Raw genomic sequence first — 57,671 nt, 5'->3', positions numbered from 1 at the left:
AATAGTTCCCTGTGCTTTAGCATCAAAGGCGCGACAGTGACCATCAGGAGAAGTCATCCCCCCTTCTTCATAGAAATAACCTTGTTTTTGTGAAGACTGTATTGAAACACCCCCTGCCAAAGCCAAATCGCATTCGTAGTTCAGCAATGCTTGACACGCCGAATGAACAGCTACCAATGACGTAGAACAAGCTGTGCTGATATTTACACTCGGTCCTTTCAGGTTTAACTTGTATGAAACTCTTGTAGCTGGATAGTGCTGACCGTTACTCAATTCAACTAATGAACCCATCGATTTAATTAGGTCAGGGTTAGAACTGAATTTGCTTAGCAAATAGACACTTAGGTTAGTTCCTACGTAAACACCAGTCAACCCTTTGTCTGATCCAGGAACATAACCAGCAGTTTCTAGTGCTTCCCAAGCACACTCAAGGAGAATACGTTGTTGCGGGTCCATGATTTCGGCTTCCCTTGGGGAGAAATCGAAAAAGGGAGCGTCGAACAGCTCAATGTCAAAAAGACGAGCACCGGCTTTGATATAATTGGGATTGCTTAGTAATGCTGGGTCTATGCCTGAATCCTCTAATTCTTTATCACTGAAGAAAGAAATCGATTCTTGCCCATTGCACAGATTCTGCCAAAATTCATCAACATTTTTGGCTCCAGGAAAACGACCGACCATACCGATGACGGCTATGCCTTTGATGGAATCATGGATTTGTTGATTATCCATCTGCCTTCCTCCTTTGTTTCATTAATTGTCTTTTTTCTTGCATAGCCGCTTCTTTTTTGCTGGCACGTTCATCAGCTTGCTGAAATGTTGGCTCTTCAAGCTGCTTTCTTCCAAGATATTCTGCTAGAGCACTTATGGTTGAATATTCAAATAGGTCAGCTATTGATAAATTTTTGTTTAACGTTTTTAGAAGTTTACTGCGAACCTGAATTATGAGTAGTGAATCTCCACCTAATTCAAAGAAGTTATCATAGAGACCTACCTCTTTAATTCCAAGAACCTCTTGCCAGATAGTAGCAATGTTTTGCTCAATTTCATTTCTGGGAGCAACATAATCATTACTTAGTTCAGGTCGTGGATATTTAGAGCGTGATTCATTAACAGTTTCTAAAAATTCTAGAACTCGTTCTTCATCATAAGAACTATGCTGCTCTAGTGAATTCAGCAAGTCAGAAGGGGATATAACAACTTGGGGTATTGTTGTTCCTAAAATGCGTGTCAAAGCGTTCATACCCTCATCAGGTAATATTCCTTGCTTAAGATTTTCTGCACGCGATTGTTGAAGTTGTTGAGGTAATGCTGTGTTTACCGCCATCCCAACTTCTTGCCAAGCACCCCAGTTTATACTTGTGACAAATGTGCCACGTTTCGAGGAATTAGAATGAGCAAAGGCGTCAAGGAAAGCATTCGCTCCACAATAGTCTACCTGTCCAAATCCCCCCAGAATTGAAGCAGCTGATGATGTCAGGACAAACAAATCCAATTGAATGTCCTTTAAAATAGCATCCAGAACCAATGTCCCCTTGACTTTGGGAGCTAAAATACTTTCGGCTTCTTGCTGCGTTTTTCGCTGAATCACACCGCCGCCAGGAACTCCAGCTGTATGGATAACACCATTAAGTTGACCAAATTTTGACTCAGCTTGAGCAATAGCCGAATGCATTTGTTGTGTATTGCTCACATCAGCACTCACCACCAAAACTTCTGCACCCAACTGTTCGAGTTCTTGTACTTTGAGAATCTTGCGGCTGGTGCTATCAGTCTCATCGTGGGTGAGCAACCATTGTTCCCACTCGTCTCGGTTGGGCAAAGCTGTACGTCCAATCAACAGCAGTTTCGCTTGCACAGTTCTCGCCAAGTATTCTGCCATTACAAGTCCGATACCTCCGAGTCCACCTGTAATCAGATAGACTCCCTTTTCCCTTAATCGTGCCTTTCCAATTTTCGCTGAATCAAAGCGCACTGGCTCAAAAGATTGCACCCAACGATTAATACCTCGGTAAGCAACCACTTTGTCGGAGGTGGGGACTGTCAGTTCCATCAATAATTGTTCTACAAGTTTTTCTTCTTGCCAACTTCCAATTTCAGGAAGAATAACATCAAGACTCCGACATCTAATATTTGAGTATTCTTGAGATATAACTTTAATTGGTCCAAGTAAAGTTGCTTTCTCTGGACAAAGCACCTCAGTTCCTGTTACTGCTTGTAAGTTATTAGAAATAACTGTGATTTGTACTTCATCTGTAGTTTCCTGTTTTCCCAAAGCTTGGGCAAGAAATAGTAGACTGTAAAATCCTGTTTCTTGAGCTTTGTCAACTTCTTCAAGTTCTAATTCTTTATCATTTATAGGAGTGATGCTCCACAAATGAACAATCGTTTTTGGTAATTTCTGTTGTGTTAACAGTTCCTGGATTAAAGCATCGTAATCATAATTGTTTTGAGGATTTAGGGTATACTGGGACTCGTTGAGCTTGGTGAACTCACCTCCAACTTTTACGGTAATGACAGCCTGGTTTTGTTGTTCCAATCGTTGAACCAGTTTAGTACCCAAACCACACTCATCGATAAACACCAAAGTACAAGATTTTTGCTCTGCTAATTTCTCCTGATTCAGGGGTACTGGGGGTAAAGATGGTTTCCAAAAAGGAATATAGAACCAGTTGGCGATGTCGGGCTTTTTACCCAGTGACACAGATGTAGCACGGTCATCAATTCCTTGTTTTTTAGGTGAAATCCAGTATCTTTGTCGCTCAAAAGGATAGGTAGGTAAAGGCAAGCGATGACGCCGTTCGTGAGTATAAAATCCAGACCAATCTATTTCTACACCAAATAGCCACAACCGACCTAATGTTTGTAATAAAAAGCTAACATCTGATTGTTGTTCTTTGACATGACGTAAACAAGTCAACACAATTTGTTTTGCTTCTGGTTTGAGATGCTGTGTTGTTAATGTGCTTAACGTTCGTCCCGGACCCACCTCAAGGAAAACACCTTCAAACTGTTCTAACAGTTGAGATATCCCGGAGGAAAACTTCACAGTTTGTCGCAGATGTTGACCCCAGTAGTTGGGATTTGTAGCTTGTTCATCTTGTATCCACGTACCAGTGACATTAGAAATGAAGCGAATACGCGGTGGGTTTAGCTTCACTTTTTCCACGGCTTGCACAAATGGTTCTAAAATTGGTTCCATCATGTGGGAATGAAACGCATGAGATGTGTGCAATAGCCGACATTCTATTTGTTGTGAGGATAATTGGTTTTGGAGAGAGGCTATAGCATCAATGGAACCGGAAACTACGCACGAGGATGGACTGTTTATTGCTGCTATCTCTATAGATGCGCGATCGCCCTTTGGGCGGCTAAGAGCTGGAGCATCGCCCGTGTGGACATCCAAAAGCGATTGGACATCTTGTGCTGGAAGTGGAATTGCCAGCATACTGCCTGTGGGCAATTGTTGCATTAATTGTCCTCTTTTAGCGACAATTGCTAAGGCATCTTCTAGTGAGAAGACACCTGCAATTGTTGCTGCGACATATTCCCCGATGCTGTGACCAATCATCGCCTCTGGACGTACTCCCCATTCCATCCATAACTGGGCGAGGGCATATTCAATAACAAACAGTGCGCTTTGGGTAATTGCTGTTTGTTGTAGTTGTAGAGAAGCTGCTTTGGTGTGTTTTTCTTCTGGAAAGAGTATATGGCGGATGTCAAGACCAAGGTGGGGTTGGAGAATCTGCGCGCAAGTATCTACATGTTTTTTGAAGGTCGGTTCGACTTGATACAGTTCCTGCCCCATATTCACATATTGCGCTCCTTGTCCTGAAAACATGAAGATGACTGGACGGTGGCTGGATTTGTGGTGGTAAGTGAAAACACGTTGTGGGTCTTGGGATGTCAGCGCTTTGATTGCATCCTCCCAGTCGTGACATACTACCATGCGACGATGGTCAAATGCTCGACGACCTACCTGTAGGGTGTGAGCGACATCAGGCAGGTTAATATCGGGATATTGCTGGAGGTGAGTAGCTAAATTGGCTGTGGTAGTTTCTAAGGCTGTACTGGTTTTGGCACAGATTAGCAACAATTGCCAGGGACGTGAAGTACTTGAGGGTTCAATAACTGGCGCTTCTTCCAAGATAACATGGGCATTAGTCCCTCCTATACCAAAAGAACTGACTCCTGCTCTACGAGGAGTTCCATTAGTTTTCCAGTCGGATAATTTGGTATTAACGTAGAAAGGACTATTGACGAAATCTATCTGGGGATTGGGTTCCCTAAAGTGCAAACTGGGCGGTATTTGTTTATTTTTCAGGGCTTGTACTGTTTTGATTAAGCCAGTGACACCAGCAGCTGTATTCAAATGTCCGACATTAGTTTTTACTGAACCAATCGCACAAAATCCTTTTTTGTTGGTACTAGCACGAAAAGCCTGTGTAAGAGCCTTGATTTCAATGGGGTCTCCTAATGGAGTTCCAGTACCATGTGTCTCCACATATGTGATCGTATCAGGTTCAACTCCAGCTAAAGCAAGCGCTTCTAAAATGACTTCCCTTTGACCATCTACACTCGGCGCTGTGTAACCAACCTTTAAAGAACCATCGTTATTGATAGCCGAGGCTTTAATAACTGCATGAATAAAGTCACCATCTACAATCGCATCCTCTAATCTTTTCAAAACTACCACACCCAAACCACTGCCGAAAATAGTTCCTTTAGCTTCTGCATCAAAAGCTCGACAATGTCCGTCAGGAGAGTTTATTCCTCCTTCTTGATATCGATAACCAGTTTTTTGTGGTACTTTTATTGAAACACCACCAGCTAATCCAATATCACTTTCCCCATTCAGTAAACTTTGACAAGCTAAATGAACAGAAACTAATGATGTAGAACAAGTCGTTTGAACATTAATGCTTGGTCCAGTGAGATTTAACTTGTAAGAAATTTGTGTGGGTAGGTGGTCTTTATCATTACCTATAAAAATTTGGAAACCGTCTACTGATTCTATTAAGTCGCGGTTAGAATATATGTTGGAAAGGAGGTAAGAACTATAAGTGACACCAGCGAAAAGACCAATTTGACCAGTATAAGTTTCTGAGTTATAGCCAGCATTTTCTAGAGCTGACCAAACACATTCTAGAAATAGACGGTGTTGTGGATCTGTTATTTCAGCTTCTTTAGGAGAAAAGCCAAAGAATGAAGCATCAAATAATTCTATATCTTCTATAACAGTGCTTGCTTTTACATACAGAGGGTCATTGAATACTGTAGAGTTTATTCCTTGTGATACAAGTTCCTCTTCTGTAAAAAAAGAAATAGACTCTACACCATCTCGGATGTTTTGCCAAAAAAGGTCAATGTTTTGAGAACCAGGAAAACGACCCGTCATACCGATGATAGCTATTTCGTCTTTATCATTAAAGTTATTGATATTCATAAAATAAGTGACACTAAATTTATCTTATCTAATATTTGATTTAGATGTTTTTAGAGATTAAGCTTTTTTGTTTCATATTAAAACTTACGCATTTTCCTCTTTTGGTTTGTTTTTGTACCTCTTTGGTTTATGCAATCAAAATCATGAAGAAGTTTTTGCGTAAGTCCTACATCTGAAAAAGCAACTAATTATATTCACTGAAACTGGACTGATTTCTCACCAGCTTCTTGAAAATTTGAAATTTCAATTTCTGAAGCAATTTGAATCTGGTCATTTAAAACTGCATCAATATCTTCTTCTGTAGTTAATGGGTTGGCAAGTACTGCACGTAGGGCAATGATAGGAATTTCTTTACCAAAGCTAGTAGTTGTTTTTGTCGTCCGTGAAATGAAAGTACGACCAATTTGGCGCTGGATTTTCTGCAGGCGTTCATTAAATTCATCGATGAGTTGATTGTCGGTTTGAGTCAACTGTTTTTTAGCAACAAGCTCTCTCAATGGCGCAGGAATATATCGATAGAGAAGCAGGTTAGTATCAGGTTCTCCTAACAACTCAAACTCAGGCATGGTACAGATACGATCTGCCATATATTGAGTTTTCCGAATTCCTTCATCAATCAAAAATTCATATCCCTTAAGTCCAATCAGATTCAGCCCAGCATGCAAAAATAAAGCCATACCAGGTCGAGAACCTTCTAAAGCACGTTTACCTAAATCAAATGATCCCTTACGTATGGTGTAGCTTGCTTGCTTTTCAATTGCTTTTGCTATATGCGGATCGCGGAAAAAGACCAGACCAATGCCCATTGGCAAGTATAGTTGTTTATGTCCGTCAATGGTCACTGAATCAGCCCGTTCGATACCAGCAAGCTTATGCCGATGTTGTTGGGAAAAAATCAGTGGTCCACCCCACGCAGCATCTACGTGAAAATGAACATTCGCGGATTGTGCAATCTCTGCAATTTCTGTAAGGGAATCCACTCCACCTGAGTCTGTGGTGCCAGCAACGCCTATAATTGCAATAATAAGCAGGTTTTGGGCACGACACTCCATAACAGCTTGGCGTAGCGCCTGTATATTAACTCGATTGTTACTGTCAGTAGGGACTCTAATCAAACGATGCGTACCAATACCCATCAAATCTGCAGCTTTATCAAAAGAGAAATGCATCAATTCAGAGCCAATAATCGCTGCTCCTTTGTAGCCGTAGAAATCTAGGGCTGCGGCTAAGCCTTCTTTTTCTACACCAAGAAAATCATCTTTTGGTCCCAAAGCATTATTCCGGGCGCACCAAAGCGCCGTGATATTTGCCACTGTCCCGCCAGAAACCAAGATTCCTAGTGTACTTAGATTGTTTTGAATATGTTGAGCGTAGAAATTATCGTCGAAGTTGTAAATCAATCGATGCAACATTGCCAAAGCTTCACGTTCACAGAAACTGAGGGCTTTAGCTGTCTCTATTTTGACGGCGTTTTGGTTCATTGCCGTCATCAGTTTGGCAAGGGGACGCACAAAACAGGGAAGCGCCGAGGTCATGTGACCGATAAATTTTGGGGAAGATGTATGTATTGAGTGAGCAACAACGTTGTTGCCTAAGTATTGGAGATAGCTTTCAACATGAGCAGGTTGAACAGGTATTTGACTATCACAAAAACTTCCTAATAAGGAGTCTAAATCAATGTCGGTGTTGGCATCAAGGGTGCTTAAAAAATCTTGAGAAAATTTATTAGTTATTTTATTTATTTCTTCTTCAAGAAATGTAGTATGACTAGATGAAGCAAACAGTTGCCTCACTTGTTCTTGAATATCATAATGTGGTGCTTTCTCAGTTTCAAGAAAGTAGTTTTGGTTTGCCATTTCTTGTTTGCTTAATGTCATCTTGTATCCTTGAAGAATTTGATTTTCTACAGTTGCTTTATTGAGATGAAACACCTTTTTGTGCTGTTCGATGTTCAATTCTTGCTTGTTTGCGGCGTTGTACTGAGGCGGTTCTGCTTTCAGAGCGATGAGAATGTTGTGTAAAAGACTCTTGTTCGCTTGACTCCTGACCCAGATATGTAGCTAGGCGATTTATCGTTGGATATTGAAACATTTCAACTAAGGGGAAATTTCGCTGAAAGATGTTTTGCAATTTGCTATGAACTTGAACCAAGAGTAATGAGTGTCCGCCGAGTTCAAAGAAGTTATCATGGATTCCTACGTCCGAAATCTGAAGTACTTCTTGCCAGATAGTAGCAATAGTTTTTTCGACTTCAGTTTGGGGTGGCTGATAAACTGCTTTCAACTCGGGACGTGCTGTATCTGGTGCAGGCAATGCTTTGCGATCTACTTTACCATTAGGTGTGAGTGGCAGTGCCTCTAGCATCACAAAAGCTGCTGGTATCATGTAGTTTGGCAGCTTTAACTCCAGAAATTCCCGCAGTTGAGTTATTGTCAGGGTTTGCTCTTTTTGGGGGACGACATAAGCGACTATTCGTTGAGAATCGCCTGAATCTGAGCTAACGACAACTACAGTTTCTCGGACTGTTGGATGTTGGCTGATGGCTGCTTCAATTTCTCCAAGTTCAATGCGGAAACCACGAACTTTGACTTGATGGTCGATACGTCCTAAGTATTCAATCTCTCCATTTGGCAAATAACGTGCTAAATCCCCAGTTTTGTACAAGCGTGTCGCTGGTTGTTCACTAAAGGGGTTGGGAATGAATTTTTCTGCTGTCAATTCAGGGCGGTTTAAGTAGCCACGTGCTAGTCCATCCCCACCTATGTGCAGTTCCCCAGGTACTCCAACTCCAACAGGTTGTCTGTTTGCATCCAGTATATAGATCTGCGTATTGGCGATCGCATGACCAATTAAGACGCGCTCGGGTAAAGGTGCATGGGGATTGAGACTACAGCAAGTGACATCCGCAGATACTTCTGATGAACCGTAAAGGTTTAACAAAGTGCTATCTGGCAAACTCTGGCGAAATTGTTGTAGCAGATCAATTGAGAGTGCTTCACCACTGCTGACCCACAACTTCAATTGGGGTAGCTGGAACTGTAGGTTTGTGTATGTATTCAACAGTACACGTAATAAGGAGGGAACAAGTACTAATCGTGTCACATTGTTGTGAGCAAGAGTAGCTACAAACTGTTGTGGATTTTTGACAACCTCATCGGGCACAATAACTGTGGGTACGCCTTGGAGTAAAGGTCCAAAAATTTCCCACACTGAATCCACAAAGTTTAAGGATGTTTTCTGGCAACAAATTTCTCCTTGGACAAAAGGATAATTCTGCCACATCCAGTCAAAGCGATTGATTGCACCCCTATGCAGTCCAAAAACTCCCTTAGGCTGACCTGTTGAGCCAGAGGTGTAGATAACATAAGCTAGGTTATCGACTTTTGAAATACTGGTGGGGTTATCTTGGCAATATTTGCTAATGATATCCCAGTCGGTGTCGAAGCAAATCACTTGTGCTTTATGTTCAGGAAGTCTCTCTAGCAGCTTCTGCTGAGTTAGTAGTACTGAAACTTGAGAATCCGACAACATGAAAGCTAGACGTTCTTGTGGGTATGCTGGATCTAGCGGTACATAAGCACCACCCGCTTTGAGGATGCCTAAAAGTCCGATGATCATAGACACCGATCGCTCGACACAAATTCCCACCAATACCTCTGGTCCTACACCTAGCTTTTGCAAATAGTGTGCTAGTTGATTTGCTTTTGAGTTTAGTTCCCAATAGGTCAACTGTTGGTCTTCAAACACCAGTGCTATAGCTTCAGGCGTGCGTTCTACCTGAGCTTCAAATAACTGATGTATGCAGGTATCTGTGGGATAATCAGCTTGAGTGTCATTCCACTCCAGTACTAACTGGCGTCGCTCGGTTTCTGTTAAGAGCGATAACTCGGAAAGGCGCTGCTGTGGACTAGCAACAATACCCTTTAGCAAGGTCTGAAAATGTTCTACCATCCGAGTTATGGTAGTGATATCGAACAAATCAGTACTGTATTCAACCAGTCCTTTTATTCCTTGCTCTGTTTCCCATAAGTTGAAACGTAGCTCAAACTTTGCTGTCCGATTATCAAAAGCTAAGGGACTCACAGTTAGATCCGAAAGCTCCAATGCTTCCACTTGCGCTAGTTGCAAATCAAATTTGACCTGATACAAGGGTACCATTTGGCTCAGATTTCGCTCTGGATTCAAAACATCCACCAGCTTATCAAACGAGAGGTCTTGATGGTCATAAGCCCCCAGGGTTACCTTACGGACGCGATCAAGTAACTCCAGAAAAGTAGGGTTTCCAGACAGATTAGTACGCAACACTAAAGTGTTGATCAAAAAACCAATTAATCCCTCAGTCTCGACTCGATTGCGGTTAGCGATATCAGTTCCGACGACAATGTTATGTTGGTTAGTATATTTATATAGTAAGACCTTAAATACTGCTAATAATAATGTAAATAATGTTACCCCTTCCTGAGCACTCAAAGCTTTGAGAGCATTGGATAGGGTTTTAGATAACTCAAAAGACTGTTTTGCACCTTGATAAGTTGCGATGGCGCTTCGAGGTCTGTCGGTGGGCAGTTCTAAAATAGGAAGGTTAGCAAGTTGCTTCTTCCAGTAAGCCATCTGGGCTTTTAAAACCTCTCCTTGCAGATATTGTCGCTGCCAAATTGCCCAGTCTGCGTACTGGATTGGCAATTGAGGTAATGGAGAAGGTTGCTCACTAGAAAAAGCTTCGTAAAGGACTTTCATTTCCCGAACAAACACCCCCATAGACCACCGGTCAGAGATGATGTGATGTATTGTTAACAACAGCACATACTCTGTCTTTTGCAACTGTAAAAGAGTTATCCGCAGTAATAGTTTGGTAAGGTCAAAAGGTCGCTGGGCTTCTGCAATAGCAAGTCTTTGAACCTCCTGCTCTTTGTAAGGTGCTTCTTTGAGATCAATAATTGGTAATGTTACAGAATAGGCTGAACCAACAACTTGAACTGGTTGTCCCTCTGAATTGGTTAGAAAAGTTGTCCGCAAGGTTTCATGACGCCTGACAATTTCTGTAAATACTTTTTCTAGCAGTCCCACGTTCAGCTGACCTTCAAGACGTAAAGCGCTAGAAACATTGTAGGCACTATTGTCAGGATTTAACTGTTGGAAAAACCATAATCGCTGCTGAGCAAAGGACAAAGGTAACTCATTATGGTCTTTTCTTTTAGATATTTCTATTTTAGATGTTTCTAAAGTTTTTAGATGACTCAAGCCTTTCTGCTTGAGTCGTTTCTCAAATAGCATCCGTTGCTCTGGAGAAAGATCTGCAATTTGTTGAGAAAAATCACTCATTAGTCTTTACCTACAATAACTCATACTCAAAAAAAATGACTACTTCAGAGCAACTAACTTATTAACTGAGCGATACCATTTTTTCTCTCTTGGTGTTACACATATCTTTCAACTCTTTGAGATAACATAAACTCGTCATCACAGCATCAAAATTTGGGTGAAAATCAATGAGACAAGCGACTTCATCAACACCAGCCTGGTTTAAACGCTCAATCATTTGCATACAAGTTGTTTTTGAGCCAATTAAAGTTCTTCCTTTGAGCCAACCTTCATAAGCAAACCGTAAAAGACTATTAATATCTGCTTCTGTAAATTTATCTAAACTCACTTTGATACCAGCATTTTTTGCTAAATTTTCAAGAAGGTCAATATGTGTCTTCAAGTAATTGCAAAAAGGTTCTCTGACTTGTTCTTTTACAGTGTTGAAGTCTTCTCCTACAAAAGTATGTATCATCATTGCTACTTTTCTTGCTTTCGGGTCGTAACCATGTTTTGCTAAAGATTCACGATACAGCGATATTTGTGGAGCGACTTCTTCTAAAGTTCCTCCCAACAAAGAAGTCAGTATATTCGCACCCATTTTACCAGCTTCAATAAATGTTGCGTTTGATTGACACACAATCCAAGTAGGTAGTTGACGCTGTATTGGTCGTGGAAACGTCCTCACCTTAAAAGCTTTTCCAGTTGCATCTTTGAGTTCAATTTGTTCACCTTCCCAAAGCTTCTGAACTGTCTGAATTCCATGCCACATGATTTCTTTGCGATTTGCATGACTTTGACTAGAAAGTACAAAGTCATCTACTGTCCAACCGGAAGCAAAAGCAAGAGCAACTCTACCGTTTGAAAGATTATCAACCACAGACCATTCTTCAGCAACGCGTGCTGGATTATGAAGTGGCATGACAACACTACCAGCACGTAATTGGATTTGCTCAGTTACCATCGCTAGTCCTGCACTTGTCAAGGATGGGTTGGGGTAAAGTCCTCCAAATGGGTGAAAATGCCGTTCTGGAGTCCAAAGTGCGGAAAAGCCATTTTGATCTGCAAATTTTGCACTTTCTATTAATAGATTATACTTGTTGGCTTGAATTTTAGAACCATCTCCAGAAAAATAAAATAAGCTAAATTCCATTTCTCAATTCCTCAAGTTATACAGAAACACTATTCAAATTTTTATCTGTTTTTAGGAATATTCAACAGTTCGTAATTCATAAACTTTGTCAATCAAAATTTCAACAACTTTCAAACTCATATTATGGTCATCTTTACTAAGAATCTGTCACTAGTTCTTGTTGAATTTCTTCTGGTGAGAGATCTTTTATTTGTTGTAATAAAGCTGCCATTTGTTGAAGATCTTCTTGTTTGGGTTGTGTTTCAGTAATAACTGCAGCAAGCCCAGCTACAGTGGGAGCATCAAAAAGTATAGTTTGTAGCGGCAATTCCACTTGAAAAACTTCTCGTAGCCGCGAAGTCACCTGAACAGCTAATAAGGAGTGTCCTCCTAACTCAAAAAAGTTGTCATGAATGCCAATTTGTTCAACACCAAGAAGCTCCTGCCAGATGTTTGCAATAGTTTTCTCAATTTCATTACTGGGAGTTACATAGACAGTTTGTAAACTTGGTCTTGAGTGAGACTGTAAAGAATTTTCTTGCTGTAATTGTTGGGAATCGCTGGACTGCGTTAGGGGTTTGAGTTTAATGGCTTGGTTAAGTCTAGTTTGTAAGTTTCCTGTTGAAACAACAACCTGACTCCCTGAACTCATAGATAAAACTAGCTCAAAAGATTGCCAAACTTCTTTTGGAATCATTGCCAATTCTGTTGAAGTTGCTGTTTGCTCTCTTTGTGAATCAGAGTGAAAAGCTTGTCGGTTAATACTAAACCAAGGGATAGAGTCAGTCTGGTTTTTTTGATGAACAAAAGCATCCATGAATTGGTAACCTGCTGAATAGGCGACTAACCCTAATCCTCCTAAAATTGTCGAAAGTGAAGATTGCACTAAACAAAAGTCAATGTTTCTTCCCTGCAAAAGTTTGTCTAAAACAAAGAGTTTATAGACTTTTGATTCAAATTGCTGAACACAATTCTCTTGATTTATTTCTTGAATGGAAAAAGCAGACTGAGATGCATGAATTTCTGGTACATAAAACACCCCATTTATCACACCAAAGTGCTCATAGGCTTGATTGATTGCCGCTTGCATTTGGTCTTCATCTGTCACATCAGCCGGAATTATCAAACACTCTAAACCAGATGCTTCTAAAGCTTGTAATTTGCTAATCTCACTGCTTATCTTATCCTGCTCATCATGATTTGCTAACCATTGTGACCACTCATTTTTATCAGGTAGATTTAAAGTGCCAATTAAGATAAGTTTGGCTTGCACTGTTTGAGCTAAATACTCGGCAAGATTTAGACCAAGACCTTCTACCAAATCACCTACAATTAAGTATACACTATCTTGTCTTAATCGAGTTTTTTGTTTTACAGTTTCATCTAGGTGAATGGCTTTAAAAGTTTGAACCCATCGATGACCGCCACGATAAGCAATTATCAGATGACTTGGCAGTGTTTTGACTTCTGCTATTAGCTGTTTTGTCAACTTATCGGCTTGCCATGTTCCTAATTCTGGAATAACAATATCAATGCTACGGCAGGTGATATTTGGATACTCCTGTGGAATCACTATACATGGTCCTAATACAGTCGCTTTTTCTGGACATATCTTCTCATCACCAACCACCTCTTGCATATTATTAGTGACGACGGTGATTTGGATAGGAGTTGTAATGTTCTGTTTCGAGAATGCTTGTGCTAAGAATAGCAAACTATAGAAGCCTAAAGATTGATAATTTTCAAAGTTTGAAATTGCTGATTGCGTATGCTCGTTGAGCGTGTTGCTGTGTGATTGAGTATTTGATGTTATGCTCCATAAATGAGCAATAGTTTGTGGAATCAAATCTTGTGATCTCAGTTCTTGAAGCAAAGCATCATAGTCATCCCGTTTTTGAGGATTAATAGCATATGCGTGAGAGTTAAGTTTGGTGAACTGTTCACCCACACTTATAGTGATGAAATCTTGACCTTCCTGTTCTAGTTGTTTGGCAATTTGTGAACCAACTCCACAAGTGTCAGTAAAAATTAGCCAGCAGGATTTTTCTGTTGTTTGTTTTTGATTGTCAACATACTCAAGTGGTATATCTCGTTCCCAAGAAGGAATGTAGAACCAATCAGCAATGTTTGGCTTTCTACATAACAATTCTTGAGGCGTTGTAACAGATGTGGCTTCCGGTTGCGCTTCAATCCAATATCTTTGTCTTTCAAATGGATATGTTGGTAATGGAATTCTATGTCTTTGCTCTTGAGCATAAAAGCCGTTCCAATCTATTTGTACCCCTACTAGCCAGAGTCGCCCTAAGGTGTTCAGTAAAAATGCTACATCTGACTGTGTATCCTGGGGATGGCGCATTGAAGTCAACACCATTGACTCATGAGTCTGTTGTTTGGCAAAAGTGCTTAATGTTCGTCCAGGACCAACTTCCAGTAATATTTGCTCTGGTTGTTTGATTAATTCAGCAATACCTGCGGCAAAGCGCACTGTTTGTCGTAGATGGTTTGCCCAGTAACTGGGATTGATTGCTTGTTCTGCTGTAATCCAAGTTCCTGTTAGGTTAGAGATGAAAGGAATTTGAGGAGGATTTAAATGAACTTTTTCAACTTGCTTTGTGAATGGTTCCAGGATGGAATCCATCATTTGGGAATGAAAAGCACCTGATGTATGCAATCGGCGACACTCCACGCCTTGTTGGGTTAAGTGATTTTGCAAGTTGGCGATCGCTTCTTCCGAACCTGATACAACACATAGGGATGGTGCATTAATTCCAGCAAGAGTGAGTTTCCCATTCAGCCAAGGTTGTATCTTTTCCTCAGAAAGTGAAACAGAAAGCATTGCACCAAATGGAAGTTGTTGCATAAGCTGTCCACGAGCAGCAATAACTGCTAAAGCATCTTCTAGAGAGAACACACCTGCAAGAGTTGCTGCAACATACTCTCCTATGCTGTGACCAATCATTGCCATAGGAGATACACCCCATGCCATCCACAACTGAGCTAAAGCGTACTCAATGACAAATAGTGCTGGCTGAGTAATATGAGTTTGTTGCAGTTGCTGTGCTGTTGTTTGTACTTGTTCTTCACTGGGATAAAGAGTAGTAAGCAGGTCAAAGCCTAGGTGAGGTTTGAGCAACTGACAACACTTATCAACATGTTTCCGAAATACCGACTCAGTTTGGTATAGTTCTCGACCCATATTCACATATTGCGAACCTTGACCAGGAAACATAAACACAACTTGTCGGTTGCACGGTTCTTGGTATTGGGTAAAAATTCTTTGTGGGTCTTGAGTTTCTAGGACTTTTACTGCATCGTTAAAATTCTGACATACGAGCATTCGTCGATGGTCGAATGCTCGACGACCGACTTGTAGAGTATATGCGACATCAGCCAGGTTTAAGTCAGGATTCTGCTTGAGGTGAGTAACTAAATTTGCTGTTGCAGTTTCCAATGCTGAGTCGGTTTTCGCTGAAAGCAACAATAACTGAATCGGGCGAGAAGGACCAGAAGGTTCAACGACTGGGGCTTCTTCCAGTATTACATGGGCATTGGTTCCGCCAATACCAAAAGAACTGACTCCTGCGCGGCGAGGAATGCCGTTTGCTTTCCACTCTGAAAGTGTGGTGTTGACGTAGAAAGGACTGTTGTCAAAATCAATCTCAGGATTTGGTTGCTCAAAGTGCAGGCTAGGTGGTATTTGTTTATATTTCAGGGCTAGGACAGTTTTGATTAAACCTGCGACACCAGCCGCAGTATCTAGGTGTCCAATATTTGTCTTGACTGAACCGATAGCACAGAAACTTTTTTTCTGGGTATTGGTATGAAATGCTTGTGTCAGTGCTGCAATTTCAATCGGATCTCCTAGAGATGTTGCAGTTCCATGTGCTTCAATATAAGTGATTGTCTCAGGGTCAACCTCAGCAATCGTTTGAGCCGCTGTAATCACTTTTGCTTGGGTATCTATACGAGGTGCTGTATAGCTAACTTTGAGAGCGCCATCATTGTTGATAGCTGAACCAATGATGACAGCATGAATGCGATCGCCATCAGCAACAGCATCCTCTAATCGCTTCAACACCACTATGCCTAAACCATTACCAAAAATAGTTCCCTGTCCTTTAGCATCAAAAGCACGACAATGCCCATCAGGTGACAAAATACCTTCTTGTTGATACAAATATCCAGCTTTTTGTGATGAACGGATTGCAACACCACCAGCTAAAGCAATATCACATTCACCACCTAGCAAACTTCGACAAGCAAGATGTACAGCAACTAATGAAGTTGAACAGGCAGTTTGAATGTCAATAGAAGGTCCTTCTAGTTCTAATTTATAAGAGACTCGTGTCGTTAAGAAATCTTTGTCATTTGCAAATAGCAACTGTTGACTATCAATAGAATTTCTAATATTTTGATTTGAATAAAGATTAATTAAATAACTATTAACGCCTGTACCAGCATAAATCCCAATCAAACCTTTGTATTTTTTAGAATCGTAGCCAGCATTTTCTAGAGCTGACCAAGCGCACTCCAAAAATAGACGTTGTTGGGGATCAGTAATTTCTGCTTCTCTGGGATTGAAGCCAAAGAATGCAGCATCAAATAATTCTACGTCTTCTAATATCGCCCCTGCTTTTACATACTGAGGATCGCTCAGCATAGCAGGGTCTATTCCTCGTGATATAAGTTCTTCATCTGTGAAAGAAGTTATTGACTCCACACCAACTTGCAGATTTTGCCAAAATTCCTCAATATTTTTGGCACCAGGGAAACAACCTGACATGCCAATAATCGCGATTTCTAAACCATTCCGACTGGATGCTACTTGAGTACTCATGATTGAACTCTCTTACTGATTGTCAAAAATTGTTTGATACGAGCTTTTCCTTCTTTTAACTGTTCGGTTCTAGTATCAGTTTGATGAAAAGATGGTGATTCGTTTTTGTTGGCTTGATTGAAAAACTTTGCTAAGGAGCTTATAGTTGGATATTTGAAAAGTTGAAGTATTGAGAAATCTGCTTGGAATATTTGACGTAGTTGGCTATGAACCATCACCATCAATAATGAATGTCCACCAAGGTCAAAAAAGTTATCGTGAATACCAACTTTTTCTACGTTAAGTGCTTTCTGCCAAACAGTGGCGATGGATTTTTCTAAATCAGTTTGTGGTTTGATGTAAGTTGTTTCTAACTGTAGGTGAAGACTATCTGGTGCTGGTAGTGCTTTGCGATCAACTTTACCATTGGGTGTCAATGGCAAAGCTTTCATTGGCACAAAGGCTGCAGGTACCATATAATCAGGCAAATTCTCTTTTAAGAAGTTCCGTAATTCATTAAATGTAGGAGTTAACTCCTGTTGAGACACCACATAAGCTACTAGGCGTTTGTCTCCAGGTACATCCTCTCTGACGACAACTACTGCTTCTCCAACAGTAGGATGTTGAGTAAGTCGTGCTTCAATCTCTCCAAGTTCGATGCGGAAACCACGAACTTTAACCTGATGGTCAATACGTCCAATGTACTCTATCTCTCCATTGGGCAGATAGCGTGCTAGGTCTCCTGTTTTGTACAGACGCGTTGCTGAAAAATCGCTAAAGGGGTTGGGAATAAATTTTTCTGCTGTCAATTCAGGGCGGTTTAAGTAGCCACGTGCGAGTCCATCCCCACCTATATGCAGTTCCCCAGCTACTCCAACTCCAACAGGTTGTCTGTTTGCATCCAGTATATAAATCTGCGTATTGGCGATCGCATGACCAATTAAGACGCGCTCGGGTAAAGGTGCATGGGGATTGAGACTACAGCAAGTGACATCCGCAGATACTTCTGATGAACCGTAAAGGTTTAACAAAGTGCTATCTGGCAAACTCTGGCGAAATTGTTGTAGCAGATCAATTGAGAGTGCTTCACCACTGCTGACCCACAACTTCAATTGGGGTAGCTGGAACTGTAGGTTTGTGTATGTATTCAACAGTACACGTAATAAGGAGGGAACAAGTACTAATCGTGTCACATTGTTGTGAGCAAGAGTAGCTACAAACTGTTGTGGATTTTTGACAACCTCATCGGGCACAATAACTGTGGGTACGCCTTGGAGTAAAGGTCCAAAAATTTCCCACACTGAATCCACAAAGTTTAAGGATGTTTTCTGGCAACAAATTTCTCCTTGGACAAAAGGATAATTCTGCCACATCCAGTCAAAGCGATTGATTGCACCCCTATGCAGTCCAAAAACTCCCTTAGGCTGACCTGTTGAGCCAGAGGTGTAGATAACATAAGCTAGGTTATCGACTTTAGAAATACTGGTAGGGTTATCTTGGCAATGTTTGCTAATGATATCCCAGTCGGTGTCCAGGCAAACTACTTGTGCTTCATGTTCAGGCAGTCTCTCCACCAGCTTCTGCTGAGTTAGTAGTACTGACACTTGAGAATCTGACAACATGAAAGCTAATCGCTCTTGGGGATAAGTCGGGTCAAGAGGTACATAAGCGCCACCTGCTTTGAGAATGCCCAAAAGTCCGATGATCATAGAAAGCGATCGCTCCACACAAATTCCCACCAATATCTCTGGTTCCACTCCTAGCGATCGTAAGTGGTGTGCTAGTTGATTTGCTCTTGCGTTTAGTTCACGGTAGGTTAATTGTTCATCTTCAAACACTACTGCTACAGCATCAGGCGTACGTTCTACTTGAGCCTCAAACAACTGATGAACACATACATCTGCAAGGTAATTAGTAGAAGTATTATTCCACTCTACCACTTGCCGATGCAACTCAGTTGCTGTCAGTACCGGTAAGTTCGACAATCTTGCTTGTGGATTGGTAACAATCCCCTCTAACAAAGTATAAAAATGCTCTACCATCCGAGTAATGGTTTCAGCATTGAACAAGTCAGTATTATATTCTAATGACCCCCTCAATTCTGACTCGCCGTCTACAACCTGCAAAGTCAAATCAAACCTAGCAGTCTGACTATGTATGGGGAGCCAACTTAGAGTCAAACCAGGCAGTGTCAAATCCTTCTGGGTGTCTTCCAGCAAGCCAAACATGACCTGAAATAAGGGCGTCTGATTAAGATTTCTCTCTGGGTGAAGTTCTTCCACCAGTTTCTCCAAAGGTATATCTGCATTAGCATACGCACCTATGCAGACCTCACGCACCCTACCCAGTAATTCTAAAAAACTTGGATTACTAGAAAGATGAGTACGTAGCACCAGAGTATTGACAAAAAACCCAATCAACCCTTGAATCTCTGCTTGATTACGGTTAGCAATTGGGGAGCCAACGCAGATATCTTCTTGCCCTGTGTAACGATATAGTAAGGTTTGAAACGCTGCCAACAACGTCATAAACAGGGTTACCCCCTCCCGATTACTTAGGGATCTGAGGATATCGGTTAGGGTTGGTGATACCTTAAAATAGGTAATTGCACCTCGGAAGCTTTGGACTGGGGGGCGTGGGCGATCTGTAGGCAAAGCCAACGTTGAAGCGCCTGCCAATTGTTGCTTCCAATAGGAAAGCTGCGTTTTTTGTAGCTCTCCTTGCATCCACTGACGTTGCCAGATAGCATAATCTGCATACTGAATCGGAAGTTCAGGCAGTGGAGATGTCTTTTGGCAAGAGAAAGCTTCGTAAAGTGCTGCTATTTCTCGGATCAGCACTCCTAGCGACCAGCCATCAATGGCAATGTGGTGAATCGCAAACAGTAGCAAGTATTCTTGCACACCTGTTTGTAGCAGCATAGCTCGCAGCAACGGACCAGATGCTAAATCAAAGGGTTTTTGAGTTATCTGTGTTGTTCGCTGCTCAACTTCAGCTTGTCGCACTGCTTCTGACATCAAGCACAAGTTTACCACTGGCAGTACTACAGTTACAGTGGGGTGAATGACTTGAACTGCTTGCTCGTCGAACATTTCAAAAGTAGTACGCAAAGCTTCATGGCGTTGCACAATCTCGTTGAGACTCTGCTTGAGAGCATCGACGTTAAGCGCACCTGTCAACCGCAAAGATGCTAGTTCAGTATAATAGGGACTGCTGGGTTCTAACTGATGGAGAAACCACAACCGTTGTTGAGCAAAGGATAGGGGAGCAGGACTTATTTGAGAACGTCTTGGAATAATCTCTAATCGAGAGCGAGAGTCAACCTCACCCCGCAGCCGCTTTTCTAGCAACTCTCGCTGCATGGGTGAAAGCTTAGACCGTCGTTTCAAAATTTCATCTTTTTTATTGTCCATAATCCCCCCTATCAAACTACGAGAACTAGCAATCCTTTCTAATCCATAATTTTGACCTTTACATACTCAGGAAAGGGTTGAATTCGTGTGAGTTCATTTTCTAAAATTATCAAATCTCCTCTCTTCTCAGTTTCCTTAAATCCTGCAAACTTATAAGATACGTACATCATACGATTGCGATTATTTGAAACAAACTCAGAACGCAAACTGACATTATTGTTTTTAGCCAATGTCATAATATAATTCAGCATAATTGTGCCTACACCTCTGGACATAACGCGACAAGACATCAGCAAAAGTTTTATAGTCCATACAAACTCTTGGCACTCCACAAGAGCCAATCCAATTTTGCCATAACTGCCATACTTATCGTCCAAACTAGCGATGAGCAGTTTATGCTTATCTGATTGCCGAAAATGATTCAGTTCATCATAGGAGTATGTATAACCAGTTGTATTTAATTGATTAGTTCTTACTGTTAGTTCTTCGGCTCTCTGTAAATCTTCTTCTTGAGCATTAGAGAGAGTAAAAGACATATTGAGTGTTGCTAAAAATTCTGATTGAGTGCCAACAAATTCTTTTTCGGAATTGTTTCGTTCTATATCACTTAGATACATGAGCCTTCTCAATTTTGAATCCTCTGTAATAAAACGAGGATTCATTTCTGGCATATCTAGCAGATTCGCCAGTTCAGCAGCATTGATACAAAGGATATCAGGATGTGAAAAATTGACTTCTTCGAGTTCAAATAACTGATCGTCTATAAAAGCAAATGTATCGATACCAAGATTGAGGGACTTAGCAATTTCCTGAATCGAACTAGATTTAGAGTTCCAATTAATTTGAGGATACAGAAAATATTCGTGCAAACCAAACTCTTGGAGTTGCGCCATTGCTCTAGCATAATCATTTTTACTAGCAATAGATTGCAAAATGCCTCGACTGTCCAATGTTTTGATAATATCGACTACCTGATTTCGCAGAGAAACACGGTCATCTTCTAACAATACACCATCCCAAAGCGTGTTATCCAAATCCCAAACGACGCATTTTATAGCTTTTTTATCGGCTTGTTTATGATTTGAAAGTTCTGCTTTTGTGCTAATCATGTTCTCACGCCCTTGCCAGTAAGTTTTGAGACACAGTGGAAGCAGATTGTGACATATATTCCTGATAACCGTAATCTGCGATAGTTATTTGTTGTATTTGTGTGCTTCCTTCGATGATTTCCATAATTTTGGCATCTCGCAAATATCTAGCAACAGAATATTCATTTGTGCAACCATTAGCACCGTGGATTTGTACAGCATCATTTGCGACTTTGGTTGCTGTTGTGGATGCAAAATATTTGGCAATAGAAGTCTCAATTATTGAGCTTGGATCGCTGATATCTTTGAGATAACCAGCTTGATAGCACAGTAATCTTGCTGCTTTTACATTTGCTATCATATCAGTAATCATCTGCCGAATTAATTGGTGTTCTTTGAGATAAACACCGAACTGCTTTCGTTGACTTGTATACTGAATACAGGCTTCTAGACAGGCTTGAGCAATACCCACACAACCCCATGCAACACTGTATCTTCCATAATCCAATGCAGAAGAAGCCACGTAAGAAAAACCAAAACCTAACTTACCTACGAGATTTTCCTGTGGAATTCGACAATCCCGAAAGTGCAACTCTGCTAACATCGAAGCCCGAACACCTAACATTCCAGAAATCGGTTGTATCGAAAGTCCTGGGCTGTTTTTTTCAACTAAAAAAGCAGAAGGTTTTCCTGAACATTGGGCAAACACCAAAAAGACATCAGCAATCTGTCCATAGGTAATCCATTTTTTCTGCCCATTTAAGACATAAGAGTCACCAGAAAGTGTCGCTGTAGTTTCTATATTTTTGGCATCGCTACCCACATTAGGTTCACTTAAAGCGAAAGCAGCTATTACTTCACCAGATGCTAACTTGGGAAGCCAATACTCTTTTTGAGATTTATTGCCCCATTTACAAACAGCATGAGCAACCATGCAGTGAACTGTGAGCAAACTCCGCAGTGAAGAACATCCCCGCCCAATTTCTTCGTTAAGAAGACCATAGGTAATCATGTCCATGCCTATGCCACCAAATTCTTTGGGTAACACGGCACTTAAATATCCTCTTTCAGCTATCTTTTCAATGAGCTTTGGAGGAGTACGCTCTTGTTGGTCGTAGCGATTTGCGTAAGGTATAACCTCTTCATCTACGAAAGCCCTAAATTTAGCTTGAGCGTCTTTTTGTTGAGTTGTTAACTCGATTTTCATTTTACTACTTAAATGTTGAAATTGGTTAAAAATTTATCTTTTATATCAAGTCCGCTTCATCACTTATAATTCCTGCTTGACCTCACCCCAACCCTCTCCTTAGTAAGGAGAGGGTGCCGGAGGCGGGTGAGGTTCTTCGTTTTTGATTAAGTGTTGCTCCGGACATGATATTACTCATTTTTGTGCAACTAAAGATAGTTTACGTTCAATCAAACGAGTCATAGCATTTATTGTTCTGAAGTTATCAAACTCTAGGTCTTCATTGTCAATACTGATTTGAAATTCTTGTTCCATAAACAAAACAAGTTGCATGGCAAACATAGAATTAACAAAGCCAAGTGAAAAAATATCTTCATCTGGCTGTAAGTCGTAATTGCGGAAAAAACGTGAAAGGAATTCTTTGATTTTTGGTTGTATTTCTTTCATATATTTAATTTCTCCTTATCTCAAGGATGGCTAAAATATTTGTCTTAATTTCTGACTTCAAATCGCTCTATTGTAGGTATAAAAACCTTGTCCACTCTTGCGACCATATAACCCTGCGTCTACCATTTTTTTCAGCAACGGACAGGGTCTATATTTGCTATCGTTGAAGCTTTCGTACAATACTTCGATGGAGAATAGAATCGTATCTAAACCAATCAAGTCAGCAGTTTCTAATGGTCCCATTTTATGTCCGAAGCAGGTTTTAAAAATTCTATCTACTTCTGACACTGAAGCAACTTGGTCTTGTATCAAGAAAATGGCTTCATTAATCGTTAACATCAACACACGATTGGAAACAAAACCCGGCGAGTCATTGACAAGGATACCTTCCTTACCCATCTGCGCCAACAATTCTTTAGCTGTCGAAATTGTTTCATCAGAAGTATGATAAGCGCGAATCATTTCAACCATCGGCTTCATTGGCACGGGGTTCATGAAATGCATACCAATAATCTTATCAGCACGCTTGGTGACTGAAGCAATGCGAGTAATAGAAATCGCAGATGTATTGGCTGCAAATACAGTCTCAGGGGGACAAATTGCATCAAGCTGGGGGTATATCTCCTTTTTAATATCCCACTTTTCCGTGGCATTTTCAATCACAAATTCTGCTGATTCAAGAAATTTATAGTTCGTGGAGAATTTAATTTTCTGCACAATATTGTCAGGACTCTCTGCTTTCTCGTTTTTCTGGAAAAAGCCCTGGAAACGGACATTATTCTTGATTTCTTTTTTGGCACGCTCCAAAATTTCTTCGGAAATATCTACTAAAATCACTTGATGACCAGTTTGGGCGAGGTTTTGCGCTACCCCGATTCCCATCACACCTGCTCCAACTACACCAACAACTTCAATTTTCATCATTTCAACTGACCAAACTTTACTATTAAAATTTTCAATTTCATTTTCGGACGGCGTAAACATTGTGGATTGTTGAGCCTTCATACAAGTTTTCTTGCTCAGCTACAACGTGATAACCTTGCATTCTCAACAGATTAGTTATATGCTCCAAGCGTCCCTCTGTATCATGTACTTCTATGACAATCTGCTGAATTTTTTTCCAATCATGGTTTTCGATGCCTTGGAGAACATCAAGTTCGCTTTTTTGTACATCGATTTTGAGTAAATCTATAAATTCGACGTTGTTTTCTCTGATAATTTCAGAGAGGGTTCTTAATTGACAAGTCAAAGTCTGAGCTTTCAATCTTTCTTCTAACAACTCGTCAGCATATTCCATGACTTGTTCCATCCCAGCCATACCACTTTGCAGTTGGTTGGTCATGATGGCTTGTAATACTTCTTTTTCCTCTTCTTCATCGGCGTAGAAAGAGGACATTCCAGAACTATTAGGATAAAAGGTAAATGTTGCTGTTTTGGTTTCGTTAGACAGTCCAAAATTGAACAACTTTACATTCACTTCATGGAGAGTTGTGTTGAGTCGTAAAATTTCAAACAGATTTGGGACTGGCTCAAATGAGTAAATAGTGGGATTGTTGCATTGTTGATTCACAAAAAGCGTGAACATGCCTATGTTCGCACCGACATCAAAAATACAGGCGCGATCGCGTAAAGTAATCCCATGCTTGAGATAAACCTGATTTTTGAAAATATCTTCGTAGAAATAATCAGCTTCAGCTTTGGTTTGGTAGACAATTTCCAGATTATTTGGCAATTTATAGCGTCGTTGGCTAATATCTCTGGGCGCTTGTTCCTGGTTTGATACCACTGATACAAGTTCCTTAGCTTCACCTTCTGTTAGTTCTTCCAACTCCCTTAAAATCAGGTCTTCAATCATCAAAGCCAACTCGGCTATAGTCGGTGCTTCAAAGATGTGACGCAGGGATAGTTCTACTTGAAAGTCTTTGCGAAGCTGGGAAACGAGTTGGGTAGCTAGTAGGGAATGTCCACCTAAATCAAAGAAGTTGTCATTAACACCCACTTGCTCAATACCCAGCAATTCCTGCCAGCTATCAGCAATCTTTTGCTCAAGCTCATTACTTGGAGCAATATACGCAGTTCCTAAAATAGGTCTTGAGTGTTTTGTGGCTAGCTGATGAGACTCCTCTAATTTTTCCAGAGAAAGGCTTCCTGCAAAAATCTTGAACTTATCAATTACTGTCTGGAGGTTTTGCGTTGATACAACTACTTGAGGAAGTTTTGTAGATAGAATGCGGCTAAACGCATCTACACCCTCTTCAAACGTTATACCGTATTTCTCTAGAACTTGATTAAACTGCTCTTGGATTTCCGGGACAATTAACATCAATTTGTTTGACCAGCTGTTCCCTTGCCACCAATCCCAGTTAATAGAGACAGTGTGCATTTTGCCTAAGGAAAAATTGTAATGAGCAAACGCATCAAGAAAAGCACTAGCTGCACAATAATCAACCTTGCCCACTCCACCAGTGATTGCAGTGTTGGAGGAAAACAAAACTAGGAAATCTAAATTTACATCCTTGAGTACAGCATCTAACACAAGTGTTCCCTTGAGCTTAGGCTCAATAACCCTTGTCGCTAATTCGGTTGTTTTTAGCCGAATAAGACCTTCTGTTGGAACTCCAGCTGCGTGAATAACTCCATGAATCTCGCCAAAGCGATCGCGTACCTGATCAACTACAGCTTGCATTTGTTTAAGGTTGGTAACATCTGCTGTCAGGACTAAAACTTCTGCACCCAATTCCTCTAAACTTTGTACTTTTTTGATTTTTGTACTTAGCAGATCCTGTTCGTCATGGGTTGACAACCATTGATTCCACTCGGCTTTTGGAGGTAATCCTTTTCTCCCAGTCAGTACAAACTTTGCTCGTACTGTCTTTGCCAGGTATTCTGCAATGACAAGTCCAATTTCTCCTAATCCGCCTGTGATGATGTAGACGCCTTCTTGCCGTAATCTTGCTGTAGGTACGGTTTTACCTTCCATTGGTAACGGTTCAAAACACTGCACCCATCGCTGATTACCCCGATACACGATTACTGGATCAGACGTTGACGCAGCAAGTTCTGCTAAAAGTTGGTCTATCAGTTGCTCCCATTGCCTAGTACCTGATTGGGGAAGCGTAATATCAATACTACGACAAGTTATGTTTGAATATTCTTGAGAAATTACTCTACATGGTCCTATAATTGTCGCTTTTTCTGGACACAACTCTTCTTCGTCAAGCAACTGCTGCATATTGTTGGAGACAACACCAATTTGGATAGTGTCGGTAATATTTTGTTCTCCAAGTGCTTGAGCCAGAAACAGCAAACTCCAGAAGCCGATATCTTGAGTTTTTTCAAAACTCTCAAGTCTTGATGATATATGCTCGTTGGGTGTGATGTTCCATAAATGAGCAATGATTGTGGGGAATTGACCTAAGTTACGAATGGCTTTCAGTAATGCATCATAGTCATTTCTGTTTTGAGGATTAATGGTATATTCCCACTCGCTAGTGTGACAAAATTGCTCTCCAACTTTGACAATTATAACATTTTGATTCTCGCCTTCTAGTTTTTCTACGATTTGAGTTCCTATCCCACAGGTATCGATAAACACCAGCCAACATTGCTTTTCAACTGTTAATCTTCTGGGTTCAAAGGATATAGGTGGTACGGAACGTTTCCAGGAAGGAATGTAGAACCAGTCTTTAATGTCAAGCTTTTGTTCTAATGCTGCTTGGTTCAGATTGACATCCCGTATATTTTTTTGTGGTTCAATCCAATAACGCTGACGCTCAAAGGGATATGTTGGTAAAGGGATGCGATGGCGACGCTCATGACCATAAAATCCAGACCAATCTATTTGGACTCCTGCAAGCCATAAACGACTCAATGTGTTTAACAAGAATGCCAAATCTGGCTGTTGATCGTAAGAATGTCTTAGGGAGGGTAGTACAATTTGCTGAGCCGCCTGGTCACTTTCCATACATTGCAGTGCCAAACTGCTTAACGTTTGTCCAGGACCAACCTCCAATAAAATTGGATTGTCTTTTTTACACAACTCTTGCACTCCCGAAGCAAAGCGCACAGCTTGGCATAAGTGCTTCATCCAATAGTTTGGATCTGTTGCTTCGGCTGCTGTAATCCAAGTTCCCGTGACGTTGGACAAATAGGGAATTTTGGGCGGTTGGAAACTGAATGTTTTAACCAGGTCAATCAAAGGTTGTGCGATCGCCTCCATCATCACAGAATGAAAAGCATGGGAAGTCACAATCCGCCGACAAACCAAACCCTTTTGAGTCAACTGTTGTTCCAGTTCCTCGACAGCGTCTGTGAAACCCGCAACCACACACAAGGATGACCCATTGACAGCAGACAAAGAGAGCTTTTCATTTAGGAAGGGCTGCACTTGTTTTTCTGAAAGGGGAACAGCAAGCATTGCGCCTGAAGGCAATTGTTGAATCATTTGCGCTCTTTTAGCTACCAGGGTTAAAGCCTCTTCCAGAGACAAAACCCCCGCAAGAGTTGCTGCTACATATTCACCAATACTGTAGCCAATCATTGCCGCAGGACGAATTCCCCATGACATCCACAACTGAGCTAGAGCGTATTCAATGACAAATATGGCTGGTTGAGTGAGAACGGTTTGATTCAGTTTTTGAGTGGCTTCGTCCGCTTGTTCTTCGCTACGTCCCAGCATTTTTCGCAAATCAAGACCCGCAGACGGTGTGTTGTGTTTTTGATTACCTGCATCTGCGTGGTTTTTCTTGGGATACAGCACATCTAGCAGGTCAAGATTAAGCTGAGGTTTTAGGAGCAGACAACAGCGATCAATTTGCTCCTTGAAGGTGGGCTCAGCTTGATAAAGTTCAATCGCCATATTGACGTAGTGAGTTCCTAGTCCAGGAAACATAAAAGCAATAGGGCGCTCTTGAGTTTCCTGAATACTCGTTAGAACTCGCTTTGGATCAGCAAGTGCGTTCACAGCATCTTCAATTGAGGAGCAAACAACAGTGCGCCGATGCTCGAAACCCTGTCTGCCAACCTGCAGTGTGTAAGCTACATCGGCGAGGTTTAAATCGGGTTGCTGTTGGAGGTAATTAGTTAGGTTTGCCGTAGCCGTTTCCAGCGCTGAACTTGTCTTGGCGGATAGCATTAACAGCTGCCAAGGACGAGAGAAACTTGATACTTCGGCAACCGGGGCTTCTTCAAGAATGACATGGGCATTAGTTCCACCAATACCAAAGGAACTAACTCCTGCACGTCGGGGAGTACCATTCGTTTTCCATTCAGAAAGCGTGGTATTGACGTAGAAAGGACTGTTAGCGAAGTCAATCTGGGGATTGGATTCTTTAAAGTGTAAACTAGGTGGTATTTGTTTGTGTTTGAGGGCTAGTATGGTTTTGATCAGACTTGTCACCCCAGCCGCTGTATCCAGGTGACCAACATTAGTTTTCACTGAACCGATCGCACAAAATCCCTTTTTCTGTGTGCTGGCACGAAAAACTTTGGAGAGCGCTGCAATTTCTATTGGGTCACCCAAGGCTGTTCCGGTTCCGTGAGCTTCAATATAGGAGACTGTCTCAGGTTCAATTCCAGCAAGAGCTTGAGCCTCTGCAATAACCTCTGCTTGACCATCCACGCTAGGTGCTGTGTAGCCAACTTTAAGAGAACCATCGTTATTGATAGCTGACCCTTTAATGACAGCATGGATGCAGTCACCATCAGCTAGAGCATCTGCAAGCCGCTTTAACACCACCACTCCCACTCCATTACCGAGAACAGTTCCCTTCGCTTTTGTATCAAAAGCGTGGCAGTGACCATCTGGCGATAAAACACCTTCTTCTTGATACAAGTAGCCAACTTTCTGTGGCACCCGAATAGATACCCCACCCACCAACGCCATATCACATTGGTAATTCAGCAAACTTTGGCAGGCAAGAGTTGTAGCAACTAATGATGTGGAGCAGGCTGTTTGAAGCGTAACACTCGGTCCAGTGAGATTTAATTTGTAAGAGACACGAGTTGTGAGGAAATCTTTATCATTGCCAATCAACGTTTGGTAACAGCTGGCTGAGCCTATTCTGTCACGGGTTAAATCAAAGGACAAATAGTTATTTAGACCAGCCCCGGCATACACTCCAATCCGACTTTCACACCGAGTGGAATCATAACCAGCATTTTCAAGTGCTTCCCACGCACACTCTAAGAAGAGACGGTGTTGCGGATCTGTTATTTCAGCTTCTCTATGGTTAAAGCCGAAGAACGAAGCATCAAACAAATCTGTATCTTCTAATACAGCACCGGCTTTGATATAGTTGGGATCACTTACTACCGCAGGATCTATCCCAGAAGATATTAACTCCTCATCCGTGAAGTCAGAAATTGACTCCACACCAGCGCGCAAATTCTGCCAAAATTCCTCAATATTTTTGGCACCAGGAAAACGTCCTGCCATGCCAATGATAGCTATGCCTTCCAAGGAATCGAAATTTGTAGCGCTAGCCATGAATCTTTTTACCTTGCTTACTTAATTGTTGTTTTTGGCGGTGGTTGATAGCCTGAATTTGCTTATTCGCGCGATCGCGCATTGACCCAAAAGCAGGTACATCCCCCGATTTTTGACTAAAATATTGGGCTAGTGATTTAACAGTTGGATTTTGAAAAATTTCTACAACTGATAAATTCCGTTTCAAAACTTCTTGTAGTTTGCTATTAACCTGAACTATCAGTAATGAATGACCACCGAGGTCAAAAAAATTGTCGTTTACCCCTACTTTTTCCAAATTCAGTACTTCTTGCCAAACAGTAGCGATCGCTCGCTCCATCTCAGAATGAGGAGCTACATAAACCTCTTCTAATTCCGGACGCTCACCATCTGGTACTGGCAATGCTCCACGATCTATCTTGCCATTCGTCGTCAACGGCAGCGCCTTTAGCTGTACGAACACCGACGGTAGCATATATTCCGGTAGTTGTTCTTTAAGAAAGTTCCGGAGGTCACTAGTGGTAAGCGCTGTCTCAGTGTTGGCAACAAAATAAGCTACCAAACGCTGATTTCCTGGTAAATCCTCCCGCATTAGCACAACTGTTTCTTGAACTTCTGGGTGTTGCCCTAAGAGACTCTCAATTTCTCCAAGTTCAACGCGGTAGCCCCGCACTTTCACCTGATGGTCAATCCGCCCCAAAAACTCTAGATTTCCATCCCAACGATAACGAGCTAAGTCGCCAGTCTTGTACAATCGCGCTCCCGACTCGTTACTAAAGGGATTTGGAATGAATTTAACAGCTGTAAGTTCTGGTCGATTCAAATAACCACGGGCTAAAGAGGCACCGCCAATATGTAGTTCACCCGGAACTCCTATCGGCACAAGCTGATGAGATTGGTCTAACACGTATAGCTGCGTGTTAGCAATCGGCTGACCAATAGGAACTGAACTTGACTCAAGCTCACCCTGAGGCACTCGATAAATACAACAGCCTACCACAGTCTCTGTTGGACCATATTCATTTACCAGCATCGTATCAGGCGCATACTCTCGCCAGAAAGTGATACTTTCTGTCAACAAGTTTTCTCCCCCGATGATAAACGCTCTGGTTATACCTGCTACTTCTTTTGACGATAATTGCCCAGAGAGTAATAATAGTTCAGCTGGTGTGATTTTAACGAGGCTCAAGTTTGACTCTTGACGGAGGGTATTGCTCAACGACTCGATACCTTGGTTTTCTGCAATAAGTTTTACCTGACGCCCAACCAGTAAGGGTGAAAACAAACCTGTTATGGTTAAGTCAAAAGCAAGGGAAGAGTGAACGGTAGTTCCTTTTCCTTGCTCAACTGTATATGCTTGGGTACACCAAGTTAAGTAGTTAAGTAATCCCTTATGAGGAATTAATGTTCCTTTAGGCTTACCAGTGGAGCCAGAGGTGTAGATGACATAAGCTAGGTTATCAGAATTTATCTTACAGACAGGGCTTTGCGAACACTCTTGAGCAATTTCTTCCCAGTCAGAGTCTAGACAAACTACCTTGGTGCTATCAGTCGGTAATTTCTCTATCAACCTCTGCTGAGTTAGCAGTACTGGACTCTGAGTGTCTTCTAAGATAAAGGCTAAACGCTCTTTGGGATGTGCAGGATCTAAAGGCAAGTAGGCTCCGCCTGCTTTTAGAATACCTAACACTGCCACTACCATTTCCAGAGATCGCTCAATGCAAATACCAACAAGCACCTCTGGCTTCACACCCAGTTTTTGCAAATAGTGAGCTAGCTGATTCGCTCGGTTGTTCAACTCGCAGTAGGTTAGTTGCTGCTTTTCAAAGACAACTGCAATTGCATTTGATGTTCGTTCTACCTGCTGCTCAAACAACTGATGAATGCACTGACTATACGGATAATCTATCTTTGTATCATTCCAGTCAACTATGAGTTGATGTTTTTCAGATGCAGTCAGTAAGGGCAAATCTACAATTGCATGATCGGGATTGGCAACTATGCCTTCAAGCATTGTCTGGAAATGCCCCAGCATTCGAGTTATGGTATCCGCATGAAACAGATCCGTGTTGTACTCAGCAGTTGCAATCAAGCCCTGTTCAGAGTCTTCCATAAACAGAGTCAGGTCAAACTTTGCCGTACCACTGTAACCTTCCTGACCAATTATCGATATATTAGATAACTTCGGAGCTGGCAACGGCATATTCTGGAGAACAAACATTACCTGAAACAATGGGTTGTAACTGAGATCTCGCTGTGGTTGTAGCTCCTCCACTAACTTCTCAAAAGGTAAATCTTGATGCACATAGGCTTCTAAGGCTGTTGACTTTACCTGGAAAAGCAAATCTCTAAAACTGAGTTTACCATTAAGTTTGGTACGCAGTACCAAAACATTGACAAAAAATCCTATTAACGATTCAATTTCTGCTCGGTTACGGCTAGCAATTGGGGAACCTACTAGGATATCTGTCTGTCCCGTATAGCGATAAAGCAAAGTTTTAAAAGCCGCAAGCAAGGTCATAAACAGAGTTACGCCTTCCTGATGACTGAGCTTTTTCAGTACTTTTGTCAAGGTTTGAGACAGGACTAATTTAGCTTGTGCGCCTTTGAAGGTTTGAACTGGCGATCGCGGACGGTCAGTAGGCAAATTCAATACAGGAAGCTCACCACTTAACTGCTGCTTCCAATACTCCAGTAGAGGTTGGATGCGATCGCTTTGTAACCACTGGTGCTGCCAATACGCAAAATCTACATATTGGATAGGTAATTCAGACAGTGGCGACGGTTGTCCTTTGGAGAAAGCTTCATACAATGCTGCTAGTTCTCTGATAAGAACCCCCATAGACCAACCATCTGCAATAATATGATGCAGTGTTAATAACAGCCTATACTTTTGTGAAGCTAAACGCAAAAGTTTTGCACGTAAGAGCAGTTGACACGATAGGTCGAAGGGCTGTTGAGCTATTTCAGTGGTTAGACTTTGTACTTGTTTTGTGCATTCGCTTTCTGAAAATTCTCGCAAATCTTCAACTGACAGAGTTATGGATGCAGCTGATTTGATAACCTGAACGGGTTTACCTTCGCTGATAATAAAGTTTGTCCGTAAGACTGAGTGGCGTCTGATGATTTCGTTGAGACTTTGTTCTAATACTGATATATTTACGTGCCCTGTTAGGTCAATAATTATAGGAATATTATATGTAGGAGTATTAGGAGCTAGCTGATTGATAAACCACAATCGTTGCTGTGCAAAAGATAGAGGGTGGACTTGGGTGGTTTTGTGAACTGGAGTCAAGGACACTGACGATTGAGAAGCGGTTGATGACAGTTCAGCAAGTATCTTAGTCACTAGCGAAGCTCCAGAGGAGCCGCTGGGCGAACGCAAACTCAAGCCTTCAAAAAAGTCTTGCACGTTCACAGTGACTTCTAGGTCAACCTCAATTTGGTTTTTTAACTCAAAGACTTTTATAGAATCGAGTCCCAAAGAGCTTAATGGTTGCTGAGGGTTAATTTCATGCGGTGGAATTGAAAGCACCCGTGCTATCTTCTGTTGAAGATAAGACTCTAACAGCGACTCTTGCTCTCGTGGAGAGAGCGCTAAGAGAGTTTCACGCTGCAACCTATTTTCACTTTCATCAATATCAATATTTTTCTGAATACTGCTGCCTACGACTTCTAGTTTACCTGCGAGAAAATCGGCTTTGGTTGCACGGCGTTGAATTTTACCGCTTGAAGTTTTTGATATACTACCTGGTTTAATTAGTACTACTGCATACACTTGTACCTCATGTTCTTCGACAACTGCCTGACGAATCGCTGCTGTAACTTCATCAAGATTCGGTTTAGCACGAAACTCTAACTCTTGAACTATGACCAGTCGTTCTTCATTCTCTATCTCAATTGAGAAAGCTGCACCACTACCTGGACGTAATGATGAATGACTGCGTTCTGCCGTTAATTCTATATCTTGTGGGTAAAGATTGCGACCACGAATAATGATTAAATCTTTGGCTCGACCTGTAATGAAGAGTTCTCCATTGTGCAAAAAGCCCAAATCACCAGTGCGGAGAAATGGTCCTGCTCCTGTATCTTTAAGATAGGCGTGAAATGTTTGCTCTGTCTGTTCAGGAGAATTCCAATAACCTTGACCTACGCTTGGACCTGATACCCAGATTTCTCCAACTTCATCTGATGAACAACGAGTTAATGTTTCGGGATTGACAATGACAACCTGCTGCTGAGGAATACTTTGACCACAACTGACAAAGGTTTGGGTATCTTCACTATTGATACTTGTCCAGACTATCTGGTTCCGTGAAAGTGCAGATTTCTCTACAGTTTTGATATCAGGCAAGGCTGTCTTGCTCCCACCGGAAACCATCAAAGTTGCTTCCGCCATACCGTAACAGGGATAAAAAGCACAGGAGCGAAAGCCACACTCACCAAAGGCTCTTGCAAATTGCTCTAAAGTATCCTGCCGGACTGGTTCTGCACCATTAAACGCAACACTCCAACTACTTAAGTCGAGAGTTTCTTTTTGTTGTTGGGTAATTCTTTGAATACAATACTCATAAGCAAAATTGGGACCACCACTCGTAGTACCTTTGTAGCGAGAGATTGCCTGTAGCCATCGATATGGACGTTGCAGAAAAGATGGTGGGGACATTAAGATGCAACCAAACCCACCATACAAAGGTTGCAAAATACCACCAATCAACCCCATATCATGGTAAACAGGTAGCCAGGAGACAAATTTACTGCTGGGAGAATGTTCCATCAGTTGGTAAGTCACGGCGGCGTTATGCAGCAGATTGCCATGACTAAGCATAACTCCCTTTGGTGTTCCCGTGGAACCTGATGTGTATTGCAGAAAGGCTAGGGTATCTGCATTGATTTCAGGCTGTTGCCAAAAATCTTCTAAGCCCTGTGTCAGGTTGTCGGTAGTTAGCCAGCGAAAATTCCCTATGTTTGTTTGCTCTGTCAGAATGGATTGTAATGTGGGGAGCATCGCTGTTGTGGTGAGAGCGACGCTTGCCTGTGCATCTGCGCTAATAGCCAGTATTCTGGCTGTTTTGCGCCCATTGCGAGGTGGATAAGCTGGAACCGCTACCACACCAGCGTACAGACAACCAAAAAAAGCACTCAGGTAATCTAGCCCAGAGGGATAAAGCAATATGGCACGTTTCCCGCTTAAACCAAGGGTTTGGAGTTTCGCTGCTATAGCCCGACTGCGCCGATCTAACTCGTGGTAAGTCAGCGTTGATTCTATCGTCTCTCCATCCTCGAGGAAGGTGAATGCTTGTGTGTGCGGTTGTGTTGAACTGCGATAACGCACAATATCAACAACAGTCGTACATTGATGGGGAATTGCTGGAAATCTGTTGAGAATTGTCGTCATTTTCCGCCTCCGGGAACTTAAATGCACGTAAACAATCCTGGAATCAGGCAAGCCAAATGGCAAATCTCGCTCTACATAAGTCAGAGTGATGCCTTTACGTTTATGCCTGAACGTTATTTTAGACCCCGTCCTTAAGGACGGGGACTTCATTTAGGAAAATTCTTTTTGAATAAACCTCAATTGTTGTGTTATTGAAGAAACCGCGCAATTGTTTAGTCAGTCACGCGAATAATATTAACTCAGAAATATTGACAGTTATTTTTGATTAGCACCTTTTACTCTAGAAGAAAGTTATTGTCTTTTGCAAGCCTAGTGCTATAGATAAATTTTATCAAAAAAGGATAAAGCATTAGCTGCAATTATCTCAACTTCTTTATTACTTTTAGTCAATGCTAAAAACTGGCTGTAGTAGAGCTTGTCTTTTATCGATCTTACAGACTCATTATGCACATGTACTATAAATGACTAATGTTAACTCATCAAAAGCCCTTACTAATGAATGCTGTCTCAACTACTACAGAGGAATTTTTAGTGTAGAAATAAACGTGTGTCTTAAGGACTTTTTGAATTTCTACTGACACGATGATGAAATTTTATGAATAAGTTAGTGTTAATAACTAGCAAGAATATAGTTGAGATTAACCAGCTAATGTAAATTTTTATTTGTTAAAGTTCGATTAGGCTTGCTAAAAAGTGTGCAAATCTATTTCAATAATCTCCTATGAGCCGCCTCATTAACTAGAGATTACGTGGCGTGATGGAGTAAGAGAACAACAATGGAATTTAAACAGCTTGTTCCCAGTCTGTTGCTGACAAGTGCAATAGTGGTGTTGGTGACAACTCCTACTAAAAGCGAGGAAGTATCATCAATTAGAGTTCACAAGAGTCCAGCATCTACTGATAGCGGGAGTTCTACTCAACAAGCACGTTTGGTAACCAAGGCACAGCACGTTAAACCCATAACGGAAATTCGGCGACTCAGTGAGATAGAGCATCCTTCCAAAAATGCCCAAATGTTACTGGTGCAGTCGCCAGCACAAGAAACAGCGCCTTCTTCTGAAGTTGTGCAAGTTACAGGAGTCAAGGCAAATCCCACCAAAACAGGTGTCGAGGTGATTTTACAAACCTCGAAAGGGCAGGCGTTGCAACTGGTGAATCGCAGTACTGGCAATAGCTTTATCACTGATATTCCCAACGCACAACTGCGGCTACCCAGTGGCGATGCATTTACATTTCGCTCGGACAAGCCTATTGCGGGTGTTACACAGATAACAGTCACGAATTTTGATGCCAAGACTATCCGAGTGACAGTGATAGGTGAGATGAGTGTACCACAGGTCGAGTTGTTTGATAGTCCCAATGAAGGTCTTATCTTCAGCGTTGCAAGTACTGCACCTTCGGCACAACAGGGGCAGCAACCTCAAACACAACAGCCCCAAGCACAGCAGCCAGAAACTCAGACACAACCAACTCAACCATCAGCTAGTGGTGATGAGCCAATAGAATTAGTGGTGACAGGACAGCAAGATGGATACAATCCATCTGTATCGACCACTGGGACTAAAACCGATACGCCTCAGCGCGATATTCCCCAGTCGATTCAGGTCGTACCGCAACAAGTGCTGGAAGACCAGCAGGTGAGAAACCTGGGTGAAGCCCTGAGAAATGTGCCAGGTCTGGCGCGGGGAGCTAATTCTGCATCTCGTGGGCAGTTTGCAACACCCAAAATTCGAGGCTTTGATGCTAATGACAATATCTTCAGAGACGGGTTGAGAGACCCGACAACTGGATATGTTGTTCCTGATGTGGCGGGTATTGAACGGATTGAAGTGCTCAAGGGACCTGGCTCCGTTCTTTACGGGCAAGGGTCGCTCGGCGGAGTGATCAATCTGGTGACCAAAAAACCCCTGAGCGATCCTTACTATTCAGTGGAAGCCTCTGTTGGCAGCTTCAATTTCTATCGCGGAGCTTTTGACTTTTCTGGTCCACTCAATGACAGTAAAACACTGTTGTATCGGCTGAACTTTGCGGCTCAAACGACCGAGAGTTTCCTTGACTTTTATGATGAACAAAAATACTTTGTTGCCCCTGTGCTGTCCTGGCAAATCAGTGATCGCACCCAACTGACTTTTCAAGCTGAATACGTGAATCGACCCAAGGATTATGGTCAGCAAGGTATCCCTGCTGTGGGGAGCGTACTACCCAATCGCAATGGGAAAGTCCCGCGCGATCGCAACACAGCGGAGCCAGATTCCACTGATGATCAGCGCTCCTTTCGAGTAGGATACGATCTGGAACATCGCTTCAGCGACCACTGGCAATTTCGCAACGCTTTCAGCGCTTCATGGCTTCGACGGGACAGAAATTATGTTTTTTCCACCGCATTAGCAGCAGCGGATAACCTGACCTTGAGTAGGATCTACCAGTTGGGTGGTGATGACCAGAGATTCTTCAATCTTGATACCTACATAGTTGGTAAATTTGCCACTGGCAGCATTCAACATCAACTCGTCACAGGATTTAACCTGACCAGGTCGGAGTCCGATTTAAAAATTACTACCGGCCGAGCAGCTTCCCTTGATGTGTTCAATCCAGTATATGGTAAGCAATTGGGTGCTGTTACCTCTAGAGGTGATAATACCTCCTCGACAGACACACTGGGTATTTATGTTCAAGATCAGGTCACACTGGCTTCTAATCTGAAGCTGCTATTGGGTTTGCGGTTTGATACCCTCAACCAGACGAACGAAGATCGGCTGAACAATACGAAACAAGCGCAATCGGACGATGCATTTAGTCCTCGTGTGGGTCTTGTCTATCAACCCATAGAGCCGATTTCGCTGTATGCTAACTACAGTCGTTCCTTTACTCCAAACACTGGAACTGCCTTTAACGGTAGTTCATTTCAACCAGAGCGTGGCACTTCCTATGAAGTTGGCATTAAAGGAGATATCAGCAATACACTTTCTGCGACTCTTGCCTTCTACGACCTGACACGCTCCAATGTCTTAACTGAAGATCCAGTGAATGAAGGCTTCTCTATCCAAACAGGTGAGCAACGTAGTAAGGGGGTTGAATTAAGCATTGCTGGTGAAATTTTACCAGGATGGAACGTTATTGCCGGCTATGCTTACACGGATACAGAAATTACCAAAGACAATACTTATGCGGTTGGCAACTTACTGAACAATGTTCCTAAACATAGTTTTAACTTATGGACAAGCTACGAAATTCAATCCGGTCGCTTCAAAGGCTTGGGTTTTGGCACGGGGGTATTCTACGTCGGAGAACGCCAAGGAGACTTAAATAATACGTTCACTTTGCCTAGTTATTTCCTGACCGAGGTGGCTATCTTTTATAAACAAGACAGGTTCCGGGCATCAGTTAATTTCAAAAATTTGTTTGATGTTGACTATTTTGAATCTGCTCTGAACCAGGTAAATGTTTATTATGGCGATCCGTTCACAGTACAGGGAACGATTTCATGGCAGTTTTGATAACAATTTAGCAACATTTATAATGAAATCATTCAAATTACGTTACCTTTTAACAAGTTGACCTTTATTTCATACGAAAAGCGATGATTAAGGTGAAGCCTAATCATCGCTATGGTGCCTTTGTAAATATTAGAGAAACATCCCAGCAGCAAAATTAAATGACTCCTGGACCTTTACCCCGCTGGTCATTTTCTGCTGTCAGTTCACCTTCTTTATCCTCATTTACTTCTTTGAGTTCTTCTGCACGGTTTGCAGTGTCTTCAGCTGCTTCTTGTCGTGCATCGCCCGGTGTTTCGTAGTACATTTCCGGTTCAACTGCGTAGTTATTTAACAAACCTTCTTTGTCAACTGTGTAGCCATCAGTCGTGCGAACATCGTCACCACCTTCTTCTGTTGGTCGTGTTTTGTAGAGTTCTTTTTCTCTTTCACGACGAGCAGCAGTTTCAGCAGGTACAATTCCTCTATCGTAATTATCTTCAGCAACACGGTCAGATGAATCTACTGCTTTGTTAAATGATTCATTAGCCATAAATGATGTCCTTGTTAAAAATCCGTTAAATGACTTCAGTAATAAGATTAAGCTTTTATCAATGAAGAATTAACTATCTTTAGAAGTGCTCTAACCCAAGCAAAAAATTATTTTCTCTATCTTTCGATATGTTTATAAGAAAAATTTATATCAACCAAAAGAAGGATGTTTCTTTATAGTCGCTGAATACACAAAAACATTAAAGCGGTCAAATAGAAAAATGAACTTCTACTTAACCGCAATGGCTCAACTAAGCATTCATGGCAAAACAACAAGATTCTTCATCATCCATGATTTAAATTTGGCTAATTGGTTGTTGTGAGAAATTTTCTGACAAATTTAACTACCATAAATTGCATTTTTAATGGACTCAATTTGTGCATCTAATTCTTGCCGAGTTGAAGTCTTAATGAGATAACGAAAAAAGAACCAGATTGTGTAACCAATTCCAATTAATTCAAAAGTTGGATAGACCAACGGAATATCATTAATTGCATCTAGAATTGCCAAAACAATCTTGACTGCAAGAAATGCCGCAAGAATTAAAGCAACAGTGATGATTTGCTGATTGTATTCAACGAAAAATTTCACTATATTATCAGGCAAATTGGCTAAAAAATCTGATACTTGTGTACCAATTTGCTGCCATTTTGTATGAGATTGAGTAGCAGGCGGTAGGAGTGGCTGAGTTCGAGGTGTTGAACCTTCAAGCGCTGCTATAGGATTCGTTGAGGTGGTATCGACAGCTTCAGCTTGCTGTACTCGCTGTACATTAGCTTTCATAGTTCTCGCGTTTTTTGTACTAGTAACAGTGTAACTATTGAGTCTTCTTCTCAGATGATTGAGTACCTTCCTGGGCAACAGTTGCTTTATTATTGACACTTTTAACACCTTTGATTTGTTTTGCTAAAGGTTCAATTTTAGCAAGTTGTTGCTGGTTTGTGACAGTTCCATTTACTGTGACAGCGCCTTCTTTTGAAGCTTCAACTGTTAAATGACCGTTTGGGATGTTAGCTTCTAACTTGGAGCGAACTTCACTTGCGAGGGCACTTTCATTTCTGTTAGTAGCCTTACCATCATTAAATTGATTATTCCGCTGCTCATTGGCGCGAATATCCGCATTTAATTGGTTTCTGCGGGTCTGATCCTGAGCGTCGTTGAGAGCAGCTTCTGTTGCTTGTGTATCTGGTGCTTTGGCTGCTTCGTTAGTATCGTTGGGTGCATCTGCACTGGTTCTAGAAGGATTTTGACAAGCAGTAGCACCGATAACTAAAAGACAACTTATTAAGAAGGGAGCAAGCTTTTTCATTGGTTCAGTCCTTTGTTCTTAGTTATATCATTAGTTAATAAGTATTAGTAGCTGTTTATGATTTGTCGGTTGTTGTTTTTAAAAACTATTAACAACCAACAAATAATCATAAACTACCAACTACTAAACGGTTTCATTGCGATGGTCAATGATGATTACAGCAGGATTATCTTGGTCGTAACCTGTGGGACTAGTATTTACAACTGGTCTTTCATTGAGAGTTGTGTTCACTCCTGGTGTTTCGTGACGAACACCTCGGTCATAACCTTGGTGATCAACACCGTGTGTGTCAGCAGCATCAAAGATATCAAATTCTTGAATTCCTCGACGTTTCAAAATTGGTTCAGCACGGCGGATTTGATCTTCGGTACCGTCAACGATCACTAAGTAATCGCCTTTATTGATGCGATCGCTATAAACTCGCGCACGGTTTTCTGGTATTCCCAAGCCAACAAGTCCGCCAGCTAAACCACCAGCCGCTGCACCAATTGCACCGCCTGCTGCTGCTGTCGCCAAAGCAGTTGCAACTGCACCGCCTGCAAGAATCGGACCGACACCAGGAATCGCCAAAGTACCAAGACCTACTAACAAGCCTCCCAAACCGCCTAATGCACCGCCTGTTGCTGCCCCAGCTTTTGCACCTTCGTCTGCTTTGTTACCTGTTCCCAGATTTGTGTTCACACCAGCGATGTTGGTGTTACCATCTGTGTCTTTAGCAATGAGTGACACTTGACTCAAGGGAATACCTGCATCTCGCAGTTCGGTTAGTGCTGCTTGTACATCTCGACGGTGAGGAAAGACACCAATTGCTCGTTTTGTTTTTTGCAATGGTGCTGTACCTACTGCTGGACGAACACCTCGGTCATAACCTTGGTGATCAACACCGTGTGTGTCAGCAGCATCAAAGATATCAAATTCTTGAATTCCTCGACGTTTCAAAATTGGTTCAGCACGGCGGATTTGATCTTCGGTACCGTCAACGATCACTAAGTAATCGCCTTTATTGATGCGATCGCTATAAACTCGCGCACGGTTTTCTGGTATTCCCAAGCCAACAAGTCCGCCAGCTAAACCACCAGCCGCTGCACCAATTGCACCGCCTGCTGCTGCTGTCGCCAAAGCAGTTGCAACTGCACCGCCTGCAAGAATCGGACCGACACCAGGAATCGCCAAAGTACCAAGACCTACTAACAAGCCTCCCAAACCGCCTAATGCACCGCCTGTTGCTGCCCCAGCTTTTGCACCTTCATCTGCTTTGTTACCTGTTCCCAGATTTGTCTTCACACCAGCGATGTTGCTGGTACCGTTTGTGTCTTTGGCTATTAGTGACACTTGACTCAAGGGAATACCTGCATCTCGCAGTTCACTCAGTGCTGCTTCTGCGTCTCGACGGTGAGGAAAGACACCAATTGCTCGTTTTGTTTTTTGTAAAGGTGTTGTACCTACTCCGATAGGCTGCGTAGAACTGACGACAGATGGATCGTGAATCTCCCAGTTTTGAATTTTATGCCGACCGAGAATTGCAGCAGCGCGATCAATCTCATCGTCTGTACCATCAACAATCACGACGTAATCTCCATGATTGATGCGCTCATTGTAGAAGCGAGTGCGAGCATCTGGAAATCTAAATCTTGTATTATCAATACGATCTCTTAAGTCAACCCCTGCAAAAGGTTCTCTTCGAGTTAAGTTTCTGTGAAACAAGGAAATTTGGCTTAAGGGAAAACCTGCTGTTCGCAAATCGTGAATCGCAGCCTCAGCATCATTCAGATGAGAGAAGTAACCAACGGCATGTTTGGTTGGACCAATAACAGATGGATCGTGAATTTCCCAGTTTTGAATTTTATGGCGACCTAGAATTGCAGCAGCGCGATCAATCTCATCGTCTGTACCATCAACAATCACGACGTAATCTCCATGATTGATGCGCTCATTGTAGAAGCGAGTGCGAGCATCTGGAAATCTAAATCTTGTATTATCAATACGATCTCTTAAGTCAACCCCTGCAAAAGGTTCTCTTCGAGTTAAGTTTCTGTGAAACAAGGAAATTTGGCTTAAGGGAAAACCTGCTGTTCGCAAATCGTGAATCGCAGCTTCAGCATCATTGAGATGAGAAAAGTAACCAACGGCGTGTTTGGTTGGACGATTACCTCTATTTAGAATCCCAGTAGCAGCAGCAGCAGCGGGCACATAGTTACCTGTTCCAGTTGTCACTCCAGGTTGGTCATAAACGTCAAACTCTTCAATTCCTTGTCGTCTTAAAATTGCTTCTGCTCTAGCAATTTCTGCATCTGTACCATCTATAATGACTAGGTAGTCTCCGCGCTCTACCCGTTCATTGTAAACTCTAGCTCTTTCTTCAGGAATTCCTAAACCAATCAATGCGCCAAGTAAACTACCTGCAGCAGCACCAATACCAGCCCCAGCAACAGTTGTAGCCAGTGCAGTTGCTGTAGCCCCAGCCAGCATAATCGGACCAATTCCTGGAATTGCTAAAGTGCCAAGACCAACTAATAAGCCAGTTAACCCGCCCAAAACACCACCAGACAGTGCCCCAACTGCAGCACCCTCATCAGATTTATTACCAACATTTTCTCGTACTTCCGCACCTGCGATATCATCGTTGTGGTCTGCATCTCTCTTAATCACAGATACTCTGTCTATCGGGAAGCCCGATTCTCTCAATTCATATAGTGCTTTTTCTGCATTTCCACGATTAGAAAATACGCCTACAGCACGCTTACGTACACCTATAACCATGCCTTTTTAACCTCAAGAGTATAATTAGTTTTTCCAAGTTTTTGTTAGCACCTTTAATTTTGTTTATATAAATTTTGTAGGATAATTGTCATCAATCGCTTGGGGTAATGTTTGTATCTATCTTTGGGATTATAAAATCAAGTCTTTGTATAGTATTTTTTAATAAAAATTAAGAGAAAGATAAACTTAATGTAATTTATTTATAACCTTCATAGTATTTTTGCTCTCATTCGTTAATAATAAAATTCCCGACTTCTTAGATTCATCGGGAATCTGAACATACGCGATTCTTCTCTCGTTACGGCTGCTCTGCATAAGAATGCCTGAAGGAGGCTTTGCCTCAAGTTATACATTCCGCTCCTCAGATAAGGAACCAGAAATAAATGAATTGTAAGGATTTGAATGTTAAGTTAATCTGACTTTTCACGGGTTTTGGATTCATTTCATTTTGAGTTTTGAGGCTTTCCCAAGTTTTTACAAACAGCTCGTAACTGGGCACTGTTTTGTTTGATAAATCTTTTGAGAAAGCTTCAGCATAAATATTTGATTTTTCAGTATTTAAGTAGACTTAAATTGAAAACCGCTGTAGGTGTGTCAATTTATGAATGCAACTGATTCAAGAACGGACGAGCTAGGAAAAAGCTGGAAATTGATTTGGCATCTACAAGCTCACCTTCGAGAATAGATTTCTCTAGTTCTTCTGGTGTGAAAAACACTGTTTCCAAGTCTTCGTCTTCATCTTGTACAGGTGCTCTCTCCAGCTTTTCTAAATCTTGTGCTAAATAAGCATAAATGATTTCATCAGAGTAGCCTGGTGCAAGGAAAAACTCTCCTAGTTTTTGCCACTTTTGAGCACGGTAGCCAGTTTCTTCCTCTATTTCACGCTGAATTGTCTCAAAAGGATCTTCATTTGGTTCCAATGTTCCAGCAGGAAACTCAAACACCCTTCCCTGAACCGCGAAACGATACTGGCGCAGGAGTATCAGTTTACCTTCTGGGGTGACGGGTACAGCCAAAGCGCCACCTGGATGACGAATGCATTCCCATTCTCCTTCTGATGTATTAGGCAAACGTAAGCGATTGACCTCAAAATCAAATTTGCGCCCTTTGTAGTACAAGCGCTGTTTCAGCAACTGGGGTAATTCTCTACCTAATGGCATAGTTTAGTCATGAGTTAAAAAACACACAGAATCATACTTTCGGAAGATGTTATAATAAATGCTGTCTGCGTTTGTGGTTGGTAATATTGGTAATATTAGTTGCCCACCAACAAGTGTACTCCACTACAGTCTACCTGTTTAACCAGCTCTTTAATCGCGCAATCAGAAATTGGCTCTACCCAATCCGGAGCAATTTCTGCCAGTGGTACTAACACAAACGCTCGCTCCCGCATTCTGGGATGTGGAATCTGTAGGTTTGGTGCGTTCACAATGAAATCACCATATAACAACAGATCTAAATCTAGGGTGCGTGCTCCCCAACGTTCTTGCCGTACACGTCCAAATTTATTTTCTATTTGTAATAAAGTTTTTAATAGCAACTGCGGCATCATTTCTACTTGTAATATTGCAGCTGCGTTTATATAATCTGGTTGTGGCGGTCCTACAGCTTTAGTTTTGTACAAACTGGATTTGGCTTTTAAGACAATCCCAGGTGTTTGGGCTAAAGTTTCTGTTGCTGCTTCTAAAATGGAGCGAGAATCACCAAGATTACTGCCAAGGGCAATTGCACTATTTACCTTCATTCAATAACGTATTTGACCTTTGTGTTTGAGACTTTTTCCCACTGTACTCTTGCTTCATGCAGTCATTAAAGATAAAATTTGTATAAAAAAATACGCAAAATAGTCATAAAAATTTTGCCAAAAACAGTATATTCAAGAATTCGTGGAGTGGTATACTATCACGAATGTGGTGCAATAATCTAAAAACTTTTTATGGTGGTTGGATTGCAACTGCTTGAAGCGAGGAATTGACGTGGTTAAGTTTACCTCCTGGTTCAAGGAAGGGTCAGAAAAGTCTGATGACGCTGAGAAGGAGCAGCCAGGACCGCCGCCTGGTCATCAAAGTGAGAATCAAAACGAAGAGGACGAGGAATATATAAATGAGAAGAAAAAATCAACATTAGCAAAACTAAACCAATTAGCAAATCAAATACTTTCCAAGCTTCCCGGTAGCCATAAACCGCTTTATCGTCGGTACTGGTTTTGGGCGGGGTTGGGTATAAGTAGTGGAATGATTGCGATCGCCTATGGCATTCGAGCATTAGACCAAACTTTACCAGATAAAGCTGAACTCAATGCAATCGTTCGAGAGCGGACACTGACTATAAAAGCTGCTGACGGTAGCATCATCCAACAGCAAGGCGAAGCAACAAGAGAACAGTTAAAGATAGAGGAAATACCAGATAAACTTAAAAAAGCTTTTATTGCTTCAGAAGACAGAAGATTCAACAAACACAAGGGAGTTGATGCTCAAGGAATTGTTAGAGCAGTTTTAAATAATGTGCGATCGCAAGATGTGGTAGAAGGTGGTAGTACCATCACACAGCAGCTTGCAAGAATTCTCTTTCTCAAACAAGAGAAAACTGTCTGGCGCAAGCTCAAAGAAGCTCGCTTAGCACAGAAAATGGAAGAGCAATTGTCCAAAGACGAAATTCTAGAACGTTACTTGAATTTGGTTTACTTGGGTTCTGGTGCTTATGGTATTGCAGATGCAGCCTGGGTTTACTTTAGCAAAACCGTAGATGAACTAACCTTGAGTCAAATGGCTGTGATTGCAGCATTACCTCCCGCCCCAAATCGCTTTTCACCACAAGTTAATGAACTAGAGGCAAAGCAACGGCGAGATTTGGTACTGCGGCGAATGCTGGAAGATAAATTTATTACAGCAGCCGAAAAAGAAGCAGCAACTGCAGAACCAATTGAAATTAAACCCAGTTCGCCCAAGCGATGGCAAGAAGAGGCTCCTTATTTTATTAGTTACATTCAGAAAGAATTGCCGAAGTATGTTTCTCCCAAAGCACTGCAAGCAGGCGGTTTCACAGTAGAAACAAGCTTGAATTTAAATTGGCAGAAAGCGGCGGAAGCGGCTGTGAAAAAAACGCTGCGAAATGAAGGGCGCTGGGAAAACTTCAAGCAAGCAGCTTTGGTTGCGATTGATCCCCGCGACGGTGAAATTAAGGCAATGGTTGGTGGAAAAGACTTTGGCAAGAACCAATTTAATCGCGTGACTCAAGCACAGCGTCAGCCTGGTTCAACATTCAAAGGATTTGTTTATGCTGCTGCTATAGCAAGTGGGATCAGCCCTAACAATAGCTACCTTGATTCACCTCTAATGATAGATGGTTATGAGCCGAAAAATTTTGATGAGGGTTATCGAGGCTGGCTGACGATGAGAGACGCCCTCACTAAATCAGTCAATATTGTTGCGGTGAGGGTGTTGCTGAAAGTCGGTTTTGACCCAATTATTCAACTTGCCCAAAGGATGGGGATTAAATCTGAGTTGAAACCGATGTATTCCTTAGCGCTTGGTTCCTCAGAAGTGAATTTGCTGGAGTTGACCAGTGCTTATGGTTCCTTCGCCACACAAGGCTTACACATAGAACCTCATGGTATTACGCGCATCCTTGACCGTCAAGGTAAGGTCATTTGGTCTGCTGACTTCGAGAAAAAGCAGGCACTTGACCCTGAAACTGCTGCTATCATGACTTGGATGCTCCGCAATGTCGTGGAAAATGGAACTGGTCGTGCGGCTCAACTAGATAGACCTGTTGCTGGTAAGACGGGCACCACTGATGAAGCACGCGATTTATGGTTCATTGGCTACATTCCCCAAATAGTAACAGGAGTTTGGTTGGGTAATGATGACAATAAACCTACCGACGGTAGCAGCAGTAGTGCTGCTAACACTTGGCATGAATTTATGGAAAAAGTGGTTAAGGAAATACCTGTTGAAAAGTTTCCTGAAAGACCCAAGTTAGATGGTCGAAAAAGTACGATTAAAGCAGTACCCATCAAAGCTAGGCGAATTATCAATCGCTCTATTACCTCCAATGAAAGACAATCCGATGAAGAAAATACAACCAGGTCATATAGACGGCGAAGTCAACAAAGAACTCAACAAGTAAATTCTGATGATAGTGGTGAAGAGCGTTCATCTAGAAGACGCAGATCCAGAAGACGTTATTATCAGGAGGAGCAACAACAACAGCAACAGGAAACCTCAAGACCAAGAAGACGCTACAGTCGTCGTTATCGTAATGAAGAATCAAGTTCTAATAATGAGTCATCCTCATCCTCACAACAATCGTATCGTTCACGGCGACGCTCTAGAACAGTAGACTCTAATTCTTCAACTCCAATAAGGCGTCGTAGACAGTATAGATCCCCTGCAAACAACTCTCCCTCCTCTACTAGATCTTCTACTCCTAATTCTTCTACTTCTTCTCCAACACGTTCATGGCGAGAAAGACTTAGACCGACGACGCCATCCTCCGAACCAGGTTCTGATGGTTAATCAATCTATAGTTTTGTAATCTCTTGAATCAGAGTTTTTGGCTAGTGAAACTATTGGTGGACAACCTTAAACACAATGAGACAAAATATTTAAGTTTGTTGGGTCAATAATAGCCTCACTTTCCGTCTTAGAGTTCCTAAGAAAAAATTGGCTAGTAAACAAAAACTAAATATCACTAGTCGAACAAAACAAAAAAATAAGGTATAAACGAATGGATTAACGGTGTCTGGACGTTGAGGAATAACCGCTCCCGTTGAAACGTCAACTAAAATCTAGATTGTTGAACAATGTCTGAGTTTTAGAGAGCAGTTGATTGAATACGGTTGGTGATAAGCACGCTTGACAGAAACCCGGTTTCTCCAGGAAACCGGGTTTCTGCCACTGGATTTAACATTATAAATGGACGTTGCCTAAACTATAATTTTTCACTATAGAACTATTTAACATGGATATTTTACTCAGAAAACTACTGCGATTGTTAATTTTGACACTACTCTTTCCACTTATTTTTCTCAATAGCTGGCTAGCATTTCGAGTTTTGCAATATTTTCAGCCTTTAGTCACAACTTTTGTTTTAGCAACTTTACTTGCTTTTATTCTTAATTACCCTGTTTCGATTCTTCAGCAACGAGGATTGAAAAGAAATTATGCTGTTGCATTAGTTTTTATAACAGCTTTAATAATTCTATTCGCTTTAGGTATAATTCTATATCCTATCATTTTACAGCAGTTTAATGAAATAGTGAAAACACTTCCTCAATGGATTGATAAGAGTGACAATCAACTCCATCATATTAATGATTGGTTTGTAGCTCATGGTTTTCAAGTGAATTTGAATCAAGTATTGATTGAAGCCATAAATCGACTACCGGATGAATTAGAGTCTTTAACAGATAATTTTTTTAGTCTTGTTCTAGACACTGTTGATAGTATTTCCGAAGCTTTAATTACAGTTGTACTCACTTTTTATTTGTTATTAGATGGTGAGAAAATTTGGGATGGTTTTTTTAAAAAAATCCCTTTGAGTTTTGCTCAGCAGTTGAGGCAGTCTATTCAACAGAATTTTCAAAATTACTTAATTGGTCAGGTCACTTTAGGTTTTTTGATGGGTATTTCACTCACCATAGTGTTTCTACTTCTTCAAGTCCAGTTTGCTTTACTCTTTGGTTTGGGAGTAGGAATTTTGAGCTTAATTCCCTTTGGTGATGTTGTTAGTCTTGTTCTAGTGACTCTCATCGTAGCTTCACATGATTTTTGGCTAGCCGTAAGGGTTTTAGCTGTAGCCGTTGTCATTGATCAATTAATTGATCAAGCTATTGCTCCAAAACTTTTGGGAAGTTTTACAGGACTTAGACCTATATGGGTTGTGATTTCTTTGCTAGTAGGAACTTATATTGGTGGAGTGTTAGGGTTGCTTATTGCTGTACCGATAGCAGGTGTCATCAAAGATGCACTAGATAATTGGCAACTTGCTTCTAGATCTGATGATTCGGACAAAAATGCTGAGGGTAAAGAATTGCCAGAGATGTTAACAAATGAGTAAACTAACACGCTTTAAAATTGCCTATTTTTTCTATATAGCTACGTAAAGGGTGTTAGAAAATATCACTCTAAGTCTTATTTTCTAGAATACCGATTTAGTATTTAGAATTTTGACGAACAAACTCGGTTTCTTCTAGTTTAGCGAACGACAATTCAGTCTTCCTGAGGATTATTCCGGGTTTTTGGCATTAGTGAATCGCTGTTCTAGTCTTCTTGACGATTAGAAGTTCCACGGCAGATGTGATTTCAGCTACTTGTGGCACCCTTAGGCTTACTATTGGCTTATATGTACATAACACTAAAAATTGATTATATTATTAATAATAATTAACAATAAAAAAACTAGGCGATTCTTGCTTAATTCACCAAAATTGTACAAATTTTATCTATCTGTAGATTGATTCTATATGCTGAAGTACAGAAAAAATATTTCAGTCTATAGGACGATTCATATGTCTGTGTATTCAAAGTAGAAAAAAGTTAGACTGAATCTTGACTAAAGTTGAAATTGGGAGCCGCAATCAAGAAAGTAAAAGATAGAAGCATAGCCAAATTTTAACACTTTTTTAACACTTTAAAATTGGCGAAACTGAAGCAGAGGCTTCTGTTTGGAACTTAAGATTGCTTTGCAACCACTGCTCAAAACTTTTTCGATAGATACCAAATCAGGTAAGCTATAGTGTCTCCAAGATTCATGACAGGCAGTATCTGTAATGCTAGTCTGCCAGCGTTTTAAACTGTGCGTGTCTTTCGATAAACTAATCTTTGGAGGAGTTTCAATGAAGAATATTAGTTTTGATTTATCTATGTTACGTCCAGTGCGGTTTATTATAGTCGCATTCACTTGCGCCTTACTGATTTTCTCTCATGCCCTTCCTGCTGCTGCAATCAGTACCGCAAAGAGCAATCCTGAAAAAGCTACCACGCAGCTACTCGACACTCAAAAAGAAACTGACAAATTAAGCGCAGAGCCACCTCCAGGATTGGAAGAAACAATAAAGAAATCAAACGAGGGACTTAACGAAGTTCAAGGGGCTGCTGATATTGACAAAATGAATCGTCCTGAAAATTCTCAAAATGCAAAGACAGTAGAAGATCAAGTTGAGAACATTTTGGGTAAAATCACAGGTCAGAAGTAAACAGCGTTTCTTTGCTTCTATGACTTTTCATAAAACCAAAGTGTGTTTTGAGAAGTGGGTGTGACAAGTAAATTATTGCTCAATGTTCTAGTGTTTTGAGCAGTTTGTTATTTATTTCACCATTTGATAGACATCTCGAAAGAAAAATCGAGATGTCTATTTATATTTAGTTATAAATCACAATCTTTCCTTCGGTTGATGATGGTACGAGTTGAATTTGTGAAGGTTAGTAAGGAAGCGAGTAGAGGAATTTAAAGCAATGCGAAAGTTAAACATTGGTTTAACGGACGAACAACGTCAAGGTGTGATTAATCTGTTGAATCAAGATTTGGCAGATGCTTATCTTTTGCTAGTAAAAACGAAAAAATTCCACTGGGATGTCGTCGGACCTCAATTCCGCACTCTTCACCAGCTTTGGGAAGAACAGTACGAAACACTGACTGAAACTATTGATTCTGTCGCTGAGCGAGTTCGTGCTTTGGGCGGCTATCCTGTCGGTACAATGGAAGGATTTCTGAAGTTAACTTCCCTTAAGGAGGAAGGTGGTAGCATCCCCACAGCAACTGGTATGGTGGCTCGACTGGTAGAAGACCACGAACAGATTATTCGTAACTTGCGGGACCACATAGACCAGTCCAGTGATAATTTCCATGACGAAGGAACTGCTGATTTCCTGACTGGATTGATGGAAGAACATGAGGAGATGGCTTGGATGCTGCGCTCATTTATTGAAGGGGAAGAACTACAGTCAGATGGTTCACAAGCACTGGGGCAAACAAAAACTCCTGTAGGCGTGTAGTGTTTGTCAGCAGATTGAGCGCAAAGCATAAAGTTTGAGTCTAAAACGGCAGATTGAGGTATGAGTAAATTTCCTGCATGCATCTACCCCCTCAATCTGCTAACTGGAAAAGCAAAAAGGAGGCTTCAAATGTCAGAAACATACAGGGCAGAACGTACTATCTCAGCTGCTTTTAAAGAGCAGAAGCAAGTCGATGATGTGATTCGGCGTTTACTAGACCGAGGTGTGTCTAGAGACCATATTTCAGTCATGGGCAGAAACTTTCAGTCAGAAACCCGAATTGCTGGTTTTATTACTAAAAGAGATGTCATTCTGGGAGGTTTGAGAACTGGCGCAATCTTTGGTTCGTTGTTCGGTTCTTTCCTTAGCTTACTGACAGGCGTAGGGGTACTGTTTATTCCTTTTGTTGGTCCCATTGTCGCAGCTGGCCCTATTGGTGCAGTGTTACTAGGGGCTGCAAGTGGGGCGATCGCCGGAAGTGCAGGTGCAGGTTTGGTATCTGTTTTAACAACATTGGGAATGCCGGAAGACAAAGCAGCAGTTTATCAAACTCGCTTGCAGGCTGGTGAGTACTTAGTTATGGCAGAAGTACCAGGCGATCGCTCTGGAGAATACCAATTACTGATAGAAAGTGCTGGTGGCGAAGAAGTTAACACAATTGAGAAGGCGCTACCTCGTGCTTGTGGTGGTAACTGCAACAGTCCAGAAGATTTATCTCCAGAGATTCGCTCTCATCTTTCTGCTGAAGCGCAAGGTACATTTATTGAACGTTATAACACCGTCATCAAAGAGACGAATGATGAAACTAAGGCTGAACAAGCAGCCTGGGAGATAATTCATCAGAAATATGATGAAGATGAAAATGGTGTTTGGTCAAAGGTAAAAACAACTGTTTAGTAAATAATCATTAGTCATTAGTCAAATACTTTTGACTTTTGACTATCACGAACTTATCAAGGCAATTTATAACCACTCACTCTTATTGTTAATTGACCTTGGCGAGGATCACGTTTAAAGATAAACGCTCCTCGTTCCTTTTCACCACTAGATAAAAAATCAATCTGCATATCTCCCGCTTCTTCTACTTCCCCATCAATCTGCAACTCGGCGATCACCTGAACAGATTCTGCTGTTTCTCCTCCAGTATTCACAACCTCGAAGGGAATATAAAATTGTCCATCAACTTCCTGAATTGTCTTGTTGTTAACACCAAGAACTGGAGGTTGATGTTTTTCATTGAGCCAAGTATAGCCTACCAAACTGACAACTACTGCCAGAATAAATGAAGCAGCACCGAAAGTTACCCATTCTGCTAGTGTTCTTTTCGGTTGCTGTTGTTCTTTTTTCTCATGAGTAAATTCATTTGTTTGACTCATACTGCTAACCGTCCTGCTGCACCTCCGATTGTTGCAGGCAATCCCAGCAGCAAAGTATACTCTAACCAAATGGTCCAAGGATCACCAAAAGTGAGTTTTTGAAAAAACCACAGCATAAAAGCGGCCGCTAAGAGTGACACCAAGTATGCCATGATGGTTTCACTTATGGGTCGTTGAAAAATTCCTCGTTGCTGTCTGCGCTTTTGCTGCTCCCAAAAGCCTGCCTCGAACACGATACCATAGGAAATGATTATAGATGTTGTAACAACAGCTAAAAGCCAGGGTGGTGTGACTGCTGCTGCTAACATAGGAATTTCATCTGTTGGTGCAATGTTAAATGCAATCACAGTTGCACCAATCAAGGTTGCACCTATATCAGCGAAAGTAGCATGTAATTCATCTGGTTTCTTTTGACTTTTGTCGCTGGGATAACCTGTTCGCCCTTGGTCATTAGGATCACGAGTGTCTCCTAAAAATTGGTTTGCTAATGCTACTCCTAAGGTAAACGGTACACTTTCAAAAACGATTTTACCCAAAGTTTCCTTGATCGCAGTTTCAGGTGTCAGTTCTTGGAGTAACAGAAGCATTAAGGCAGAGCAAACTAATCCAATTGCCATTGCTTCTATAGTATCTGTAACTGCTCCATAAGGTGGCGAGTTTCGTCTACTTCTTGTGCGAAAACCTTCTGTTCGATTCAGCAGAAAAACTACCAGAAACATTAAGGCGATCGCCAACAGAATCATTGATGGTTTTGCTATTGACCCTATCCACCAAACCTCCATAGTGTAAAGCAAGGGGATACCAAACAAAAAACCTCCGCAGGCACCCCGAATAATATCATTAATCTCATTTGCCCACACATTTTTCCTGCGCTTTCTTCCTACACTCATACTTAGCTTGTCATGAATACTTTCTGACAATTTTTCTTTTATACAAAATTCTTTTATACAAAATATTTAAGATATCAACGACCTATCATAGAAGCTTGATTCAGCTGTTATGCATTGAAATTGCACATTTACAAGGGTTAGACTGTTGAGTGTTAACACTCAACGATCACTACGAGTCGTTACGCAAGACGCGTAGTCTTCTGCTCGTGAGTCAAACAAACCAGTCATCATGACTTCAAACTTATTGACTTTAAGTGACTACCTAAGCTTTATCTTGCCTTAATAGGCTACGTTTTTCTTTCGAGCGTCTACCACTTGTGAAGTGTTCACAATATCTTGAAGAAGAAAATATGTATTACCCAATCATAATCTACTTCTATCTATTGGTTGTATCTATCGTTAGATAGGATTTTCGATTCATTTACCTAAAATACTCTTTTTGTATGATATTAGTTGTCACTGGGTCTAACACGTAAAAAAGTGGGCAGCCCAATTTTTAGGGGCGGCACGTTTCGGTAAGAAGCTTCTTACCCGAAAACTGCCGCTGACTTTGCGTCAAACAAAACCGTCTCCTCTTTATCAGCGAATCTTTCTTCTGATAGGTACACATCCAAGCAAATTTTGATATTGTATTGTATACGAACAAACAATCACCACAAAAATAGAGGTACATCATGAGTATTGAAAAGAGAATAGAAGCAACCGCAAAAAACATAGAAGGCAAAATTCAAGAAGCAATTGGCGAGTTATCTGGAAACCCACAACAAAAAGCTGAAGGTCAAGCAAAGCAAGCTGAAGCCCAAGTGGACCACACTGTTGAAAACATAAAAGATGAAGTAAAGAAAGTTATAGAATAGTCTATTCACGACTCTAACAATAAAATTGACTTACATCGCTCATTAATCAAACATTTCAAATATAAAATACTCCACTGTGCATGACAAACAGTGGAGTATTTTAGTAACTTTAAGCGAAAAAAGAAGCAAAAAAGGTTAGTCCTAATAAGGTAGTCAGTCCTAACCATTGTTTTTACTGTCATTTAATTAAACAGCACTGCTACGAGTAATTAAGCCCCAAATGAAGATAGCAACCATTGCTCCAATAATAGCAACAATCAAACCAGGAATACTCAGGGTAGCTGCAGTTAATTGAAGCGTTCCTGTTTCTAATAAAGTAACGATACTACCCCCAGCAAAAGCTCCAATGATACCTAAAATCATTGTGCTAAGAATTCCACCACCTTGACGACCAGGATAAATAGCTTTAGCAATTGCGCCAGCGATTAAACCAAGAACAATCCAAGCAATGAGGTTCATAATTTGATTCTCCATTTGTTTAACTATGTTAGTTATAATTTATCAGTCTTAAATGAGTAGTTCTTCTATCGTAAGTCCAGTCACTATTCTGTCGTAAGAAATAATTGTTATCAGTGAAAGGAGTATCCCAAATGTTTAATTTTGTGCTGTTTTGTAGTGCGGGCACATAACCCATTTTGGTTAAAATTACGTGAAGAATTCGATAAGAAGTCAGCAACAGATTAAAAACGGATACAGATGGCTTGGGCGAATTTCCAAGCTATTCATCTGTTTCATCGATGACCAAATCCGCTTACTCTCAATTACGCACGATAGAACTGACGTCACGTTGGGTTAAAAACCTATGGCGGTTATTGGGTAGACGTGCAAGTTATCAGTTGATGAAAATTTTAAGCCAGAAACTTTAAGTTTTTAAGTTCCTGGCTTTTATTAAAGATGCGTGAAACCTGCAAAATATTAATCCAAAAGTTAAGGGCTGATTAGGATATCCATCAAGTTCTTATTTACCGCTTGGAAAATGTCATTGATACTTGATAAAAGTCATGAATTAAAAGAACATACAAGAAGACGCAATGATAAAAGACAATTACTAAATCTACAGATGGGCATTTACACTACAACAAACCATACTCCAGTCACGGTTCACAGGACTCATGTTAGACCTAGCACGTACATTAGAGGAAGTGCAAAGTAGTTAGATGATATGAACGGTTTGAACTTTTGTTCATCATTTAACTAATGGGTATGGGCACCTTGTTAAGAATTGTAATCTGTTATCAGATTGTGACTTGAATGGGCAAAATTCTACAGTGCAGTTCCTCTGGAGAGTAGGGTGCTGAGTGTATGATTTAGATTGGGCTAATGTAACAATTGACCAAACTCAATCCAAATTGATATAGATTTTATGCCACTAAGCCGGAACGTAGAGCGCGAACAGCAGCTTGCGTACGGTCATCTGCACAAAGTTTATTCAGGATGTTGCGAACATGAGTCTTAACGGTACCAACTGTAATATACAATTTCTCGGCAATTTGCCCGTTACTACATCCTGCTACAATTAACTCTAGAATCTCCAGTTCTCGTTGTGTGAGTGGATAAGTTTCCAAAACTTGTTCGTACTCTGATGGCAGTGCCTCAATTTTTACAGTTTTAGGCTGATCAGATTGCTGATTTTCTGGGAAACCTTGTCGCATTTGCTGCAACACCACGTTGGCGATCGCCGGATCAATCCAAGAGTTTCCTGTATGAGTTGCTTGAATGGCCTCAGTCAGCTTATCAATGCTGGTATCTTTCATGTAATAAGAGTCAGCTCCTGCTGCAAAAGCTGCAAGGACAGCATCTTCTGAATGATCCATTGTTAAAACAAGAATTTTTGTTGTTGAATCACCCGTCTCTGCTTGATACTGTCTAAATTTTCGGGTGAGTTCAATTCCATCAATATCAGGCAAACCAATATCCACAACTGCGACATCTGGCTTAGCTGTTTCTAGCAGTTTCAGTCCTTTTGTTCCATTTGGTGCTTCACCAATGACTCTAAGTTTACTGTTCGACTGTAAGGCAGCTTTTAGCCCCATTCTCGTCAGGTCATGATCTTCAACTAAAACAATACTAATTTCACTCATTATTACACTCGCTACTCAATTAATTGCATCTGTCGAGAGCCGACATTTTGCAGACTGTTTTTTTTATTTTCCAAAACCAAAGATAGATGATTTTTCATCAAACTTGCATCCACCGATAGAAATAAGGAATTTCTTACCGTGTTGCCATTTGATACAGGTAAATATCTAGCTTGGGATATATAGATAATCTATGAAATATTCGGAAATTTAGTTATCGAGCTACACAAATTTTGACTAACATTCTTCATGATTAGGATGCACTACTAATGTACCAGATGGATGAAATTTATCAACAAAGAATTCACTCCTGGAAAAAGTTGACCAGCAATTACTGAGTTCTGTTTTCTTACCTTTAGTTAAACCTTTAGTTAAAAAGCGTATTAGCGCCTCTTTGAGCGTGAGCTTCCGAGTTGCTTTAGGCGTGAAACCAGGCGGGACAAGAAACGATAGCTCTTGCGGACAATATCTAATAAAAAGTAGGGCATCCGTAGCCGGAGCGGAGAGAGGAATGGGCGGTACAGCCAGTAGTATGCCTTCTTCAAGTCATCCCACTTAGAGCAGCTTTCCTCATGGAGGAAGTCCGAGACGTCCACAACTAGTCCCCTGCCTTTGTACATCATCACATTGCCTCCATGAACGTCATGAGGGTGGAGACCCCTCTGACGGGCGTAATCCAGAGCTTTGTCGATGTCCTGTATGACGGTCTGCGGTATTTGTAGACCAAGGTGCATACAGTCATAGAGGGTTACTCCATGCAGCCGCTTTAGGATTAACAAGCCATCAGAAGCATACAGACACTCGGAGAAAGCTGGATGAGAACCCAGGCGGCGATAGACTTCCACCTCCTCAAAAAAGCCCGGACGTCCGGGTGCGTAAATCTTTACTACCAAGTCAGGGTAGTCCGGGTGGTAGACCACCGCCGCGTAGTTCCCCATCCCGATAAGCTGCCAAGGTTCGGGAACAGAGTGGACTTTCACTGGGTCGTGGGGGTCTACACTTTCAATTCGGAACCTGGGAAGTAGCTCTTGGTGGACACTGGAGATTAGGCGATTCATGTATGCTCCATCCATACTGGGTTCCAGCCACTACAAATTTATATGGAATTTTCCCATATACTACCCTAAAAAGGTTAAGGGTGGGATGCCTGTTGAACACCTCAGTTTTTCTGTGTTTAGATCCAACTGTGCTATGGGTTCGAGAGATACCGAAGCATCCTTCTATAAGAAATGACAAATAATTAATAACTTGTGTTATATTGAGTAAAGGTGAATAACCCAGAGCTTTTAGCTCTGCCTTTTTGAGACTAAGACCGTTTAGGCAACAAGGAGGTGATGCCCATGACAGATAGTAGTAAAAGCATGGGTCATCAGGTTGCAGTTAGCCGGCTGTGTGCCGGGGCTGTTCTCTAGAAGTTAGCACTAGTCTTCTAGTTAAGACTAGGTTTGACTAATTGGCTAGGCTAGCTTGGAGTCCCTTCCGGCAGTCTGGTTGCAACCTGAAGACCCGCTACACCGCTCTTATGTAGATTACCTGATCTATCTAAGAGCGGATAGTTTTATTAGTCCCCGTCCTTAAGGACGAGGTCTTAATTATGGAACTCCTGTACTAAGCTTTTTTGACGCTTACATTTGACTGGAACTTATTTTTGAGGCAGTTTAGCTTAAACCGACAGAAGCCCCACA

General features: G+C 41.4%; 31 protein-coding genes (1 of these 31 running past the window's edge). 7 read left to right on the top strand and 24 right to left on the bottom strand.

Features of this window, described 5'->3' with window-relative positions:
* The 13 genes from DP117_RS07595 to DP117_RS07535 form a co-directional block, all read right to left on the bottom strand.
* On the bottom strand, window positions 1-732 hold the 5' portion of the coding sequence (locus DP117_RS07595) for a type I polyketide synthase (protein ID WP_169217712.1). It extends 3,909 nt beyond the left edge of the window; only the first 732 of its 4,641 coding nucleotides appear in the window; it begins with the start codon at window positions 730-732; its stop codon lies beyond the left edge, outside the window.
* Entirely contained in the window at window positions 725-5,446 is a 4,722-nt protein-coding gene (locus DP117_RS07590; RefSeq protein ID WP_169217711.1) for a type I polyketide synthase, read from the bottom strand. Before DP117_RS07590 ends, DP117_RS07595 begins: the two co-directional genes overlap by 8 nt.
* A gap of 194 nt (window positions 5,447-5,640) precedes the next feature.
* The gene (gene panP / locus DP117_RS07585; protein WP_248277578.1) at window positions 5,641-7,401 is read right to left on the bottom strand and encodes a pyridoxal-dependent aspartate 1-decarboxylase PanP; all 1,761 of its coding nucleotides are present in this window, start codon (window positions 7,399-7,401) and stop codon (window positions 5,641-5,643) included.
* A complete protein-coding gene (locus tag DP117_RS07580) occupies window positions 7,361-10,768 on the bottom strand; it encodes a non-ribosomal peptide synthetase (protein WP_169217710.1) in 3,408 nt (1,135 codons plus the stop codon). Before DP117_RS07580 ends, panP begins: the two co-directional genes overlap by 41 nt.
* A 61-nt stretch (window positions 10,769-10,829) precedes the next feature.
* Entirely contained in the window at window positions 10,830-11,900 is a 1,071-nt protein-coding gene (locus DP117_RS07575) for an LLM class flavin-dependent oxidoreductase (protein ID WP_169217709.1), read from the bottom strand.
* A 136-nt stretch (window positions 11,901-12,036) separates the two neighbouring features.
* Complete coding sequence (locus tag DP117_RS07570; protein WP_169217708.1) at window positions 12,037-16,716, bottom strand: type I polyketide synthase; 4,680 nt, start codon at window positions 16,714-16,716, stop codon at window positions 12,037-12,039.
* Window positions 16,713-20,108, bottom strand: a complete 3,396-nt coding sequence (locus tag DP117_RS07565) for a non-ribosomal peptide synthetase (protein WP_169217707.1) — start codon at window positions 20,106-20,108, stop codon at window positions 16,713-16,715. Before DP117_RS07565 ends, DP117_RS07570 begins: the two co-directional genes overlap by 4 nt.
* Before the next feature lie 38 nt (window positions 20,109-20,146).
* A complete protein-coding gene (locus DP117_RS07560; protein WP_169217706.1) occupies window positions 20,147-21,217 on the bottom strand; it encodes an HAD-IIIC family phosphatase in 1,071 nt (356 codons plus the stop codon).
* A gap of 4 nt (window positions 21,218-21,221) precedes the next feature.
* Window positions 21,222-22,403: an acyl-CoA dehydrogenase family protein gene (locus DP117_RS07555; protein ID WP_169217705.1), complete on the bottom strand. Its 1,182-nt coding sequence runs from the start codon at window positions 22,401-22,403 to the stop codon at window positions 21,222-21,224.
* A 174-nt stretch (window positions 22,404-22,577) separates the two neighbouring features.
* Complete coding sequence (locus DP117_RS07550) at window positions 22,578-22,829, bottom strand: acyl carrier protein (RefSeq protein ID WP_169217704.1); 252 nt, start codon at window positions 22,827-22,829, stop codon at window positions 22,578-22,580.
* 57 nt (window positions 22,830-22,886) lie between these two features.
* Window positions 22,887-23,834 carry a 3-hydroxyacyl-CoA dehydrogenase NAD-binding domain-containing protein gene (locus DP117_RS07545; protein ID WP_282440265.1) on the bottom strand — a complete coding sequence of 316 codons (948 nt, stop codon included), beginning with the start codon at window positions 23,832-23,834 and terminating at the stop codon, window positions 22,887-22,889.
* Window positions 23,791-29,316, bottom strand: coding sequence for a type I polyketide synthase (locus tag DP117_RS07540; protein ID WP_169217703.1), 5,526 nt, complete (start codon window positions 29,314-29,316; stop codon window positions 23,791-23,793). The genes DP117_RS07545 and DP117_RS07540 overlap by 44 nt, the downstream gene beginning before the upstream one ends.
* Entirely contained in the window at window positions 29,309-34,693 is a 5,385-nt protein-coding gene (locus DP117_RS07535) for a non-ribosomal peptide synthetase (protein ID WP_169217702.1), read from the bottom strand. The genes DP117_RS07540 and DP117_RS07535 overlap by 8 nt, the downstream gene beginning before the upstream one ends.
* A 776-nt stretch (window positions 34,694-35,469) precedes the next feature.
* On the opposite strand from DP117_RS07535, the gene DP117_RS07530 reads away from it, so the two are divergent.
* The gene (locus DP117_RS07530; RefSeq protein WP_169217701.1) at window positions 35,470-38,190 is read left to right on the top strand and encodes a TonB-dependent receptor; all 2,721 of its coding nucleotides are present in this window, start codon (window positions 35,470-35,472) and stop codon (window positions 38,188-38,190) included.
* A 154-nt stretch (window positions 38,191-38,344) separates the two neighbouring features.
* On the opposite strand, the gene DP117_RS07525 is transcribed toward DP117_RS07530, so the two are convergent.
* The 6 genes from DP117_RS07525 to folK form a co-directional block, all read right to left on the bottom strand.
* Window positions 38,345-38,719 carry a hypothetical protein gene (locus DP117_RS07525; protein ID WP_169217700.1) on the bottom strand — a complete coding sequence of 125 codons (375 nt, stop codon included), beginning with the start codon at window positions 38,717-38,719 and terminating at the stop codon, window positions 38,345-38,347.
* Between the two features lie 339 nt (window positions 38,720-39,058).
* A complete protein-coding gene (locus DP117_RS07520; protein ID WP_169217699.1) occupies window positions 39,059-39,502 on the bottom strand; it encodes a CAAD domain-containing protein in 444 nt (147 codons plus the stop codon).
* A gap of 34 nt (window positions 39,503-39,536) precedes the next feature.
* Window positions 39,537-40,028, bottom strand: a complete 492-nt coding sequence (locus DP117_RS07515) for a BON domain-containing protein (protein ID WP_169217698.1) — start codon at window positions 40,026-40,028, stop codon at window positions 39,537-39,539.
* A gap of 123 nt (window positions 40,029-40,151) precedes the next feature.
* The gene (locus DP117_RS35335) at window positions 40,152-42,788 is read right to left on the bottom strand and encodes a hypothetical protein (RefSeq protein WP_211175972.1); all 2,637 of its coding nucleotides are present in this window, start codon (window positions 42,786-42,788) and stop codon (window positions 40,152-40,154) included.
* A gap of 599 nt (window positions 42,789-43,387) precedes the next feature.
* Complete coding sequence (locus DP117_RS07500) at window positions 43,388-43,948, bottom strand: NUDIX hydrolase (protein WP_169217697.1); 561 nt, start codon at window positions 43,946-43,948, stop codon at window positions 43,388-43,390.
* A gap of 95 nt (window positions 43,949-44,043) precedes the next feature.
* Window positions 44,044-44,532, bottom strand: coding sequence for a 2-amino-4-hydroxy-6-hydroxymethyldihydropteridine diphosphokinase (gene folK / locus DP117_RS07495; RefSeq protein ID WP_169217696.1), 489 nt, complete (start codon window positions 44,530-44,532; stop codon window positions 44,044-44,046).
* Window positions 44,533-44,764: 232 nt separating this feature from the next.
* Between folK and DP117_RS07490 the strand changes: the two genes are divergently transcribed.
* The 5 genes from DP117_RS07490 to DP117_RS07470 all read left to right on the top strand — a co-directional run bounded on the left by DP117_RS07490 (window position 44,765) and on the right by DP117_RS07470 (window position 51,682).
* On the top strand, window positions 44,765-47,305 hold the full coding sequence (locus tag DP117_RS07490) for a penicillin-binding protein 1A (protein ID WP_169217695.1): 2,541 nt from the start codon (window positions 44,765-44,767) through the stop codon (window positions 47,303-47,305).
* Window positions 47,306-47,750: 445 nt separating this feature from the next.
* The gene (locus DP117_RS07485) at window positions 47,751-48,848 is read left to right on the top strand and encodes an AI-2E family transporter (protein WP_169217694.1); all 1,098 of its coding nucleotides are present in this window, start codon (window positions 47,751-47,753) and stop codon (window positions 48,846-48,848) included.
* Window positions 48,849-49,626: 778 nt separating this feature from the next.
* The gene (locus DP117_RS07480) at window positions 49,627-49,986 is read left to right on the top strand and encodes a hypothetical protein (RefSeq protein WP_169217693.1); all 360 of its coding nucleotides are present in this window, start codon (window positions 49,627-49,629) and stop codon (window positions 49,984-49,986) included.
* 259 nt (window positions 49,987-50,245) lie between these two features.
* Window positions 50,246-50,785: a Dps family protein gene (locus DP117_RS07475; protein ID WP_169217692.1), complete on the top strand. Its 540-nt coding sequence runs from the start codon at window positions 50,246-50,248 to the stop codon at window positions 50,783-50,785.
* Window positions 50,786-50,914: 129 nt separating this feature from the next.
* On the top strand, window positions 50,915-51,682 hold the full coding sequence (locus DP117_RS07470) for a ChaB family protein (protein WP_169217691.1): 768 nt from the start codon (window positions 50,915-50,917) through the stop codon (window positions 51,680-51,682).
* Between the two features lie 56 nt (window positions 51,683-51,738).
* Here DP117_RS07470 and DP117_RS07465 read toward each other — a convergent pair whose 3' ends face one another.
* Together DP117_RS07465 and DP117_RS07460 are read right to left on the bottom strand one after the other, a co-directional pair.
* Window positions 51,739-52,161: a TIGR02588 family protein gene (locus tag DP117_RS07465; RefSeq protein WP_169217690.1), complete on the bottom strand. Its 423-nt coding sequence runs from the start codon at window positions 52,159-52,161 to the stop codon at window positions 51,739-51,741.
* Entirely contained in the window at window positions 52,158-53,051 is an 894-nt protein-coding gene (locus DP117_RS07460) for a TIGR02587 family membrane protein (protein ID WP_169217689.1), read from the bottom strand. Before DP117_RS07460 ends, DP117_RS07465 begins: the two co-directional genes overlap by 4 nt.
* 674 nt (window positions 53,052-53,725) lie before the next feature.
* Between DP117_RS07460 and DP117_RS07455 the strand changes: the two genes are divergently transcribed.
* Complete coding sequence (locus DP117_RS07455; protein ID WP_169217688.1) at window positions 53,726-53,908, top strand: CsbD family protein; 183 nt, start codon at window positions 53,726-53,728, stop codon at window positions 53,906-53,908.
* 186 nt (window positions 53,909-54,094) lie between these two features.
* Here DP117_RS07455 and DP117_RS07450 read toward each other — a convergent pair whose 3' ends face one another.
* From DP117_RS07450 to DP117_RS07440, 3 genes are all read right to left on the bottom strand, one after another.
* Window positions 54,095-54,367, bottom strand: a complete 273-nt coding sequence (locus DP117_RS07450; protein WP_169217687.1) for a GlsB/YeaQ/YmgE family stress response membrane protein — start codon at window positions 54,365-54,367, stop codon at window positions 54,095-54,097.
* Between the two features lie 902 nt (window positions 54,368-55,269).
* Window positions 55,270-55,989, bottom strand: a complete 720-nt coding sequence (locus tag DP117_RS07445) for a response regulator transcription factor (RefSeq protein WP_169217686.1) — start codon at window positions 55,987-55,989, stop codon at window positions 55,270-55,272.
* 380 nt (window positions 55,990-56,369) lie between these two features.
* Window positions 56,370-57,059: a serine/threonine protein kinase gene (locus DP117_RS07440; RefSeq protein WP_169217685.1), complete on the bottom strand. Its 690-nt coding sequence runs from the start codon at window positions 57,057-57,059 to the stop codon at window positions 56,370-56,372.
* Window positions 57,060-57,671: the final 612 nt, after the last annotated feature.

Origin of the sequence: Brasilonema sp. UFV-L1, assembly GCF_012912105.1 — a bacterium.
Taxonomy (GTDB): Bacteria; Cyanobacteriota; Cyanobacteriia; order Cyanobacteriales; family Nostocaceae; genus Brasilonema.
Note: the sequence above shows the minus strand (reverse complement) of the source record. Positions and strands in the feature narration are given on the sequence as shown.

Excerpts from the sequence above, each read along its gene's own strand:
- DP117_RS07590 (WP_169217711.1), bottom strand. The coding sequence starts at position 5,446 with ATGAATATCAATAACTTTAATGATAAAGACGAAATAGCTATCATCGGT.
- DP117_RS07580 (WP_169217710.1), bottom strand. The coding sequence starts at position 10,768 with ATGAGTGATTTTTCTCAACAAATTGCAGATCTTTCTCCAGAGCAACGG.
- DP117_RS07575 (WP_169217709.1), bottom strand. The coding sequence starts at position 11,900 with ATGGAATTTAGCTTATTTTATTTTTCTGGAGATGGTTCTAAAATTCAA.
- DP117_RS07570 (WP_169217708.1), bottom strand. The coding sequence starts at position 16,716 with ATGAGTACTCAAGTAGCATCCAGTCGGAATGGTTTAGAAATCGCGATT.
- DP117_RS07565 (WP_169217707.1), bottom strand. The coding sequence starts at position 20,108 with ATGGACAATAAAAAAGATGAAATTTTGAAACGACGGTCTAAGCTTTCA.
- DP117_RS07560 (WP_169217706.1), bottom strand. The coding sequence starts at position 21,217 with ATGATTAGCACAAAAGCAGAACTTTCAAATCATAAACAAGCCGATAAA.
- DP117_RS07555 (WP_169217705.1), bottom strand. The coding sequence starts at position 22,403 with ATGAAAATCGAGTTAACAACTCAACAAAAAGACGCTCAAGCTAAATTT.
- DP117_RS07550 (WP_169217704.1), bottom strand. The coding sequence starts at position 22,829 with ATGAAAGAAATACAACCAAAAATCAAAGAATTCCTTTCACGTTTTTTC.
- DP117_RS07545 (WP_282440265.1), bottom strand. The coding sequence starts at position 23,834 with ATGAAGGCTCAACAATCCACAATGTTTACGCCGTCCGAAAATGAAATT.
- DP117_RS07540 (WP_169217703.1), bottom strand. The coding sequence starts at position 29,316 with ATGGCTAGCGCTACAAATTTCGATTCCTTGGAAGGCATAGCTATCATT.
- DP117_RS07535 (WP_169217702.1), bottom strand. The coding sequence starts at position 34,693 with ATGACGACAATTCTCAACAGATTTCCAGCAATTCCCCATCAATGTACG.
- DP117_RS07530 (WP_169217701.1), top strand. The coding sequence starts at position 35,470 with ATGGAATTTAAACAGCTTGTTCCCAGTCTGTTGCTGACAAGTGCAATA.
- DP117_RS07525 (WP_169217700.1), bottom strand. The coding sequence starts at position 38,719 with ATGGCTAATGAATCATTTAACAAAGCAGTAGATTCATCTGACCGTGTT.
- DP117_RS07520 (WP_169217699.1), bottom strand. The coding sequence starts at position 39,502 with ATGAAAGCTAATGTACAGCGAGTACAGCAAGCTGAAGCTGTCGATACC.
- DP117_RS07515 (WP_169217698.1), bottom strand. The coding sequence starts at position 40,028 with ATGAAAAAGCTTGCTCCCTTCTTAATAAGTTGTCTTTTAGTTATCGGT.
- DP117_RS35335 (WP_211175972.1), bottom strand. The coding sequence starts at position 42,788 with ATGGTTATAGGTGTACGTAAGCGTGCTGTAGGCGTATTTTCTAATCGT.
- DP117_RS07500 (WP_169217697.1), bottom strand. The coding sequence starts at position 43,948 with ATGCCATTAGGTAGAGAATTACCCCAGTTGCTGAAACAGCGCTTGTAC.
- folK (WP_169217696.1), bottom strand. The coding sequence starts at position 44,532 with ATGAAGGTAAATAGTGCAATTGCCCTTGGCAGTAATCTTGGTGATTCT.
- DP117_RS07485 (WP_169217694.1), top strand. The coding sequence starts at position 47,751 with ATGGATATTTTACTCAGAAAACTACTGCGATTGTTAATTTTGACACTA.
- DP117_RS07480 (WP_169217693.1), top strand. The coding sequence starts at position 49,627 with ATGAAGAATATTAGTTTTGATTTATCTATGTTACGTCCAGTGCGGTTT.
- DP117_RS07475 (WP_169217692.1), top strand. The coding sequence starts at position 50,246 with ATGCGAAAGTTAAACATTGGTTTAACGGACGAACAACGTCAAGGTGTG.
- DP117_RS07470 (WP_169217691.1), top strand. The coding sequence starts at position 50,915 with ATGTCAGAAACATACAGGGCAGAACGTACTATCTCAGCTGCTTTTAAA.
- DP117_RS07465 (WP_169217690.1), bottom strand. The coding sequence starts at position 52,161 with ATGAGTCAAACAAATGAATTTACTCATGAGAAAAAAGAACAACAGCAA.
- DP117_RS07460 (WP_169217689.1), bottom strand. The coding sequence starts at position 53,051 with ATGAGTGTAGGAAGAAAGCGCAGGAAAAATGTGTGGGCAAATGAGATT.
- DP117_RS07455 (WP_169217688.1), top strand. The coding sequence starts at position 53,726 with ATGAGTATTGAAAAGAGAATAGAAGCAACCGCAAAAAACATAGAAGGC.
- DP117_RS07450 (WP_169217687.1), bottom strand. The coding sequence starts at position 54,367 with ATGAACCTCATTGCTTGGATTGTTCTTGGTTTAATCGCTGGCGCAATT.
- DP117_RS07445 (WP_169217686.1), bottom strand. The coding sequence starts at position 55,989 with ATGAGTGAAATTAGTATTGTTTTAGTTGAAGATCATGACCTGACGAGA.
- DP117_RS07440 (WP_169217685.1), bottom strand. The coding sequence starts at position 57,059 with ATGGATGGAGCATACATGAATCGCCTAATCTCCAGTGTCCACCAAGAG.